This is a genomic window from Mesorhizobium sp. M0145, from assembly GCF_040322355.1.
Classification (GTDB): Bacteria; Pseudomonadota; Alphaproteobacteria; order Rhizobiales; family Rhizobiaceae; genus Mesorhizobium.
In genome coordinates this window covers 1-57,671 of the sequence record NZ_JAMYTK010000032.1, presented here as the reverse complement: position 1 = coordinate 57,671, position 57,671 = coordinate 1, and the positions used below count along the sequence as shown (strand labels likewise).

Here is a 57,671-nt window from a genome sequence, read left to right as displayed (position 1 = left end):
GAAGATGGGAGCGCCTGACAAATCGGGAGATTTCCTCCCCGACCCTGGCGCACACCCAGCAAATCAAAAAAATGGACGTCCATTCGGCCGGACCGGCCTCATCCATGGAATGGGCCACTTGAAATTGGCAGCCGGGTCGGAATATGGCGGCTCACCTGCTACTGATCAAGTTCTAAGAACCTGCCCGCCATGAGATGGCCTGATCGGCTGTAGCGCATTCGACCTGCGATCCTACACGACTCATTCTCCCCGATGGCTTTCTTGAACAGCAACTCGAACTCTCACTGACGCCTCCAGTGGCTATTCGCGGCACCGTCCACCCAGCCTCGCGGACGCTGATACCTTCGACCAATTTCCACCGCCGATGCAGCGAAGATGGACAAGCATCGCCACCTATAAAGGTTCACAATCATTCGACCGTGACCGATTTTGCGAGATTGCGCGGCTGGTCTACATCTGTGCCCATGAAGAGCGCCGTGTGGTAGGCAAGAAGCTGTATCGGCAGCGAGAAGATCATCGGCGCGATAATCTCGTCGACAGCCGGCAGCACGAGCGTGTGCATGGTGTCGATTTTCGATGCGGCTGCCCCTTTTTCATCGGTGATGAGGATAATCCGCCCTCCACGGGCAGCCACTTCCTGCATGTTCGAGACGGTCTTGTCGAAAAAGCGATCATGGGGCGCGATGACGATCACTGGCATGTTGTCGTCTATCAATGCGATCGGACCGTGCTTCAATTCACCCGCCGCATAGCCCTCGGCATGGATGTAGGAAATCTCCTTGAGCTTCAGCGCACCTTCCATCGCTAGCGGGAAACTGGTGCCACGGCCGAGATACAGGACGTCACGACACTTTGACAGTTCGCGCGACAGGAACTCGATCTCCGGCTGGATGCTGTTGAGTACCTGGCCCATGACGCGCGGCACTTCGGCGAGGCTCCTGACGAGCGCCTGCAGCTCGTCTTCGGTTACGGTCCCGCGGGCTCTGGCGGCGCCGATGGCGAGTGCGGCTAGAACGGCAAGCTGGCAGGTAAACGCCTTGGTGGAGGCGACGCCGATCTCCGGTCCGGCAAGGATCGGGAAGACCGCATCGGCCTCCCGAGCGATGGTCGATTCGCAGGCATTGACGATAGCGCCAATTTTCAGCCCACGCTCCTTGCAGTACCTCAACGATGCGAGCGTATCGGCGGTTTCGCCGGACTGCGAAATGAAAAGAGCCGCCGACTGCGGCGACAACGGGATCTCGCGGTAACGGAATTCGGACGCAACGTCGATTTCAACCGTCAGGCGCGCATAGCGCTCGAACCAGTATTTTCCGATCAGTCCGGCGAGATAGGCGGTCCCGCAGGCCGAGATCGCCAAGCTCGGGATCCTGGCGAAATCGATGCCAGAAACCATGTCGGCGCGATTCTCTATGATGTTGCTATAGTGACGGAGAGCATGGGCGATGACTTCGGGCTGCTCGTAGATTTCCTTCTCCATGAAGTGGCGATGATTGCCCTTGCTGGCCAGATCGGCCGCGGCCGTGGAGGTATGGCGCGGACGCTCGACGGGATGGCCGTCGAAATCGAAGATATGGGCGCCCGAATTGCCGACAACGGCCCAGTCGCCCTCGATGAGATAGGTAATTTCATTGGTGAAGGGAGCGAGCGCGATCGCGTCGGAGCCCAGGAACATCTCGCCGTCGCCGTGACCGATCGCCAGCGGTGGTCCGTTGCGCGCCGCCATGATGGTCGACGGATCATCTTCGAAGAGGACGGCAAGCGCATAGGCGCCCCTGACGCGTTTCAGCATGGCACGCATCGCCTCTTGCCGCCTCATGCCCTCCCGGCGGTGTCTTGCCAAGAGATGCGCGACGACCTCGGTGTCGGTATCGGTCTGGAACTCGGCGCCAGCCGCCGCCAATTCGTCCTTCAGCTCGGTGAAATTCTCGATGATCCCGTTATGGACGACGGCGACACCGTCGGTAAAGTGCGGGTGCGCATTGCGTTCCGTCGAGGCCCCATGGGTTGCCCAACGCGTGTGGCCGATGCCGATGTTGCCGCTCAGCGGCTCTTCCTTCAGTCTCCTCTCGAGATTGACGAGCTTGCCCTCGGCGCGCCGGCGGTGCAAGGCACCTTCGGTGATCGTCGCAACGCCGGCGGAATCATAGCCGCGATATTCCAAACGCTTCAATGCGTCGACCAACCGATCCGACACCGGCTGTTGCCCAACGATGCCAACAATCCCGCACATGTTCGTCTTCCCATTCTTGCCGGCAGCTTCAGCCCACGCGAGACGGATACCCATCCGGCCGCTTTCATTGGGGGATCTTCTAGTAGTATTGGGTAATATTGGTATAATTGATTGTAGGGATAGCTATCATCCACCCCATGGATAAGCCGCGTTTGGGGCCCTGATCTAACTTCTTCGTTGCGCCTGACGTCCTCATGACCGAACGCAAGCCCACACCCGCGGCACGAAGGAACAATCGGCCATGCGCGATCATCCCGGCCACGCACCTGACCACGAACCGCCGCCGCTCGTGGTCACGCGGTGATCGGCATGATCACACAGCACTGTAGTTAGGCAGCATCAGCGACGCATGGTCGGCATCATCATCATCGGCAACGTCGGCGCCGTCGGCATGGTTCACGTGTTCGTCACGTTGATCATAATCATCGTCGCCGCCGATCTAGTTTCTGATTGCCTGCCGCTTTGACGCGGCTTTCGCCGGTAGAGCTTAGCCCGCGATGGCCTATCAATACGCTGTTAGTCGGCATGGCCGAAACCGAGAGTCAGGCGGCGCAGGCCACAGAGCACGTTCAGCGACCGTTTCAGTCAGCGCCGGCTTTGTCGGGGTTCGTAACGGTCATCAGGATTCTCGGGGCATGAATGCACTATCACGAAAACGTTGGTTCTCAGTGCTTGGTCCGTATTACTCAAACCCGATTCCCGCTGCGGAAGAACTAGGCGCGTGTCACGTCTTGTACAAGGCACAATAGCAGTGAGAAATGGAGATTGATGCCTGCGCGTTTTCGAATAAGACAATCACCAAGCTGTCACCCGAATTACATCAGGAACTGTCTATAGCCGCCGCCCATCAGGTAGCGGCCACGTTGGATGGCGCGACGCACCTGATCGCGAAGATGGCTACCTGGATGAGACCAATCTTCTTCGACACGGCGTCTCCCGAACAGGGCAATGGCGATCTCCTGATGAGATGCTCCCGCAAGCGAGCCATCCAAAGCCTGGAGCACGATACGCAGACGCGCTCCGCGGGGTTCCGGCGGAAAGCAAGCAGCTGCCAGGCGGCCGCAACCATTGATGTCGTTCAGGAACTGAAGGGCAGCGACATGGAACTTCAGGTGCTGCGGCTGCACGATCGCGTCGACATATAGCCGCAACGGGCGGAGAACGGATGCACCGGAAAGGGCGATCTGCAGACTCCGGCAGTCCTCCCTCAGCAGCACGTGCTGCACGCCGGCAGGTGTCAGCAGGATGTCCTTGCAGCATGAGAGCGAAGGGAGATCAAGCGGTTCAAAATCGTGGTCGAGCCCAACCGGCTCCGCGGCCGCTCGTAGAATACGGGCGCAGTCGCGCGGATCCCAAAAGACCCTTGCCGACGTAGCGTCCGACTGTGGCGCGTCCGCGAAAAAGGAGGCTCCATTGTCTTAGGAAAGATGATCCTGTCGTCAACTCGATTATCTTCATGTCGGCCTGAGCTCCGACAATGCAGGCGGACGGTGCCATTTTGGCGTGGTCGCGCTGGAATTGTGGATTGCGCCGAAGAAACTCCCAGGCCCAGGCAGTGCGTGGCAATCGTCTGGCGTAGTGGTAAGCTTCGTGACGACGCCAGTCCGGCCAGCATACAAGACCGACCGTCGCTTCCTTGGGCAGACCAGCATCCTTCACGGCTCAGGTGTCCACAATGGCGCTATGCCGACGGGCCTAGAACCGGTTGCCACAGTACCGGTCCGCTCAGACGTCCCCTGCTGCGGATGCGCAAAAGGCTCGCGCGGGAAATCTCGAGAAACCCGGCCACCGCCTCCGTTTTGCCGACGGACTTGGGTTGTCCGATGCGCGACAATGGCCACGTCGCGAGGCGAAGGATCCGTTCCATGCGCGTGTCCGTCACCGTTACTATCCGGGTCAGATCCTTGGCCAAGCCGAACTCGATCATGCCCGCGAAGAGCTCGTAGGTTGCCTGGGCCAGTCCGCCCGCTGCCTTGGGCGCCGACGGAGGAAGATCGAGCGCGAAACGACTGCTCTCCCATATGTCGGAGGTCGAGGGCACGACGTCAGCACCCAGCAGCACCGGGAACGTGTCGCGCAACATTGTGGGTCCGGTGCTGGGCAAAAGACGCACGCAACCGCGAATTCGCCAGTCGGATCCCTTGAGGAGCAGATAGACAGGCTTCAGACCATCAAACGGGTCTGTTTCCATCTGGTCTTCGGTATCAACTTCCCAATCGAGCCTTTCCTTGAACACCCGAAACCTGAGCCCGTGCATCTCTTTGAGCTCGCTTGCGAACTCGTCGTAAAGGTCTGGTGTTATCAGCTGCATCATGGTCGCCTCCGTGCGGGATGTGTTCCCGCCATCGAAGGGCAAAGCCGGCAGCGATGCAGCCTGTAGAGGTTTACAGCTATCGTGGCCGACGAATCAGGATCTCGCCTGGCCGGAGGCAGCCAGTCGTGCAACGGCCTGGTTGATCGTTCGAACGCCAAGCTTTGCCTTGGCGTTTTCCAGATGAAAGGTCACGGTGCGCTTTGAGACGCCGAGAAGCTGGCTGATAACCCAAGCCGACTTGCCGCGCGCCGCCCATTTCAGGCACTCGAACTCCCGCGGGGTGAGCGTTACACCATCCACCACGCGATCGTCGGCGAGCCTGCGCCGGACATGGATATGAAAGTTGATGGCCACCAGCTGCAATGCTTTTTCGTAACGTGTCAGTGACCGCAACAGAGGCGGACGGGACTCGTCGGAAGCAAAGGTCAGGGCAGCAAACCGGCCGCGATGATCATGCATGGACATCGTCAGGCCGCCGCGGATGCCAAACTCAGCCGCACTCTCCAGAATTTGTTGCTGCGAATTCGGCAGACAGTGCCGAGCGCGATCCACCCCCCAATCGAAGGTATCCCAGCCTTGCAGCCCGCGCAGGATGACCGGATCAAGACTGTGGTATCGCTGTTGCAGATAACGTGATGTCCAGGATGAAGGATAGTTTGAGATCAATTGCGGGGCGTCGCCGGAGGCCGACGGGTAAGTGAAATAGGCGAATAGCGGAAAATCGAAGCCGGCTGCAGCGGATGCCATTGCCTCACGGAGATCGGCAGCATCAACACTTGCAGACAGTTGCTCGACGAAGTTCTCAAACACGCGATGCATTTGCGCTTTGCGTAACCTCCGTGATCGCTCGATGCCAGGCAGAGACCTTGTTTTAAACGATCCCGGACGGATACAGCGCGTGCCGAGAACCCCGTTAACCTGTTGAAACCCGTGATATTCTGACGTTGTCTATGAGCCGTGTACCGCCGAGCCAGGCCGCGACAAGCAAGCGTGCAGGTCGGTCAAGGCTTGTCATCGGTCGCAGATCTGCCTCGTCGCGAAGTTCCAGGTATTCGACCTCGCGATAGCCCGCAGCCAGAATTGCTGCGCGCGCTTCGGCAAGCGTTGGCAGGACGGGCGAGTCGCGGGCAAGCCGCTCAGCCGTCTCGAGCAAGACCGATGATAGCTCGGGGGCAACAGCACGCTCTGCTGGCGAGAGCCGGACATTGCGCGATGATAGTGCAAGACCGTCGGCTTCGCGGACTGTCGGACAAGGAACAATAGTGATTGGAATATCCAGGTCCCGGGCCATACGCCTGACTAGCTGAAGCTGCTGAAAGTCCTTTTCGCCAAAGAAGCCGAAGTCAGCGCTGGTCTGCAGGAAGAGCTTGGCGACGACGGTCGCCACGCCATCAAAATGTCCCGGCCGGAAGGCACCGCACAGGCCCTCGCTGACACCGGACACCGAAACGGTCGTGGCGAAGGCCGCCGGATACATTTCCTCTGCATCCGGCGCATAAAGCAGGTGCGCGCCAAGCGGTGCCAGCTTGGCGGCATCCTCGTCCTCGGTGCTCGGATACGCGGCGAGATCGGCCTGGCTGTTGAATTGCTTCGGGTTGACGAAGAGCGTCACGATCACCCGGTCGGCCTTCTCGAGTGCCGCGCGCACCAGGCTGAGATGGCCCTCATGCAGGACGCCCATCGTTGGCACCACGGCAATCCTCACGCTCTCGCGGCGCCATGCGGCGACAATTTCGCGAAGCTGGGCAACGCTCCTGACAATCGGCACGCTCACGCTGCTTCTCCGCTCTTGGTGGCGTCCGCGTCGGCGGGCTTGCGCGCATCGGCAAACACGTGCTCGGCGGCCGGAAACTGGCGCTCCTTCACTTCCCGCGCATAGGCCGCGATCGCAGCCGCAGCGGCCTCCCCCATTTCAGCATAGCGCTTGACGAATTTGGGCCGGAAGTCGCCGAAGAGGCCCAGCATGTCGTCGACGACGAGAATCTGGCCGTCACAGGCTGCCGAGGCACCGATGCCAATGGTCGGGGTCGCCACCTCCCCGGTGATCCGGCGGGCGAGCGCCTCGGGAACCTTCTCCAGCACGACCGCAAAGGCGCCCGCTTCGCTCACCGCAAGCGCGTCGCGCCTGATGCGCTCGGCATCCCCGCCTCTGCCCTGCACGCGGTAGCCACCGATGGTGTTGATCGCCTGCGGCGTCAAGCCGACATGGGCCATGACCGGCACGCCGCGCGCGGCGAGGAAGCCGATCGTCTCTGCCATCGTTTCGCCGCCTTCGAGCTTGACGGCCGCGCAGCCGGTCTCGGCCATGACGCGCGCGGCATTGCGGAAAGCCTGCTCGGGGCTTTCCTCGAAGGAACCGAACGGCAGGTCGACGACCATCAGCGCCTGCTCGAGGCCACGGCGCACGGCCTGGCCGTGCGTGATCATCATCTCCAGCGTCACACCGAGCGTCGAGGGCAGGCCGTGGAGAACCATGCCGACGCTGTCGCCGACCAGCACCACATCGCAATGGGGATCGACAAGCCGGGCGACTGGCGTCGTGTAGGCGGTAAGGCAGACGAGCGGCGTCCCACCTTTGCGCGAACGAATATCCGGCGGTGTGATCGCCTTGGTGTCACCAAACGCACTCAATGGACCCTCCTTCCCCAACGTTACCAACCGCGGGTGTCGCGTTTGCCACATTTTTGTGCAAGTGCGAAGAGCTAAAAATGGCCGTGCAGCTGTGCGGTGTTGACGTGCGGACAGGCGCGCTTACACTTAAATCGATTCAGGCGCCCCCGAGCTGGCCAACCACTTTCGCGAACATGGACGATCAGGCAAAAGGACCCAGGAAAGACAGAGCCGCCGTCAAGGCCGACGAAGTCAAAGTGGACCTGATCGCCTTTGTCGTCGCCGTAAACGACAGTGAACCCTGTGTCCTCACCATCGGCCAGGCGGACACCCTTCCCTCCGGACCATTTGCGCTTGAGCACCGATCGCTGCAATCCGGTTTGAGGGGGTGGGTCGAGCAGCAGACCGGCCATCCGCTGGGGTATATTGAGCAACTCTACACCTTCGCGGATCGGGATCGCATCGGCGCCGAGCGCCAGCAGCGCGTCATCTCCATCAGCTATCTCGCATTGACCCGCAAGGAACAGGCAGCTGGCTCGCCCAAGTGCGGCTGGCAGAGCTGGTATGAATATTTTCCATGGGAGGACCACCGCTCCGGCACGCCTCCGGTCGTGCTGGACGTTCTGCGACCGCGCCTGATTGAATGGGCAGACGGCGTCAGCGACGCGGCCACGCGACGTGAACGCTGGCAGCGGGCGACGATAGCCTTCGGCTTCGACGACCGCCTTTGGAACGAGGAACTCACGCTTCAACGCTATGAGTTAGTCTACGAAGCAGGCCTGGTCCAAGAGGCCGGAAGCGGACGGGACGCGACGCTGCCTCCGCTGGTGCCCAGCAAGTCTATGGTCGCCGATCATCGCCGCATCGTGGCGACCGGCATTGCGCGGCTGCGCTCCAAGATCAAATACCGGCCGGTCGTCTTTGAGCTGATGCCGCCGGTCTTCACGCTTTTGCAGCTGCAGCGAACCGTGGAGGCGCTTGCCGGCAGGCTCGTGCGTAAGCCGAACTTTCGCCGGCTGATCGAGCAGCAGGAGCTGGTCGAAGAGACCGGAGAGGCAACCGCGGAGACCGGCGGCCGGCCAGCGAAGCTTTACCGGTTCCGCCACGCCGTTCTCGACGAGAGGGTCATCGCCGGGACAAAATTGCCGCTGGCGCGGGGTTGACATCGCTTATACTCACAGCAAGTATATGCTGGTTATTTTCAACTAGAGTATAAGCTGGAGGGGTCGATGAGCGCCGTGCTGCCTGCGACCGCGTTTCTCTACGAGCGCGTCCGACGAGTGATCCCGCCGATCGAATGGCCGGCTTTCGTCGAGGATATCGAGGCGATCCTTGCACTGAAGCGCGAGCGCAACGCCATCATCCTGGCGCACAACTATCAGACCCCCGAGATCTTCCATTGCGTGGCCGACATCGTCGGCGACAGCTTGGCACTGGCCCGCACGGCTGCGACGATCGAGGCGCAAGTCATCGTGCTGGCCGGCGTACATTTCATGGCCGAAACGGCCAAGCTGCTCAATCCGCAAAAGACGGTGCTCATTCCCGACCTGCGGGCAGGCTGTTCGTTGGCGGAATCGATCACGGCAGAAGACGTGCGCTTGATGCGCCAGCGTTATCCCGGCGTGCCGATCATCACTTATGTCAACACGTCGGCCGAAGTGAAAGCCGAGTCGGATATCTGCTGTACATCCGGCAACGCCAAGGCGGTCGTCCAATCCCTTGGCGTTCCCCAGGTGATCATGTTGCCGGACGAATATCTGGCCCAGAATATCGCCGCCCAGACCGATGTGCAGATCATCGCCTGGAAAGGGCATTGCGAGGTGCATGAGCGCTTTACACCGGCCGACATCCGCGAGTTGCGCGAAAGCCATCCCGGCGTGATCGTGCTCGCGCATCCCGAATGCCCGCCCGACGTCGTGGCTGAAGCAGATTTTTCCGGCTCGACCGCTGCCATGTCCGACTATGTCGAAAGGCAAAGGCCGGCACGTGTCGTGCTGATGACGGAATGTTCGATGAGCGACAACGTCGCGTTAGCGCACCCAGAGGTCGAGTTCATCCGGCCCTGCAATTTGTGCCCGCACATGAAGCGGATCACGCTTGCCAACATCCGCATGGCGCTCGAGCAGAACCACCATATCGTAACCATCGAACCCGGGATCGCCGGGCGCGCGCGGCTTGCGGTCGAACGGATGCTGGCAATTTGAGCGCCGATGTCCGCAGCATCTTCGGGCGGCCGATCATCATCGGCGGCGGCATCGCCGGACTGATGACCGCGCTTCAACTGGCGCCGGAGCCGGTGCTGCTTCTGTCCAGGACGCTGCTGGGAGCTGACAATTCGAGCACGTGGGCACAGGGTGGTCTGGCTGCAAGTTTCGGCGAAGACGACGATCCGGAACTGCACCTGGCCGATACGCTTGCCGCCGGGGATGGTCTCTGCGACACAGACGTGGCGAGCCGCATCCTCCAAGCCGCGCCCAAGGCGATAGAGGGGCTTGCGGGCTTTGGGGTTCCCTTCGACCGTACGTCGAAAGGATCACTGTGCCTCGGATTGGAGGCCGCACACAGCCGACGTCGCATCGTTCATGCGCATGGTGACGGCACCGGGCGTGAGATCATGCGTGCCCTGATCGCGGCTGTGCGTTCCACTCCGTCGATTGTTGTCGTGGAGGGCGTGGAAGCGCGCCGACTGGCGGTGCGAGAGAATGCGATCCGAGGCGTCTGGGCGAGCGGTTCGATAGGACCTGTCTTCTTCGGCTCACGGCGGGTCGTCCTCGCCACCGGTGGGATCGGGGGACTGTTTCTCGACACCACCAATCCTTCGGGCAGTTGCGGACAGGGCCTGGCGCTTGCGGCCCGCGCTGGAGCTGTCCTTGCCGACCTCGAGTTCATCCAGTTCCACCCGACCGCGCTTGACGGCCCGGAACGCCCTATGGCGCTGGTCAGCGAGGCCGTCCGCGGCGAAGGTGCTGCCCTGATCGACGAAACCGGCCAGGCTTTTCTCCAGAGCGTGTCAGGGGCGGAACTTGCGCCTCGTGATGTCTTGGCGCGCGCCGTCTGGAACCATCTTGCCAACGGCCACCGTGTTTTTCTCGACGCGCGGCAACGGCCTGGCCCGGAATTTGCTCGACACTTCCCGACAATTGCATCAGCCTGTCGTGGAGCCGGCATCAATCCCGCGCGCGATCTCATCCCCATTCGTCCGGCCCAACACTACCACATGGGTGGCGTTGCCGTGGACGGCTCCGGTAGGACGTCCGTCAAGGGGCTGTGGGCCTGCGGCGAAGTCGCTTCGACAGGACTGCATGGCGCCAACAGGCTCGCCAGCAATTCCTTGACCGAGGCCGTCGTGTGCGCGCGCTGGGTCGCTGAAAGTGTCGCCGGAACGCCTGCTCGCAGAACAAGGCCTGCGGTTGCGGACGTTCACCCATCGCCCGCTCCGATACCCGTGCGTGTTTTCCTGTCGCGCGCACTCGGCATCGTCCGGGATGGTGAAGGTCTGAAAGCAGCCGCATATGCCTTGTTGCCGCTCGCCGAAAGCAAGGACGCGGCCTCGGATCCGGCGGCTGTCGGGCTAATGATCGCGGTTGCCGCCCTGTTGCGCGAAGAAAGCCGCGGCGCTCATTACCGGACAGACTTTCCTCATCATGCGACTGTCGCCCGACGGTCCGAAATCACCCTCGAAGCCGCCTTGGCCGCTGCGCGGGAACTCGGACACTCGCCAAGCCTCGAAGGGGCCAAATGATGACGCTCTCACCGCTTCCCACGGTCATGCTTGAGCCGCTTGTAAGGGCAGCTCTTCTTGAAGACCTTGGCAGAGCCGGCGACTTGACCACGGAGGCCATCATCCCGAAGGCACACCAAGCGGGAACCGTGCTGGCGGCGCGCCAGTCCGGAGTTGTCGCCGGCCTCGATCTGGCGATGCTCGCTTTCCGCTTGATTGATCCTGATGTCGAAATTTCGGTGGAGCGGGCAGACGGCTGCAATGTCATGGATGGAGAGGTCATTGCATCAGTGGTTGGCCCTGCCCGGGGCATTCTCACAGCCGAACGGACGGCACTCAATTTTTTGTGCCATCTGAGCGGCATCGCTACAGCAACGGCATCGATCGTCGCTGCGGTTCGTGGATATGGCGCGAAGATCGTCTGCACGCGCAAGACGACGCCCGGATTGAGGGCAGTCGAAAAGTATGCGGTGCGCGCGGGTGGCGGATCCAATCACCGTTTCGGCCTCGACGACGCAATTCTGATCAAGGACAACCACATCGCCATCGCAGGCGGCGTTCGCCCGGCGCTCGAGCGAGCACGAAGACGGGCCGGTCATCTCGTCAAGATCGAAGTCGAGGTCGATACGCTGGCCCAGTTGGAGGAGGTACTTGGCTTCGCTCCCGATGCGATTCTGCTCGACAACATGTCCCTCGCCGATCTTCGCCGGGCCGTCGCAATCGTTGGCGGCCGTGCTATCACCGAGGCTTCTGGCGGGATCGCATCCGATACAGCGCGAGCGATTGCCGCGACCGGCGTCGATCTGATTTCAGTCGGCCGACTGACCCACAGCGCGCCGATCCTGGATATCGGCCTCGACTATTGGGGCTCATGATTGCCTGAGGAACGGACAGGATCGAATCAACTGTCCTTTCCGATCGTCATCAATCAGACAGCAAAGCAAGGCAGAACCGGAGGAACAGCATGGACATGCAAACAGCCAGTCCAACGCAGACATCGCCACAGGCTCAATCCCCTGACCCTGGAGCGTGGACCCTGGAGAAGGCTCGGGCACTTCACGATGCCCCCTTCAACAATCTCCTCTTCCTCGCGCAAACCGTGCACCGCCAGAATTTCGATCCCAACAAGGTCCAGCTCAGCCGGCTGCTCAGCATCAAGACGGGCGGATGCCCGGAGGATTGCGGCTATTGTAGCCAGTCGGCGCATCACGAGACCGGCCTGAAGGCGTCGAAGCTGATGGAGGTCCGGCGCGTCGTCGCCGAGGCGACCAAGGCGCGTGACGCCGGCGCAACCCGCTATTGCATGGGCGCGGCCTGGCGAAACCCCAAGGCGCGCGACATGGATGCGGTGGTGGCGATGGTCGAAGGCGTCAAGGCGCTGGGCATGGAGACCTGCATGACGCTCGGCATGCTCGATCTTGAGCAGGCCGCTCGTCTGAAACAGGCTGGTCTCGACTACTACAACCACAACATCGATACGTCGGAACGCTACTATAGCGAGATCATCAGCACGCGGAGCTTTGCCGAGCGGCTCGAGACGCTCGAGCACGTTCGCCAATCCGGCATCAAGGTCTGCTGCGGCGGCATTGTCGGCATGGGCGAGGAGCCGGTGGACCGGATCGACATGCTGGTGACGCTGGCCAACCTGCCGGAACATCCGCAAAGCGTTCCGATCAACATGCTGATCCCGATCCCAGGCACCCCGCTTGCCGACGCCAAGCCGATCGAGCCGATCGAATTCGTGCGCGTGATCGCGCTGGCGCGCATCATGATGCCGAAATCGCATATCCGTCTTTCCGCCGGCCGTACGGCCATGACCGACGAGATGCAGGCGCTGTGCTTTTTTGCCGGCGCCAACTCGATCTTCGTCGGCGACACGCTGCTGACGGCGGACAATCCCGGTGAGGACAAGGATACCCTGCTGTTCCGGCGCCTTGGCATCGAGCCGATGGAACTCGAGGCGCAATGAACGGGGCACCGCTTGCCCGCTATGAGGCGACCTTGCAGGGACTGGCGCGCAAGGACCGGCTGCGGACGCTGAAGCCGCGCGCCGGCCTCGACTTCTCGTCGAACGACTATCTCGGGCTTGCCGCCTCCAAAAGACTTGGCGAAGCGGTTGCGGCGGCGATTGCGCGGGGCACGCCGGTTGGCGCCACCGGGTCGCGGCTGTTGCGCGGCAATGCGCCGGAACACGAGCAGCTCGAGGCAGACGCGGCGGCATTCTTCGGCGCGAACCGCGCGCTGTTCTTCGGCAGCGGCTACATCGCCAACTTCGCTCTGCTGACGGCGCTGCCGCAGAAGGGCGACCTTTTGGTCCTCGATGAGCTCGCCCATGCCAGCATGCATGAGGGTGCGCAGGCCGGGCGCGCACAGTTCGTGCTGGCCGCGCACAACGACGCCAACGCTGTCGAGGATGCGATCACGCGTTGGCGCGCCGAAGGCGGCATGGGATGCGTCTGGATTGCGGTGGAAAGCCTATACAGCATGGATGGCGACTGCGCGCCTTTGGAGAGCCTGGCCGCGCTTGCCGATCGGCACAACGCATTCATCGTCATTGACGAGGCGCACGCGACCGGCGTCTGGGGACCGGACGGCCGGGGACTGGCCGCCGCTTTCGAGGGCCGCGACAACATCGTCGCGCTCCACACCTGCGGCAAGGCGCTCGGCGCATCTGGTGGGCTCGTGACCGGGCCGAGGACACTGTGCCAGTATCTGATCAACCGTTGCCGGCCATTCATCTACGCCACCGCGCCATCGCCGCTGATGGCGGTCGCGGCGCGCGAAGCGCTCGCAATGCTCGCCGACGAGCCTATGCGGCGTTTTCAGCTGCATGAACGCGTCGCCCTCGCAGGCCGCCAATTGGTCGATCGCTGCGGCGTGATACCAAGTGGCTCTCAGATCCAGCCCTTGGTGATCGGCGATGTCAGGCGCACCATGGCGGTGGCGGCGCGCCTGCAGGCCCGCGGCTTCGACATACGCGGCATTCGTCCGCCGACCGTGCCCGAGGGCACGTCGCGGCTGCGCATCTCACTGACGCTCAATATCGGCGAAGCCGACATTTCCGCCATGGTCGAGGCGCTCGTCGAGGTGTTGGCCCAGACATGACCGGAGGCGACATGACCAAGCGCATCGTCATCACCGGAACAGACACCGGAATTGGCAAGACGGTGTTTTCGGCCGGGCTTGCCGGCCTGCTTGACGGTTTCTACTGGAAGCCGGTGCAATCGGGCCTCGACGGCGAGACCGACAGCGAGGCGGTTGCGCGACTTGCCGGGCTGCCGTCGGGGCGCGTGCTGCCGGAAGCCTACCGCTTGAAGAGCCCGCTTTCGCCGCATCGTTCGGCCGAAATCGACGACGTTTCGATCGAGGCTGCCGATCTTTCGTTTCCGGTCCTGCCGACACCGCTCGTCATCGAAGGCGCCGGCGGGCTGATGGTGCCGCTGAACCGCCGGACAAGGTTCATCGACATATTCGAGCAATGGCAGTTGCCGGTCATTCTGTGCGCCCGCACCGCGCTCGGAACAATCAATCATACCCTGCTGTCGATCGAGGCCCTGCGGGCGCGCGCTATCCCGCTGGCTGGCATCGCCTTCATCGGCGATGAGATGACCGATACGCAACGGACGATCGTGGAATTCGGCGACGTGCCGCAACTCGGCAGGCTGCCGCACCTCGATCCGCTGACGGACAAAACGCTGAGACAAGCGATGATCGCCGGCTTCGACCTCGCTTTGATTGCCGGAGGCGGATAATGCCGCAATCCCGTGTGTGGCATCCCTTCACCCAGCACGCGCTCGAGCCGGCGATCCCTGAAATCGTCCTGGCTGAAGGCGCCTATCTCCACAAAGCCAATGGCGCGCGCATCCTGGACGCCATCTCATCCTGGTGGGTCGTCACGCATGGCCACCGCCATCCCCGCATTATGAAGGCAATCGAGACGACCGCCTCGAGCCTCGACCAGATTATCTTCGCTGGCTTCACGCACGAACCGGCCGAACGCCTGGCCAAGGCGCTTGTCGATCTCGCTCCCTCCGGACTCGACTGGGTGTTCTATTCCGACAGCGGCTCGACCTCTGTCGAAGTCGCGCTGAAGATGGCGCTCGGCTATTTCCGCAACATCGGCGCGCCGCGCTCGCGCATCGTCGTCATGGAGCACAGCTATCATGGCGACACCATCGGCACGATGAGCGTCGGTGCCCGCGGTGTGTTCAACGCCGCCTACGAACCCTTGCTGTTCGAGGTCGACACCATTCCCTTCCCTGCCGGGCGCGAACAGGAAACGCTGGATCGTTTCGAGGCCCTCAGCCGCGACCAGCGCGCCGCCGCGCTGATCGTCGAGCCGCTGGTGCTAGGCGCCGGCGGCATGCTGATGTATCCGGCATCGGTTCTGTCCGAATTGAAGAGGATCACTGAGGCCTCGGGCACGCTGCTGATCGCCGACGAGGTGATGACCGGGTGGGGGCGTACCGGAACCATGTTCGCCTGCGAGCAGGCGAACATCTCTCCGGACATGCTGTGCACCTCGAAGGGCCTGACCGGTGGCGCAATCCCGCTGGCCGCCACACTCGCCACCGATGCCATCTTCCAGGCTCACTATTCCGAGGACCGGAAGAAGACGTTTTTCCACTCGAGTTCCTACACGGCCAATCCGATTGCCTGCGCGGCAGCACTCGCCAATGTCGAGATCTGGCATGACGAGCCAGTGGCCGAGCGGATCGCCACCCTGAGCGCGAGGCAGGCCGCCGGCCTTCGGCGCTTTCGCGATAATGCCAACTTCACCGACAGCCGGGCGATCGGCACGATCCTGGCTCTCGACCTGCGCGCCGGCTCTGCCGGCTATCTGGCCGAGATCGGACCTAAGCTGCGGGCATTTTTCCTCGAGCTCGGCCTGCTTGTGCGCCCGCTCGGCAATGTCCTTTATCTCCTGCCGCCCTATTGCATCACCGGCGACGAGCTCGATCGGCTCCATGACGCCATCGAGGAGGCCGGCGAACGTTTCGGTTCGAGGCCATGAGCAGGTCGTCGCGCATTCTCGGGTTTGGCCATCATGCGCCTGGCCGAAAGGTGGCGAATGCCGAGATCGAGAGCGATCTCGGGCTCGAACCCGGCTGGATCGAGCGGCGCACCGGAATTCGTTCGCGCTTCTGGGCAACGGACGAAGACACGCTGTCTGGCTTGGCCACGCAAGCCGGCGACATCGCTTTGGCGAACGCCGGCATTGCGCGCCACGACATCGGTCTGCTGCTGCTTGCCACCTCGACGCCCGATCACCTCCTGCCGCCCAGCGCGCCTCTGGTCGCACATCGGCTGGGGCTCGGCCGCGCCGGCGCTGTCGATCTGACCGGCGCCTGCGCCGGTTTCATCTATGCGCTGATGTTTGCGGACGGATTTACCCGCCTGCACGGCAAATCGAGCCTTGTTATCGCCGCCAATATCCTCAGCCGCCGCATCAATCCCTCTGAGCGCGCCAGCGCCGTGCTGTTTGCCGATGCCGCCGGCGCCCTCGTGATCGGTCCGTGCGAGGATACTGATCGGGGGATTCTCGGTGCCTCCGTGGATTCGGACGGCTCGCGATACGGGCTGATCCAGATTCCCGCAGGAGGAAGCAACAAGCCGTTCCACGGTAACCTCGACCTCGCGCAAACCCGAATGACGATGACCGACGGCCGCGAAGTGTTCGCAAAGGCCGTCGAGATGATGACCGATTGCTCGACAAGCGCGCTAGCCGCTGCCGGAGTGCGACCGCAGGATGTCGACCGGTTCGTGCCGCATCAGGCCAATGCTCGCATTTTCGATGCTGTCGGGAGTAACCTCGGCATAGCGGATCAAGCAATTGTCAAGACGATTGCCGAATACGGCAACTCTTCGGCCGCGACGATCCCGCTCTCACTGTCGCTCGCCAATCAAGCGGAGCCGTTTCGGCCGGGCAAGAAAATACTCCTGGCGGCGGCAGGTGCGGGACTCAGCGGCGGGGCGCTCGTCGTCGGGATTTAGCCCAGCGAAGCTGCTCAACATCAGGACTGACTTTGTGAGATGAATAGGACAACGGGACCAATGCGAAAAATAGCGCCGGCAAGCTGCACGGCATCCACGTCACCGAAGCAAACCTCAACTACCACGGTTCGATAACGCTCGACCCTGACCACTGCGAAGAAGCCGGGATCCTGCCAATGGATTCGTGGAGACATGGAGCAAGACTTCCGGCGCGCGAATCTCGACCTATGTCATCCTCGGCGAGCGCGGCTCTCGATGCTGCATCCTCAACGGCGCGGCCGCCCGGACCTGCCAGCCCACTCCATCCATCTGGACGAAGCGCGCATTCCTCTCTGAAGCCGCGGATCGTTACGTTCGTCATCAACAATGTCGTTGGCTTCTCGCCGATGGCAATGCGCTGACGCGGACGGCGTTGACGACTACATCGGCAGGGGCGCTTCAGCAGAACTTTCGCCGGTTGATGGAGCAGCAGGAACTGGTGGAGGAGACCGGCGAAAGTGCTTTTGACACCGGCGGTCGGCCGGCGAAGCTTTATCGCTTCCGCCACCATGTCCTCGACGAAACGGCGGTCGCCCGGACAAAATTGCCGCTGGCGCGGGCTTGACATCCTTTATACTCAACGTAGAAATATACCCTTATAATCAATTCGATTATAACGAGAAATTCATTCGCACCGTCCGAACCCACGGTCTCGCTCGGGAAGCCGTATGAGTGGATCGAAGTGATCTTGGAAATGAAACGCCCGAGGACGGGCTTTCAACCTTTGTCGTGAAGGAGGTGCCGCGCGAGTGGGCCAATGCCTTGCGGCAACGGTGAAGGATGTATACCGCCAGTAAACGCATGCGTCAAAGTCGCTATTGAATGTACAGTTCGTCTAAATGTGCCGTACGTTTGATTTGTGCAAGTAACACTTGGAGAAGTGTCGCATAAAAGAAACGTTTAATTACATGAAGCAGGCAAGCTAAACTTTAAACTTGCACAAATGAGCGTAGGGCGCCCTATTCCAGGGCGCCTTTTTTAAGGATTATCATTAGACTCTCTCCCGGGGGAACTGTGGGTGAAGAAACAACGCATCGTCCTGCTGGCAGCTGTTTTGGCGTCTGCCTTTGGCTTTTTTTTGCTGATCCTGATCCTGCAGATGGTCAGTTTTTTGGTTGACTAGGCACGCGCAAGCGGGATGGATCGCGCAGAGACACGCGGAAGTTTTTTTCGCCAGCGAAACCCCGACGACCTGATGGGGAGTCGCGCCAGCAGGGTGGGAGCCACGTCCAGTGCCACCGACCATGCGAGATGCCGATTGTTGGCGCGTCTGTCAGTTCGCGCGGCCATATTCATTCTGGTGCCGATCTGTTGCCTTTTCTGCTTTTCCCATGCGTTTTAGGCCGAGCCAATTTGTGAAGCGGGCGGTCAATGGATCTGCGCCTCGCGATTGCCTGCCGTTGCCTTTTGATCTGGGCGGCATAATCCGAGAGCGAACACTGCAACCGCGGTTCGAATTGCGCGAAGTTGAACCGGACTTCATCCGCCGTCAGGAAATGGTGGGTTGCGCCGGGAAAGCCGGCGACCATCACAAGGTCGCCTTCCTTGACGCCTGCACAGGCTATGGGTAGCCAACTCTTCGGCCGGTAAGGCACATTGTCGCGCGCATATGGCCGGGAGGAACCATCAGGAGCGACATAGGCGCGATAAAAGCCGAAGTCGCCTGTGTGGCGCGGCCACATCCAATTGTCCGTTTCGCCGCCGAAGTTACCGATGCCGAGCGCGGGCGCATAGACAAGGCGCACGTCCTCGATTTCGAGCTTCTGCTGGAGATAGTAGGAGGCGCCGCCATAATAGGCCCCTACGTCGCAGCGGCGATTGGGCTGTCCTTCACATGCGGCGATCAGGGCCTTGCGGTTCGTGGCGAGCCGCTCATAGCGGGCAAACCCATTCAGCTTGTCCGAGACGCCCTTGAGTATTTCGGCGGTCACATCCCGCATGTCCTCGATCACATGGATTCGGCTGCCTGGCGCCGCGGGCAATTCTTCACCCAGGGCTCTTCGCCAGAAAGCCGTCTGTGAGATAGTCCTGGCCCTCTTTGCTGTGGTATTGGATGGATTCGAACACGCAGTGATGATTGGTTGCGACCAGCCCTTGTGGACTGACGAACGAGGCGGAGCATCCGCCCAGTGATACGATCGCGTTGAGCGGGTCAGCGTCCAGACGGCCGCATGGCCGCGCCCACTTCCGCAGTCTGGCCCGGCATCCACATACCTTCGTCCGCCGACGTAGCCGTGACCGTCCCGAGCAAGGCGATGGCAGTTGCTTTGGCCAAACATTTCAAATTCGAGTTCATGCTGACTGTCGCTCTCATCTTGCCTCCTGTTCTCCGCAGATTGGATTGGTGACTATCGGGATGGCCGGAGTCCTGGCGCCCGCGCGGCGGCCAACACCGTAAACACCGAGTGGACGCGTTAACCGCAAGAGTCCTGATGGCGTTCACCTCTCATATTTGTCGCGCGCAACGTTTGCGGATCATCCGCTGCACCAATCGTGCCAAATGAATAAAGCCTTCAGTTACAAATGGTGAGCCGCCCCATCCATGTCCGATCTCCGACGTCTTTCACGTAAAGGGCTCGGTGCTTCCACGCTCGTTTGCTCTTCGCCCGTCCCTCTTCCGTCTTGACTAGCAGGAGCCTACGGCCTATCTCACTGCCGCGTTAGCACTCGCTTCTGGTGAGTGCTAACCACGCTCCGGCAACGGAGAACCGTTCAACATCCGCACCAGGGAAAACCAAAAATGGCAAAGTCGAATTTCCGGCCGCTGCATGACCGCGTGGTCGTTCGCCGCGTCGAGTCCGAAGCGAAGACCGCCGGCGGGATCATCATCCCCGATACGGCTAAGGAAAAGCCGCAGGAAGGCGAGATCATCGCCATCGGTTCCGGCGCCCGTGACGAGGTCGGCAAGCTCGTCCCGCTGGACGTCAAGGCCGGTGACCGCATCCTGTTCGGCAAGTGGTCGGGCACCGAAGTCAAGCTCAATGGCGAAGACCTTCTGATCATGAAGGAAGCGGACATCATGGGCGTCATCGGCTGACACGCCGCCGCCTTTCATCCGCACCATCCAATCTGAATTTCGGGCGAAATGCCCAGGAGTAAAAAATGGCTGCCAAAGACGTAAAGTTCTCCCGCGACGCTCGTGAGCGCATGCTGCGCGGCGTCAACATCCTCGCCGACGCGGTGAAGGTCACGCTCGGCCCCAAAGGCCGCAACGTCGTCATCGACAAGTCGTTCGGCGCACCGCGCATCACCAAGGACGGCGTCACTGTCGCCAAGGAAATCGAGCTTGAAGACAAGTTCGAAAACATGGGCGCGCAGATGGTGCGCGAAGTTGCTTCGAAGACCAACGACATCGCCGGCGACGGCACCACGACCGCGACCGTTCTGGCACAGTCGATCGTCCAGGAAGGCCACAAGGCGGTTGCCGCCGGCATGAACCCGATGGACCTCAAGCGCGGCATCGACCTCGCCGTCGCCGACGTCGTCGCGACGCTGATCAAGAACGCCAAGAAGATCAAGACCTCGGAAGAGGTTGCCCAGGTCGGCACCATCGCCGGCAATGGCGATGTTTCGGTCGGCTCGATGATCGCGGAAGCGATGCAGAAGGTCGGCAATGAGGGCGTCATCACCGTCGAGGAAGCAAAGACCGCCGAGACCGAGCTTGAAGTCGTCGAAGGCATGCAGTTCGACCGCGGCTATCTCTCGCCCTACTTCGTCACCAACGCCGAGAAGATGGTTGCGGATCTGGAAGACGCCTACATCCTTCTCCACGAGAAGAAGCTCTCCAACCTGCAAGCCATGCTGCCGATCCTCGAGGCTGTCGTGCAGACCTCGAAGCCGCTGGTCATCATCTCGGAAGACGTCGAAGGCGAGGCCCTGGCCACGCTGGTCGTCAATAAGCTGCGTGGCGGCCTGAAGATCGCTGCCGTCAAGGCGCCGGGCTTCGGTGATCGCCGCAAGGCCATGCTGGAAGACATCGCCATTCTCACCGGTGGCCAGGTCATCTCCGAAGACCTCGGCATCAAGCTCGAGAATGTCGGCCTGAACATGCTCGGCCGCGCCAAGAAGGTGTCGATCTCCAAGGAGAACACCACGATCGTCGACGGCGCCGGCAAGAAGGCCGAGATCCAGGGCCGCGTCGCCCAGATCAAGCAGCAGATCGAGGAGACCACCTCGGACTACGACAAGGAGAAGCTGCAGGAACGTCTCGCCAAGCTGGCGGGCGGCGTTGCCGTCATCCGCGTCGGCGGTGCGACCGAAGTGGAAGTCAAGGAAAAGAAGGACCGCGTCGATGACGCCCTCAACGCGACCCGCGCGGCCGTCGAAGAAGGCATCGTTCCCGGCGGCGGCGTCGCCCTGCTGCGCGCTTCGCTGGCCATCACCGTCACTGGCGCCAACTCCGACCAGACCGCCGGCATCGCCATCGTGCGTCGCGCGCTGCAGGCTCCGGCCCGTCAGATCGCGGCCAACGCCGGTGCGGAAGCATCGATCGTTGCCGGCAAGATCCTTGAGAACAAGGGGGCAACCTTCGGCTACAACGCCCAGACCGGCGAATATGGCGACATGATCGCCATGGGTATCGTCGATCCGGTCAAGGTTGTGCGCACGGCTCTGCAGGACGCGGCCTCGGTCGCCGGCCTGCTGGTCACCACCGAAGCCATGATCGCGGAGGCTCCGAAGAAGGAGTCGGTTGGCGGCGGCATGCCGGCTGGTATGCCCGGCGGTGGCATGGGCGGCATGGGCGGTATGGATTTCTAATCCAGCCCCCTATCAACCTACAGCGGAAAGGGCGGCAGCAATGCCGCCCTTTTTTGTGTGCCGAGCATGATCGACAGCTTTAGACGTGCAAGTCCTCTACCCAGCCTGATGGCGGCGAAGCGCAACGGCGTCGTCGTGAGACGGGGTCTGGCCGTGTCCTTTCGTTCAGCCGCTGGTCGAAACTCGTGCTGCCTTCCGCCGTGCCGTCGATCTTTACAGGGCTGAAGGCCTTGCCAAGGGCTGGCAGACCCTGGTTGCGGTAGAACTCATCGCATCGTTCGAAAGGCTCCGATACCTGATCGCCTATGGTCGTCAGCTCTTTCAATTGGAACTCGTTCTTTCGGCCATGATCGTGGTCGGCCTGACCGGATTGGGACCCACGGCCTGCTCACGCTTGCCTAAAACCATCTGCAACGCTGGCGTCCGGAGACCCAGATGAGCCTGATCACGATTATAGGTCTGGATAGGCTGTCGCACGGCGCTTCCATCGCACCGCCGCCCTTCCGCTTCATCGGCCGACATCTACGGCCGCTTGCGGAGCCGATGGCGCTGCTCGCGATTTTGGGAGTTGCTCGCCCATGCCGGCGCTGCTGACCCACGTTTTCTACCGCGGCTGGAAGAGGTGGCGGCCGCGGCATGGCAGAGTTCAGCCGAGGTGGCCTTGGCTCCAATCTTCTGGCGAGCCTGGAACGTGACCTGATCGGTTTCGTGTGTGGCAGTGTGGCGGAAACGCATTTGGCCTGGTGATCGGATTTTCCCGCCTCATCGAACGCCTGAGAGGCTCGTGGTCGCGGTTGTATTACCGCTATTACGTGACCTGATCACGTTGACGATGCCAGCACCTTCATTGGCCACTTTCTGGACCATGTACGTCACATCAGGCTCCCCCGCCCGATCGACACGAGCCGGCTCTGTAACCAAGCCGCCGTCATATAGCGGTTCCACGACGGCACTGGCGGCAGTCGTCTTCTCAGCGGCTACAGGTGGACGTTTCAGCATGACGCCAACGAATCCGATGGCGGCAAGGACAGGCAGACCAAGCACCGCGTAGAAGCTGTACTCCGCTGGAGTTCGCCTCGGAAGTGGAGCGACAAGGGCCTGATTTGTCTTGCCATGCCACATTGTCAGCACGCTTTTCGAAGCCTCTGAATTCCTTAGTGTCCATCCCAGCTCGACCTCCGACCATCCCCATTTCCGGCTGCCCGCGGCACGGCAGCCCTTGGCCTCTAGCTGCGCTCGAGCGGATCAGCCGTGCCGTCTGCCTTCTCTAGCCGATCAAAATGTCTGCACCCATTTGGCAATGGCCGTTTCGCGCAAAAGTATTCCCCCGTGAGCCGACTTTCCGAATTGGCTTAACTTCCAAATCTGTGGCTTTGCCTGCATTGCGGAGCGCGGAGTTCCGACCACTCGCCCAAGGGTATGCCATGGCGTTTCGTCTCTTTGTTCCGATCCTTGCCGGTGCAACGCTGCGCGAGCGGCTGCTCGCCTGCATCGGGGCCATGATCGGCATCGCATTGACTGGCGTGATCAGTGCGCTGGCGAACGGGTCTGGCCCACATGTCGCACTGCTAGTTGCTCCAATGGGAGCATCGGCCGTGCTGCTCTTTGCCGTGCCTTCAAGCCCGCTGGCGCAACCTTGGTCGATTATCGGTGGCAATACGATTTCGGCGCTGGTCGGGGTGATCGTGGCGCATTTCGTGCGTGAACCCGTTCTTGCTACCGGCATTGCGGTGGCGCTGGCCATCGCCGCCATGTCGTTCACGCGCTGCCTGCATCCGCCGGGTGGCGCCGCCGCCTTAACTGCGGTGTTCGGCGGACCGGCCGTCTTCAGTTCCGGCTTGCTGTTTCCCTTCGTTCCGGTAGCGCTGAACTCGATCGTGCTGGTCGCACTCGGCTACGGCATCCATAAACTGTCGCGGCGCAACTATCCACATGTGGCGGCCCCCGCCCTTAAAAGCGCGCATGGAACCATCGATCCGCCGGCGCGGGAGCGGGTCGGCTTCCAGCCCGAGGATATCGATGCCGCGCTCGGCGCGCTGGAGGAAACCTTCGATATCGACCGCAACGATCTTGAGCGGCTGCTGCGGCAGGTCGAGTTGCAGGCGATGGTGCGCTCCCACCGCACCCTGCTGTGCGAGGACATCATGTCGCGCGATGTGATTTCGGTCGATGAACGTGCGCCTGCCGACCAGGCGCGTCATTTGCTGCTCGATCACAACATCCGGACGCTGCCGGTGACCGACGCCGACGGCGGGCTGGTCGGTGTAGTTGGCCTGCGCGAGCTGACGAAGGCGACCGACGCGGTGAGGGCTGTGATGTCGAAGGCTGGCACCGCCTCTCCCGATACGCCGGCGATGAGCCTGCTGCCGGTGCTCACCGACGGCCGCAGCCATGCCGTGGTCATCGTCGATGCCGAGCGACGCATTATTGGGCTGATCACCCAGACCGACCTGCTGGCAGCGGCAGCGCGCGTGCACATGGCGGACACAACGCTGGCAGCGGCATAAAATAGTGATCCGGACTTGCTCAATCCGGGAACCCGATGGGGCGCCAATAGGATAGTGGTATTAAGTGCGGCCTTCCGCCTAAGACAATTCCTTTTTACGAGTAGATCAACCCTGAAACGCGACCGCGTGCTCAGGCATCTGGTTCACGTAGGCCAAGTACGACTGCAACAACGGAACACTCTTCAACCTTGCCGGTGGCCAGAGCCAGTCCGCTATGTCGACCAAAGGCGCGGACTACAAATGGAACCATCTGGTGGACGGCTCCTCTGCAACGATGGTAGCGCGGTTCGCATGTCCAAGGCTGGCTTGAAGCTCTACGTCGCGGGTTGAATGATCCTTGGCAAGGGTCGCGGCTCAGACGCCGAGGACGCGGTTCGCAATTCCATGCAGGTGGTCCTTTCCTTTGGTTCCTGCATTTCGCCTATGGTGAGGCGCGGCCGACTCCCCTCATGCATCACGCCGACGACCGCCGCTTCCTCGCCGCGCCAAGGGTTTGACTAGGCCGACGATAGACCATGCGATAAGCAATTCCGAAACGATGTGGCTTCCTTGCGCCAAGTCGGCTCTGTCGAACAGCGATGTCAACATGATCCTGAGTTCCGAGGGTTCGCCGCGCATCAATCCTATAACCTTGATGACGTTCCTGACTAGGAGGATGAGGCTGCTCCAACACGTCCACGGTGTTAGGAATTGCCATTGCACGAGTTGATCTCGGACTTCTTCGTCGCGCATCGCCAATTTCCAGCCCAATACCGCGCCTACGCTTGGTACCCCAACCACGCGGCCTATCGCCCTCATGCCCGCTTCGAGGACCCTCCAGGATCGGGCCTGTTCGGATAGGTGTGGGAGGCCGAGGCATCAGAGGGAACGGCCAGACGCTACCATGAGGATGCGCCAGCTGCCGAAGAGCCGTACCGTTACCTTCGTCACTGTGCGCAACGCGGGGCGACCGTCGCTTCAGCCATCCGGCTTTGGGTGTCATTTCTCCCCTGGCGGAGTTCACCGCCCCCGACAAAAGCCTGACCTTTGCCAGTCTTCTACGGGCAAGCGTTCGCGCCAAAAGTTCAAAGCCGCGTCCATAACATTCAACAATGAAAGCCAGCCTCATCAGATCGAGCAGAAAGTCGTCGATGGCATGTGTGAGCGCGTCAGACTTTTGTTCAAGCTGAAGCAGCAAGGCGCGCGCCTCTTCGATCGCGGCCCGGCAACCGTCTGCGATTATCAGGAATCAATCCTGTCTAAGATCTGCAAGCCCTCACCTCGCCCCAAGCCAGACTCAGCGCATTGAACGCCGTTGGAGAGAGTTTCCGACGAAAGAACATCGTCGCGTTTCGCGAAAAGGCATCGCTCGGCAAAGTGCCCGTTGATGAAGCATGCTGCGTCAAACGACAAGCAAGAATCCGGGGTCCACCCCGTGATGTCTTCGAAGGCGGGGTGAGCCGGCTCGGGCATGCGTCTCGGCCGCAACCCTTAATCACGAGGACCTGTGCCGCAAGGCAAACAGTTTCTCTCTATTCTTCTAGCCGCCACGGTTCAGCCTAGATTACATGGGAAACGGCAATAACGCAAAGCAAAGGTTGGCAAAATGAGTAGGGTGGCTGGATCAAATGATGATTTGGCTGCACCAACGACCTTTGCGCCACTTTTGCAGCCCACCTTTCGTTCGATCTGGCTCGCCACGCAAGTCTCGAGCCTCGGCTGGTTAATGCAGACTGTTGCCATCAGTTGGCTGATGGCTACCATCTCGACTTCCGATCTGATGGTTGCGCTGGTGCAGGCTTCATCGAACCTGCCCGCTTTCATTTTGTCCGTGTTCGCCGGGGTTCTCGCTGACAATTTCAGCCGTCGCAGGGTTATGTTCGCGGGCCGCTGCCTTATGGTGATAGCATCTGCGATGCTGACCGCTGTTGTAGCGCTGGGCTTTCTCGACCCATGGATGATTCTCGGCTTCAGCTTTTTAATCGCATGCGGCGGCGCTCTCAACGATCCCGCCTGGCAGGCGTCGGCTGGCGATATGGTGGACCGGCGCGATGTTCCCGCTGCCGTTACCCTGCTTTCCGTTGGCTTCAACACCGTACGGACCGTGGGCCCGGCGCTCGGCGGCATCGTGGTTGCCTCCTTCGGGCTTTTGGCCGCTCTTACCGTGACCACCCTCACCTATTTGGTACCCTTGGCCACCATATGGCGCTGCAAGTGGAAGGTCCGCTCGTCGCCTCTTCCGCGCGAGTCGATGAGGAGGGCCATCTATGACGGGCTGCGCTTCACGGCGATGTCATCGGAAATCAAAGCGGCGATCGCACGCGGAACCCTCTTTGGCCTGGCGAGCATCGCCATACTCGCGCTGCTGCCGCTGATTGTCCGCGACCAGTTGGGAGGAGGCCCGCTCGCCTATGGCACGCTCATGGCAGGTTTCGGAACAGGCGCGGTCTTCGCCGGCCTCTCCAACAGCCTGTTCAGACGGAGCTTGTCGCAAGAAAAGCTGATGAGGCTCTCCTGCGTCGCCTGCGCGGCGTGCTCCCTCTCCCTGGCGCTTACCTCTTCGATCGGCGTGGCGGCAATTGCACTTGCTTTGGGCGGCGCAGGCTGGGTCACTGCCTGGTCCGGGGTTGGCGTGAGCGTGCAGCTGGCAAGCCCGCGCTGGGTCGTGGGGCGCACGATCTCCATCTACTATGCATTGATAGACGGCGGCATAGCGGCCGGCAGCTGGGTGTGGGGCACCGTTTCCCAGAACCATTCGCTGACCTGGGCGCTAGAGGGTTCCGCTGCGGCCCTGCTGCTCGTTGCTGCAGCCGGCGTTCTGTTTCCTCTTCGCGAGCGCCGCGAGTCCGAGCCCGATCCTTTGGAGGAATTCGACGCCCCAGCTGTCGCTCTCAGTTTGAAGCCGAGAAGCGGCCCGATCGTGGTCAAGATCGAATATCTGATAGCCGAGAGAAATGTCGAGGCCTTCCTCGACCTCATGCGGCAGCGGCGTCATGTACACAGCCGCGTCGGTGCTCGGAACTGGACGCTCCAGCGCAACCTTCAGAAGCCTATGCAGTGGACAGAAACGTTCCGAACGCCGACCTGGACCGACTACCTTCGCCTCAATCATCGTCTCACGGAAGTAGACAAGGAACTGGACGAGCGTGTCTTCCAGTTACACGCGGGAGAGAAAGCGCCTCAAATGACGCTTTCGATTGAGCGGCCGACAAGCTCGGCCCGGAAACCCGACCAGTCAATCCTTCACCTTCCCCGTCATTGAAGCCTGACCTTCCCATATCTGGGCATCAGCGATCGTTAAAGATCCGGGTGATGGATGAGAATCTCGGCGGCATCCGTGTCGTGCGTGCCTTCGCCGCGCAGCCGCACGAGCTGGAAAAGTTCGACCGCGCCAAGCAGGACGCGCCTTGATCTCGCCAATGAGCGCGTTGACATCCGTGTCGGCAACACCAGCGCCATGAATTTCTCGTTCTTGACCGCCATGGGCCTGGTGCTCTGGTTCGGTGGCCAGAAAGTGATCGCAGGTCAAATCAGCGTCGGCACGCTGGCCCTGTTGCTCACCTTCATGACCATTCTACAGATGCGGGTGCGCTAGCTCGGATTGATGGTCAACTCGTTCGCGCGCGCCTCGACCTGCGGCACGCGGCTGTTCGAGTTGCTCGACGCCGAACTTGACATCGAGGACGCGGCGGGCGCCAGGGATCTCGTCGTCACCGACGCTTGCTGCGCTTCGACAATGTCGGTTTCTGCTACGCGGGCTCGGGCGGCCGCCCGACGCTCTCCGGCATCTCCTTCGAGGCGAGCAATGCATCGCCGTCTAGGCAAGGCGAATGCTCCGGACTTCCCAGCCTTTCTTGCCTTGCCCGCATTCGACAAACACCTTCTGTCCCGCCACCAGCACGCTGAGCCCTGAGCGCGTCAGGGCGCTGGCATGAACGAAGACGTCCTTCTCACCGTTATCAGGAGCAATGAAGCCGAAGCCCTTTTCGGGTTTGTACCACTTGACCGTGCCCCCGCTCTCCAGCTGCGCACCGGTTTCAACGAAGGTCCCTCCAGCGACGCGCGTATGTGACGGAGTTTTCGCGCGGTGATCGCCGATCTCCAGCACCTGCGCGACTTGATGACCTTTTGGACTTTTTTCGACCGTGATCTTGAGAGGCGTTCCCGCGGCAACATCCCGGCTTCCGGCCGCCTCTAACACTCGCACGTGCAGATAGGCCTCCGTGCCGTCCGACAGTTTGACGAAGCCAAAACCCTTGCTGACTGTGAACCACAATACCTCCGCATCGACAGGATCTGCCGTCACGGTCGGCGGGCGCTGAAAATAGCTTGGCTCGGAAGTCCGTTCCGAAAAGGAAACGGGGTCATCGTCATAGCGATGCCGGCGTGGCTCGCGATGGTCTCGATATTTGCCCATGATCATCTCGACTGGCATGGATGGCGCACTGCGCTACCGTCAAGATAATCTCAATCGGGCGACGCGTTTATGTCAAAAAGGCCGTGAAGACCGCAGCTGTGCCCGGCCTATCGGCCGAACCCTTTGAAACTAGATTCATTTCCCCTGAAACAATAGTGCCGGCGAGTCGATTTACTGACTCGCAGAGGTTGTGTTGGAGCGAGAGTGCGATGATGCTGGCGCGGGCGCACTGGAAGGGCTTTATCAGGCATTCCGGAAAGCCTGCTCCGGGTTTCTTCAAAAGGAACCGAACGGCGGGTCCACGACCATTTGCGCCGGCTCCAGGCTACGGCGCAGGTCTGACCGTGCATGATCATCATCTCCAGCGTCACGCCCAGCGTCGACGCCAAGCCGTGGAGAACTATGCCGCGCTGTCGCCGACGAGAACAACGCCGCAATGTCGATCGACGAGCTTTGAATCGGCGCACTCAATGGGCCTCCTTCCCCAAGCACGGATGTCGCGTTGGCACTTTTTATGCAGCTGCGAAGAGCTAAAATCGCCACGACGGGTGGTGTTGACGCGCCGACAATTATCAGACAAAAACGGAATTCAATCGGTTCAGCGGCCTACGCGGCAGGGCTCTGCTCAACAACCTCGGGGACCATGGACGAACGCGCAAAAGGGATTAGGAAAGGCGGAGCTAGAGGCAAGGCCAACGACGTCAATGCGGAACTAATCGCCGTTGTGGTCGCCATGGACAGCAGCGCCCCCTGCGTTCTGACCATCCCGCAGGCAAACGCCCTGCCCTCGGGCCCGTTCGAGCTTGCTCACCGTTCGCTGCAGTCGGGCCTCAGGGGATGGGTGGAACAACAGACCGGCCAGCCGCTCGGCTATATCGAACAGCTCTACACCTTCGCCGATCGCGACAGGGTTGGCGCTGACGACCGCGTGGTCTCTATCAGCTATCTGGCGCTCACCCACCAAGACGAAGCTGGCGACCCGGCCGGGCGACACTGGGGAAGCTGGTACGACTATTTCCCGTGGGAGGATCACCGCTCCGGCACACCGGCGGTCGTGTTGGACGAATTGCGGCCGCGCCTGATGGAATGGGCGGATGGCACTGACGACAGTACGACACGCCTCGACCGACGACGGCGGGCGGCGATCGCCTTCGGCTTTGACGACCGCCATTGGAACGAGGAACTCGCGCTTCAACGTTATGAGCTGCTCTACGAAGCCGCCCTGGTGGAGGAAGCAATACGCGCCGGACATTCCGCTGCGCCCACCTGGGTCTCGGGCAGATCGATGATCGCCGATCATCGTCGCATCCTGGCGACCGGCATTGCGCGGCTGCGCTCCAAGATCAAATATCGGCCGGTCGTATTCGAACTGATGCCGCCGGTCTTCACGCTTTTGCAGCTGCAGCGCACCGTGGAGGCGCTTGCCGGCAGGCTCGTGCGTAAGCCGAACTTTCGCCGGCTGATCGAGCAGCAGGAGCTGGTCGAGGAGACCGGTGAGACAACCGCGGAAACCGGCGGCCGGCCGGCGCAACTTTATCGCTTCCGTCACGCCGTTCTCGACGAGAGGGTGATAGCCGGAACAAAATTGCCGCTCTCGCGGGCTTGACCCGCCTTGCGCCAGCAGCCCTGACGATGTCGCGGACGGCTTGGCCCTTGTGAGAACCGGGATTGTCGAGAATGACGATGTCGCCCGGATTCAGTGTTTTGTTGAGTTCGGTTTCGACATAGACGCGAAAGGCCTGCGTATTGATGGGTCCATCAATGACCCAAGGCGCCTCCACCCGATCATGCCGCAGCGCGGTGATGAAGGTCATCGTCTTCCAATGGCCATATGGTGCGTGGGCCATCAGCCGCTTACCGCGCACACCCCAGCCGCGCAACGGCGCCATGTTGGTCTTGACCCATGTTTCATCCAGGGAGACCAGGCGCGTAGGGTCAATGCGGGTCTGATAGCGCATCCATTGCGCACGCCCGCGCATCAGCTTTGGCTTGAGCTGCTCGGCCGGCAGAACGGTTTTTTTGAAGCTCTTGCCCTCGCGGTGCAGGAAGCGACCGACGCTCGCAGGAGACCACGTTCAGCCAGTGCCGCCGTCAATTGATGAAGCGTCATGTTGGCATCTCGCTCAACCTCGCCCAGGACGAAAGCACGGTGCTCCCCGTCGATCAGATAGGGCCGATGACCACCCATCTTGCCGGGTGCCGCACTGCCACGGCGACGCTTGCGGCCTCGGGCGTTTCCTGGGCGAAGGCGGTGGCGATGAAAGCCGAGACGACGCCACAGACTGGGCTGGCGGATAGTAGTTCGCGAGTCAGCCACGGTAGCGGTCGCTACGAAGCGCGCAGCACTTTGTCATCGGTACATTCCGTCCCATGCCTGAAATGAGCAGTGCAGCCATGTCGCCTCCTCCGCAGTCACCGTGGCGAAAGCAATCCTTCCGCTGCCACACGGACCTAATGTCGCTTGGCACTAGCTTGCTTCAGCAAACCACTTAGCGCAATTCTCAGGAGCTACCGTGCCCGCACCGCAGGCGAGGTCCGGGGAGGCTTGCTCACTCAGTTTGCCATTCTGGAAAGTCGCGTTCTTGCCAACGCGCATATTCGAGATATTCTCTCGCAATCGCCTCTACAAGATCTTGTTGGAGCTCTTTGCGAAGGCACGGCATTTCGCTGATTGCCAAGCTGTGCTCTCTCGCAAAACGAATGGCGCAACGATATCCGTCAACGTCTTCCAAAGTGAGACGGACTGCATCTTCCTTCCACTGATCCGCAAGTTCCTGCAGCAATGAAGGTTGTCCTTCTCTTGTGACAAACATGTCTGTGACCCGACGCTTGGCTCTCTCCAGAAAGGCGTCCGAGTTGCCGAGCCGCAACCGCCTTACATGCCACCGAAAAGCGCCATCCCAATGCTGACTTCGCGCCATTAAATTGAGAAGGGAGATCGAACCGCCTTCGAGGATGAGCCCCGGCTGGGAACTACGCTCATCCACTTGCATTATCAGCTTACGATGGGCGGTCTCGGCGTCGATGATGCCCGCGGTTAGCGGGCGCGAATCCAAGTAGATCCGCCGGGTAGATTGCAGTTCGGAATCCGAGGGACGCCCGCTGCCGGTGGCGATTTGAGGACAGCATTGTACACGATCCAGCGCAATGACCGGCCATCCGGTCTCTCGTGCAATTTGGATTGCCGCGTCTGTTTTGCCGCTGCAGGTCGGCCCGTAAATCAAATAGATTAGCATGTGTATGCCGCATAGTTTATCGGAACTAACCGCCCCCCAAGCACAAGATACTCGGTAGGCTTTCACCGGACTTGTCGCAAACATTTTGACAAGCGGCGATTATGCCCTGAAACGACGCCATTTTCGAACTTTGTGAAGTCCGAAAGGGCGCAAGCAGCCCGTTCTGGTCGTTCAGTCCAGTCACCGACGCCTCTGTTTGACGTTTGACGACGGTCCACTTTGCACATCTCATGCCGACTGTGACGCAACGCGGCACCGCAGGATGGTGACCTCGTTGTCTCCGGCAAAAGATCCTTGCGCGTCTTGGGTTAATCGAGGCGGCGGCGCACGGGCGCCTTATTGTCTCGGAACATGGCCAGGAAGGCGGCTGATCAACAAAAGTGGAAGACGGTGTCCCGACGACCTCACCGATTTGTGAGGCGACCGAGGATCTGCCCGACATCGTCGATCTCGTCCTCGAGGTGGGCCGTGTGCCGGCCGCGCCGCCAAAGCCTCCTCCCCTGCCGGTCCGGCTGGAAGCCTCGTCGAAACGGCACAGGAGTACACCAAAGCCGCCAGCGCGCAAACACACAGACCGCCGGCGCCAAGGATTTGGCGCTTTTTGCGTGGCGTCCGCTCCGATCTTCCGGAAGGGGAGCTGACTGCTGTTTTTTGGGCACTCGCTGCGCATCGCCGCTGCGCAACGCCGAACTGGACATCGAGCGGCTACGCGATGAACCGCATGGTCTGCCATTGTGAGGCTCTTGCTCGACACTAATGGCCTCTCCGAGGTGACGAGGCCGAGCCCTGACGCGCGCGTGCTGGAATGGATGACGGGCTCGATGAAGACCGCTCATTTATCAGCGTTGTGTCGATCGCCGAGATCCGGCGCGGCGCTGCCCTCATGGACAAAGGTCGGAAACGTGACGCACTGGCCGGATGGCTCGCCCGGGACCTGCCGCAGCGCTTCGAGCCGAGAGTCCTGCCCGTGGACGAACTGGTTACCCTGGCCTGGGGCGACCTGACGGGCCTCGCGAAGCGGCGTGGTCGCGGTCTGTCATCGATGGACGGGCTGATTGCAGCCACCGCGATTTCCTGACCCATCACATGGCGGGGATATTCATGCGCTGACGGCGAAACACCCAGATGCCCCGCACCTACCACGATCAATATGGAAACGCCTCGGTGGCAGCCACGAGGTCGATGTCATTGAAGATGAGATGAAATAGGCGGATCAGCTCTGCTTTTCGCATCCTTGACGCGCGCTTCATGACAGGCCTCGGCCGAGGGCGTCGAGTTTAGCTTCCGGTTGGATGCTTGCCCTCACCTGTGGCTATGCTTACGGCCATCCCGATCGAGAAAAGCATCGAACGCGGCAGCGACAGCGCGAATTACAAAGCGATGCTCCCGCCGTACGCGGACAAAACCGTTTTCGAAGTCCACTATCCCGTCCTCGGCCAGCATCGCCAAGCGTTCAGCTAAATCGAGAAGACGGATCGGATCAGATTCGTGGGCGGCACAGATTGCCTGCACATCGGCCTCGAGATCGCACATTAGTCGCTCGATAATTGCGGCTCGCACGCGGTCGTCGTCGGTGAGGCGATAGCCCTTTGACGTCGCCAGACGGCCAGCTGCGATGTGCTGGATGTAGGAATCCCGTGTAACTTCGTTTTGGACGTACCCCTCGCCGACGCGGCCGATAGCCGACGCGCCGAAACCGATCAGGGTTCTGCAGGTGGTGGCCGAGTAGCCCAGCGAGTTACGCCGCAGGCGACCCGTTTTCTGTGCCAGCGCGAGCTCGTCGTCCGGCAAGGCGAAATGGTCGAGCCCGATCTCGCGGTAGCCGGCGGCAATCAGCGTCGCGGCCACGGCCGCATACTGTTCGGCGCGGGCAGCGCTGCCCGGAAGAACTGCCTCCTCGATGAGGCGCTGATTCTTTATAAGCGACGGGATGTGCGCATAGCCGAACACCGCAAGCCGGTCGGGGCGCATTGCGACCGCCGCCCTCGCGGTCTCGACGCAGGACTGCACCGTTTGATGCGGGAGACCGAAGATGAGGTCGAAGTTGATGCGGCTTACTCCATGCCGGCGCAGCATTTCCACGGCAGCCGACGTCTGCGCCTCACTCTGAACCCGGTTGATTGCTTTTTGAACAATGGGATCGAAGCTCTGCACGCCGAGACTCACACGGTTCACGCCGGCTGCTCCTAAGGCCTCGGCCATCTCGGCCGTGAACGTGCGCGGATCAATCTCGACGGCAACCGTAGCTGTTTTCGTGAGAGCGAAGCGGCGTCGCAGGAACTCCATCAGAGCCAGGAACTCGGCTGGTCCTATGAGAGACGGCGTTCCGCCGCCGAAATGCATGTCGCTCACGGGCAGCGTCTGCGGCGCTCGCTCCGAGACCAAACGGATCTCGTCACGCAGGGCCGCCAGATAGTTGAGGATCGGCGCATCATGGCGGGTGATGGTGGTGGGGAAGCCACAATACCAGCAAGCTGATCGGCAGAACGGAACGTGGAAATAGAGCGACACCGGATCGTCAGCCGGCAGGTTCCTGAGCCATTCCTCATAAGCCTCGGCGCCGACCGCCCCAGAGAACTCTGACACAGTCGGATAGATAGTGTACCAAGGCAGGCCGGCCTCGCGATATTTTGTGGTCTGCAACAGTTACCGTCCCATGCTGATAACCGCCAACCTTACCGCTGCGCTCGCCTGTGTCTTTGCGCTATGTCAGTCCGTTCCGCTTTGGGCTCGAAACTTGTATTTCTCAGCAATAGCGGCCGTTCAGTCTTGGCTGGACGGTCAGCGACTGGCCATGGCTGTTCCCGCCGCGACCCTCACGCGCACCGTTTGGTTCCACCATCCCTTCCCTTCAGCCTGCGCCTGGTCGAGTAGATTCTGCTGAGCGCGGCTGCCGCATCCAACGAGATAACACGGCGTTGGGACCAGACTTTGCTCGCCAGCTAGCGCAGCCCCATAGTGATCTCTGGCATCTCGATGAGCTCGTTGTGTGAATTGCTGGCAAGAAGCATTAGCTGTGGCGCGCCGTCTATCAGGACGAGAGGCTGCTCGACGCGACCGTCAGGTCGGCCGCAATGCCAAGGCCGGCGCGCCTACTGACTCCGTGGTGGAGGCAAGGCTGCGCGTCAGCGCGTGATTACCGATCATCGCGCTCGCCAAAATGACGGCGTCGTACCGAGCGGTGCCGCCGCATGATGTCTCAACGTCGGGGCTCACAGCAACAAAGCTGTCGCCATTGAACGAAACTGTCGCGAAGCGAACAGACGAACCGTAGCCGAAACGTTTGCCGTTCGTGCTTGGGTTGATCCGCAAGGCAAAAAGGAAGGAATAGCGAACCAAGGTCCGCCGGCACACTTGAGCTTCAAGCCGCAGCTGCGTCGTCAGGATGGCACGTCATTTGCAGTAGAAGCCTTTGTGACGGCCCGCCCACAACTAGCGGAGATGACGGGGATGATTTGTACAGAAATGTTGGATGGCGTCGTTTCGGCGATTATTATATTTGTAATAACAATCGCATATTTGTAACAATAACACCCAATCATATTCTCAATTTCTGATGAATATCTGGCGTGACGAGCGCATCAAAACTGCTCAAATTCAACTCAATGCGCATCGTTATCGACTGTTTCCTTAGCAAGAGTTCATCACTGACGTCCATTCCTTTTACTCTTTGAACGGAGATCAACAATGAACATTAGGAGCCTCCTCCTCGGCTCAACTGCGGCACTGATTGCCGTTTCCGACGCTCGCGCCGTGACCGCCGTTGCCGAGCCTGACCCGACTGAGTACGTTAAAGTCTGCGACGTCTACGGCTCGGGCTACGTCTACATTTCAGGCACTGAGACCTGCGTGCGCATCGGCGGCTATGTCCGTTACGACGTCGGCTTGGGCCATGTCGGATTGGTTGATCACGCAAGAACCTCGGATGTGAGGACTGGTGAGCATCAGGGCACATGGCAAAACAACACGCGCTTCACATTGAAAACTTGGACCGGCCAGGAGACCGAACTCGGCACGTTGAAGACCTACACCGAAACCCGCATGAACTTCGGCAACCGCCACACTTCGGTTTCGGACAGTTCTCGGTCCTATGCCTTCAACGGAGACAGCACCTTGACTTTCGCCTGGATTCAGCTTGGTGGCCTCCGAGTTGGTAAGGACTGGTCGGCCTTCGACATGTTTATTGGCGGCGCGGGTGACGTACTCAACCAGACGCCGGTTACGTACGGCGCTTTCGATACCAATGTGGTTCAGTACTACTTCGACGCCGGGAACGGCTTTTCGGCCGTGGTTTCGCTCGAAGAAGGCTCGGGCGTGGTCGGCACAATCGACAGCTACGCACCGCACGTAGTCGGCGGCTTGAAATACACACATGGCTGGGGCGCGATCACCGGCGTTGCCGCTTATGATAGCAACTACGAATCGGTGGCCGCCAAGGTCCGTGTCGACATCAATGTCACCAACGAACTGTTGCTGTTCGGAATACTCGGCTACGGTTCCAACGGCAAGCTCAACGACGACTCCACGAACGCCATCGACGCTCATGGTCGCGGCTTCTATAAGAGTTGGGGCGGGAACTGGGCTTTCTGGGCTGGCGCCACTTACAAGCTAAACGAGACAACTTCGTTCAACCTTCAGCTCTCCGGTGATCAGCTCAAGAACCATGGTGTCGCTGCAAACGTCGCCTATGCGTTTCTTCCAGATTTCACAGTTACGGCGGAACTCGACTATGGCCGATACGGTAACTTCGCCGTCGGCAAGGTGGACGGCGCTTCCAACATGAATTGGACCAACGCCAACAAGAAGAGCAGTGTCGGCGGAATCCTGCGTTTCGAACGCTCATTCTAACGGATGAAAGGGCGCTGAGGCAGGCATCGCATGTACTTGTCGTCGGCGGATCGGACTCCAGTGGGGTGCCGGAATCGCGCGCGATATCGAGACGCTCTCCTCCATGGCGCGTGCGCAGCTGCCTTGCCGTCACTGCGGTGACGGTGCAAACACACGACAGCGTCACGGACATCCTTCATCTGCAACCCGGTCTGGTGGCCGATCAGATGCGTGCAGCGATCTCGCGGGCGTCGCGGCGTAGTGAGCGCGGGCGCGGCCGTGATGATCGTGGCGGGAGGGAGAGGTAAGGAGCGTCTTTCCTTTGAGAATTCGCGTTTACGGGTACCCACGATGCACAACGGGCGAGTTTTTCAAAGAGGCGCGTCCTCCTTCGAAGCGCTTCGGAGGGCCAGGCTCTAGGCTCGCCCCGAGCCCCTGCGTAGCCTGCGGGGGAGCTGGGTCTCGGCCCATCCGGGTAACGATCCTTCGCGCGGTTATGGAAACGATCGCATTTGCCGATTATCGCATAAAAAACTTGTTATCGCACGACTAAAAAAACTTGCAACTCCACAGCATCATTGACTTGTGGCCTATCAGCACTACATACTTGTAATCGCACAGCTCTAAAAACTTGCAAAGGCACGGCCATGGCCAAGCCCCATGAAAAACTCGCTGTATCACTGGCCGTCCTCAAAGAGCTGCAGGAGGGTGGGCGGCGCATATTCAAATCAGATGAGCTGACCCGCGTCCACCGGGAGCGGCTGCTGCAGAACGGGTTCCTGCGCGATGTTATCAAAGGCTGGCTCATGTCGACCGGCCCGCAGGCACGGCAGCAAGACACCACCCCTTGGTACGCGAGCTTCTGGGAGTTCTGCTCCCTTTACTGCAATGACCGGTTCGGCAAGGACTGGTTCCTCTCACCGGAGCAGTCGCTGCTTCTGCACGCGGAAGCGCCCACTATTCCGCCTCAGGTGGTGGTGAACACCCCCAAAGGCACGAATAACAAAATCGACCTGCTGTTCGGCACTTCGCTCTATGACCTCAAGGTCAAGGAGATGCCGGCCGAACTGACAGAGAAAAACGGCCAGCGCGTGTTCACTGTCGAGGCCGCCCTTACCCGGGTGCCGGAAGCGTTCTTCCAGCGCGCCCCTATCGAGATGCAGATCGCCATGGCGTCGGTGCGCGACGTATCAACCGTTCTGGCCCTGCTGCTTGATGGCGGCCATTCCGCCGTGGCGGGACGGCTTGCGGGGGCCTTCCGTCGCGTAGGACGCGACTCCTTTGCCAATGAAATCGTGGCCGCCTTCAAAGCCGCCGGCTATGACGTGCGCGAATCCGATCCGTTCGCGGGACAAATTGGAGTGACAACTATTGCGGCGGGCGTACCGCCGTTGGTCGCCCGCCTGCGCGCGATCTGGCAATCGCAGCGCGAAGCCATCATCGAGATATTCCCGAAGGCACCCGGACTGCCGTCCGACAAAGACGCCTATATGAAGTTCGTCGAGGATATCTACGAAAGCGACGCCTACCATTCGCTGTCGATAGAAGGGTACAGCGTCACCCCGGAACTCATCGACCGGGTGCGCGAGGGGAGCTGGAATCCGGAGATTGATGAAGAGGACCGCAAGAACCGAGATGCGCTTGCCGCGCGTGGCTACTACCTCGCGTTCCAGAAGGTCAAAGACTCTGTTGCCGCGATCATCAATGGCAAGCCAGCCGGCGCGTTGACGCGGGACACTCACCGGGAGTGGTACCGGGAGCTGTTCGCGCCGTCAGTGACCGCCGGCATCCTCAAAGCCAGCGCGCTTGCGGGATATCGCAATCACCCTGTGTACCTGCGCGGCTCGCAGCACGTGCCGCCGCGTACCGAAGCGGTGGCCGATGGTATGAATGAGCTGTTCGACCTGCTGGAGGCGGAGAAGGAGGCCTCCGTGCGTGCCGTGCTGGGGCATTGGCTTGTGGGCTATGTGCACCCCTATCCGGACGGCAACGGACGAATGGCGCGGTTCCTCATGAACGCGATGCTGGCTTCAGGCGGTTACCCCTGGACAGTCGTCAGAGTCGATGACCGGAAGGCCTACCTCGCAGGGCTGGAGGAGGCGAGCGGCAATATGAATGTGAAAACGTTCGCCGCCTTTCTCGGCGAACGGGTGAAGTGGTCTATGGAGAAGGCGGCGTGAGGTCGGTGGTGTGCCATGTTTAACTTGCTTGTCTCGGGCCACGGCGAGTGGTGGGAAACGCCGCCGTTCACGTCAACCATTGACCGGTTCAAGGAATCTAGCGGCGCCGAGGCCGAGGCTATCGACCTCGCGCCCTGAAACATTGCGCCGGCTGGAGGAAATCCCGGCGCTTTTGATGTACGAAGTCGGGGCGGGAGGCCCGCACGCGCGCGTGGTCCGGCACAGCCGCATACGCAATATCGTTCGGCGCGGACACGAACTGGCCTTCACCTTCGAGCCCGATCCGAAACATGCCTTTCTCGACCGGTCAGCGGTGTTGAGAATTGCGGACCGGCTGGGCATTCAACAGTTCGAACAGCACCGTACGCTGGGCGATCAAGGATGGTGACATTCCGGCCGAGCTGATTGCCACCAGCACCGCTGAACGGGCGCAGCGCACCGTTGCCGTGGTTGCGGCAGAATATGTAGAAGCGCGCCGCGAGGGACGAAGGAGAGAAGCTGCCGAACTGGCCGAAGAACTGGAGGATTTTCCTCCCTCCCTGGAGAAAGCACTGTCGCTCGTGCCGGCGCGTATCCTTCAGCAGCCGACACCCGAATTATACCCGATCCTTGGGATAGAGCCCCGCACGCCCGAAGGCCGCAACGCCGTCGTGGCCGTCGTCGCAAGGGATCACAATGGGCAGGACTTGCCTGCCGACTGGTCTTATTCGCTGGCGTGGTTCCTGGACCTTTACGGCAGCGCGACGGAAGCGGGGCGCCTTGACGGCGCGCTGGCCGAATGCGCAACGCATATGATCGCGCTCGGCACTGGCGAGGGAGAAGCCGCCGCCCCGGTTGAAGATATCGGCTACGCACTCTGGCGCTGTTCGCGAAGCCCGAAACTTATCGGCGATCTGCGCCGGGAATCGCTGAGATAGCGCAGGAGGTTTTGTCGCTTACCAAAATCAACTGGAACTCGACCCAGATCAATCAGAAGCTTCCCATTCCCATTCTAGCAGCCAGAAGAGTGGGTGAGCTCTTTAAATATCTATCCGAGGAATCGATAAGCTCAGACTATCGCAGGTATGCATAGTTTTTTCTGTTATATGGTCTGCTCGGCTGCAGGCAAAGAGCCCCGGATAAACTTCAGCACGAAAGCAGAATTGAATGAAGGTGGGCTACACGGAGTTCTCATTTGGGTATGCCTTCACCGAAAGCCTTATCCGGTCATCGTCAGCCGCACCTGTAGGCGCGCCGGTCTTTCCAAACCTCATACAGGAGGGGCATTCTGGCTTTGACATCCGCATCAATTTCCCAGGGGTTCCGCTGTTTTTCCAGTACAAGCTTCCGGAGCTGATGAAGCGAGGAACTGCGTTTGAGATTGCGAGCGGACATTGTCCCGGTTTGTCGATACCATTTTTTCGGATTGCGATGATGCGCAGGGATGTGTCGCGTCAGCATGAACTGCTTCTTCGGCTTGAGGCGCGCTATCCGTCAAACGTCTTCTATGCGGCTCCTTGTATTGGAAACATCAGCGATTTCGACCGCTCTTATAATGGAGCAACCGTAGCACGGCAGTCCATTTTGGTCTCACCAGGGGATATTGGGCCCTTGCCAGACGACAAAGCGTACAGCCTTGCCTATAAACCTGGACTGGCAACTGGATATTTTTGCTCGAAACCCAAGCCCACCAAAGTTCAAACGTTTGATGATCTCGCTGCGCTCTTTAAGGAGCAGTTCGCCGAGAAGCGTTTTGCGGAAGTCGGCGAGGCGGCGCGTGAGATGCCCGAAAACCTACTTGAGCTTGCTTCGCCGTCAATGCGGCAAGCCGAACAGCTCATTGCTGAACGGGTCGGCGCGAGACGCATTCAGATTCTAGACGGCGCAGCCAGACCGCCCGAGGAAGAGCGCGCAGTCACTGACATTCTCGGAGCGCGGGAAATTGCGCGTGTCGATCTTGGCGTCGACCTGCTGGTGGCCCAACCACGCTAACGACATCATACCTCGCTGATTAGCCCAGCTTTTGTCTAGGCCACAGTTATGAGACTACGAACTACTTGGCCAGGAAGAAGATCGGATTGAAAGCGAACCTTCCTTGTCATCTTTGCATCACGGTCAGTCTGCACGAGATTGACCGCTGCAAGCCGGGAGCAAGACCGGGCTGCGCAAACGTTGCAACAGATCCTTCAAGGAAATTCACAGACTCTTAGCAACTCCGGTTCGCTGTGAATGGTAGGCTTATTGCAACGTTTGAGTCAGTGGGGTCCGAACCGTGGCTTATTCTCCGACCCGCCGAACTGCGTGCAATTTCGGCTAAAGGCAATGGCAAGAAGAGCGCCCATCTTGTTTGTTCGACACAGCCATATCGCCTCAAAACAGTATCTTCACGGCCACCGAGATTGTCCGGTCGGTGGACAAGCAACCATATTATTTGGTTCGAAAGCTGCAACATCTGTGGAGAACGCGAAATGACAAATTCAGTAGGACGAGTGCCCAGGCTTTCCAAGTGGCTTGGTCCTGACCAATGCTGACACTGGTCAGTCGACTACGGACGGCAGCGCATTTAGATCGCCTTCGAATTCTAGGCCTTTGCGCGCACGCGGACCTAACTGTCTGCCAGCTAGCGGAGATTCTGGGTCTGCGTCGTGAGCACGTTGTACGACACGTCCGGCTGCTGGCCAGAGCCGACTTTCTTTACTGCAACGAACAACGTCCGTGGTGCTCGTACAATCTCAAAACAGGAGGTAAGGACGGCGGGCTGGTTCAATTGTTGGTTGATCTCCTGCCCCACGGCGATGGCTATCACAAACGAGACCTTCAACGGCTCGAAGCGGTACGAGACACGCGGCCGAAGGGGACCGCATGCTTGACCGTGAAATAGATCAATCCAATTGGAGCGCGAAGCTACCATGGACAACTCCGCCGACAGCGCCATCGCGCAGCCCGACACTTACGGACGGTCTCGCTTGGCGACGGTTGATTGCCGCGTTCACGAACTGCTTCTAAGACAGGAGCGGCAGGAGCGGACGACGCTCAAACTGATCGCATCTGAGAACTTTGCCTCCTCGGCCGTGCTGGAAGCAACCGGTTCGATTTTCATGAACAAGTACGCCGAGAGGTACCCCGCTGCGCGCTACTACGCGGGAAACGAGATCGTCGATGAGCTTGAGAACCTCGCCATTGAGCGCTTGAACACGTTATTCGGCAGCGAACACGCCAACGTCCAGCCTTATTCCGGCTCGCCGGCCAATCAGGCTGTCTATCGAGCGCTTTTAAGCCCCGGTGACAAGGTGATGGGTTTGCCAATTCCGGGAGGGGGCCACCTCACTCATGGTTGGGCCATCAATTTTTCCGGAACAGACTATAAGCGCGTCCCCTATGGGCTGCACGAAAAGACGCGGCAAATTGACTATGACCGTTTGCGCGAAACAGCAAAACGCGAACGGCCTCGGCTCATTTGGGCTGGCGGTACTGCTTATCCCCGTATCTTTGACTACGCGGCAATGGCAGAAATCGCTCTGGAGGCGAACTCCTACCTCGTGGCCGACATCGCGCACATCAGTGGCCTGATTGTCGCTGGAGTGCATCCGAACCCCGTACCCCATTGCGACGTCGTCAGCAGCACGTCTCACAAGTCGATCCGCGGTCCCCGCGGTGGCTTCATTTTGTCAAGGAATGAAGATCGCTATCAAGCGCTGTATCATTCGAAGGGCAAATACAATCTCGCCAGACGAATAGATCGCGCTGTCTTCCCTCAACTGCAAGGCGGCCCCCATATGAATGTTATCGCGGCGCTAGCTGTCGCTTTGCGGGAAGCCGCGGACCCGTCCTTCCGCAGTTACGGCCAACAGATTGGCAAAAATGCCAAGGCTCTGGCCCAGGCGCTTCTGGACCGAGGTTATGACCTGGTCACCGGGGGCACTGACAATCACATGCTGATCCTTGATCTTCGCGATCGACCACTATCAGGCAAGGCCTATGCCAAGCGGTTAGCGAAGGCAGGCATCATTACGAGCTTTAATATGGTGCCGGGCGACCCGCGCCATCCTGCGGTCACAAGCGGAATTCGCCTGGGGGCGCCAGCAGTGACGTCAATGGGCATGCGCGATGTGGAAACGGTGCAAATTGCTGGCTTCATTGACTCCGTCCTCCGGCGAGCCAGACGACGAAGATCTCCATGCCTGCGTGCGATGAGACGTTGCCGACTTGTGCGCTGCGTTCGAGGTCCCGGGCATCACCGACAGGTAAGGTGGGCTAAGCAACATGCCCCATACAACTCCAACACCCGAAGCGAGGCATTTCATGGCTAGGCAGTTCGTGTTCTCTTCCGAATCGGTTGGCGCGGGACACCCGGATAAGTTGGCCGACAACATCTCGGATGCCATCCTCGATGCCATCCTCCGCACCGATCCCAAGGCGCGCGTCGCCTGTGAAGCGTTGGTAAAATCAGGGATGGTCGTTCTGGCTGGCGAGATTACCAGCGATGCGCGGGTGGATTATAGCCAAGTTGCGCGCGATACGATTCTGGATATTGGATACGACGATGAAGCCGTCGGCTTTGACGGCCGGCGTTGCTCCGTCGTTCATGCACTCACCGAGCAATCGCCCGACATCAGCCAGGGCGTTGACGAGGGACGAGGGCAGGACCTCCAACAGGGAGCGGGAGATCAGGGCCTCATGTTCGGCTACGCATGCCGCGAAACCGATACTCTGATGCCTTTGCCGATCCAGCTCGCTCATCGCTTGACGAAACGACAGGCAGATGTCCGGAAAGCACGACAGCTTGGCTGGTTGCGTCCTGACACGAAATCCCAAGTCTCAGTGCGCTATGACGGGTTGCGCCCGGTCGCCCTGGATACCATCGTCGTATCGACCCAACATGACGAGCAGGTCTCGCAAGACACGGTCCGCGAGGGCGTCATTGAGGAAATCATAAAGCCTGTCCTGCCGACCCACCTGGAGACGGAAGGCATCAGAATTCTGGTCAACCCGACGGGGAGGTTCGTAGTCGGCGGGCCGCGCGGCGACTGCGGTCTCACTGGACGCAAGATCATCGTCGATTCCTATGGTGGGATGGGTCGTCACGGCGGCGGCGCCTTTTCGGGCAAGGACCCGTCCAAGGTTGACCGCTCAGCTGCCTATGCGGCCCGGTATGTTGCAAAGAATATCGTCGCTAGCGGACTTGCGGACGTCTGCGAGGTGCAGCTTGCTTACGCAATCGGCGTGGCCAGTCCGGTTTCTGTCATGGTCAACACGTTCGGGACAGCGAGGGTTGAGGAAAGAAGGATCGAGCGCCTCATTCTTGAGTTGTTTGATCTCAGACCGAAGGGCATTATCAAGATGCTTGATCTCTTACGCCCTATATACCGCAAGACCGCGACCTATGGCCATTTCGGCCGTGAAGAGCCTGACTTCACCTGGGAGAAGACAGACAGGGCCGACGAATTGCGTCGCGAGGCAGGACTTGCCGCCCCGTGAGGGGCTGGCGCCGAACGGATTGGCAAGCGGAAAGCCCATTCCCACTGGCCAGACCCGCCCGCGGCCGGCATGCCAGAAAGCCGGTGGGTACTTTGGCGGAGACATGAATTATGCCGGACTATGACGTGCTTTGTATCGGGAATGCCATCGTCGACATCATCGCCCAGTGCGACGAGGCGTTCCTGGAGACGAATGGCATCATCAAGGGCGCAATGAATTTGATCGACACGAGGCGCGCCGAACTGCTCTACAGCCGCATGGGCCCGGCCATCGAAGCCTCGGGCGGCAGCGCCGGCAACACGGCGGCGGGCGTCGCCTCCTTCGGCGGCCGCGCCGCTTTCTTCGGCAAGGTCTCCAACGACGCGCTCGGCGAAATCTACGCGCATGACATCCATGCCCAGGGCGTCGCCTTCGACACCAGGCCGCTCAACGGCGAACCGCCGACGGCGCGCTCGATGATCTTCGTCACGCCGGACGGCGAGCGCTCGATGAACACCTATCTCGGCGCCTGCGTCGAGCTCGGCCCGGAGGACGTCGAGGCCGACAAGGCGTCGGGCGCGGCCGTCACCTATTTCGAGGGCTATCTGTGGGACCCGCCGCGCGCCAAGGAGGCGATCCGGCAGACGGCGAAGCTCGCCCATGCCGCCGGGCGCGAAGTGTCGATGACATTGTCGGACTCGTTCTGCGTCGACCGCTACCGCGTCGAATTCCTCGATCTGATGCGCTCCGGCATCGTCGACATCGTCTTTGCCAACAGCCACGAGATCAAGTCGCTCTACCAGACCGCTTCATTCGACGAGGCACTGGCCCAGATCCGCAAGGATTGCAAGATCGCCGCCGTCACCCGCTCGGAAAAGGGCTCGGTCATCGTGCGCGGCGACGAGACCGTGACCATCGAGGCGACCAGGATCCGCGAGCTGGTCGACACCACCGGCGCCGGCGACCTCTACGCCGCCGGCTTCCTCTACGGCTACACGCAAGGCCGCAGCCTGAAGCAGTGCGGCGATCTCGGCTCGCTGGCAGCCGGGCTGGTCATCCAGCAGATCGGCCCAAGGCCAAGGCAGAATCTGCGCCGAGAGGCCGAGCAGGCGATATTGCTGTAGGTGGGGAGCCAAGAACCAGCTGCCCACCCTTCTTAATCCAGCCCGAGCCTTTTCTTCAGTTCCGCATTCTCCTTGCGGAGACGATCGGCAAGCAGGCTCTTTAGCCGCTTGTTTTCTTCCTCGAGCGCGACGAGATCCTTCAGCCCGTCACTGTCCGCCGCCGGCGCCGCCGCCTTCTTCCAAAGATAATATGTCTGTTCCGAGATGCCGGCGTGCTTCACCGCACTCTTGAGAGTAGCGCCGCCGCCGATCGAGGTCTCGATCTGCGCCAGCTTCTGGGCACGATCCTTCGCGGAGTAGCTCTTTCGGCCTGTTCGCGCTGACGGTGGTGCTTCAGTGGCCGCGGATATCGGCTTGGCGCCGTTCTTGCGGGCAGGCGAGCTCGCCTCAGCTTCTGGCTTCCTCGACCGCCGCGCTCTCGCCTTCGGTTTTGGCGTTTCCGTTTTGTCTGCCGGTTCGCTAACTACTGCTGACTCGGTTTCCAGAGGATTGGCCATGAAATGCTCCACTCGCGGTTCGTGCAAAGGTTCAGCATCAAGGACCACTACAGTAGAGTCAACAAGCTGACGATTTAACGGCTCGACTTCCTTTGTTGTCTCGGCCATCGCCGCGGCGATGTCGAAATTGCCCCAGATGGAACGTGCGGATTTTTGATAATTGCGCTTTTGTTTGACTTCCACGGTGAATGGTCGCGTCTGCCGCCTCATAGTTCCTTCCTGAATAGGAGAATGAAGTCGCCGCTCGAATTTTTGGCGCTTCCTGCTTAGCGCGGAGCATTATCGTATAGCCGCTCAACGGGCAAGTGATGCCGGTCTTCGATGGCTGACCCATCTGGGGAGATTTGAGCGGCTTCGCGCGTCCTGCGCATGCCTGTAAGGCCGCCAAGTTTTCTGGGTTAGCAGGCGCGCACTGTGGCAGCTTGGCTTGTACGGCGAGGCCATGGTTGAGTGAGGCGAAACAAATCCAGCCCCGCGGTCAATCCCGAGGCTTCCCACAATGGCGAAGAGAACATCTTCACTCGTTCCTTTTGAGCACAAGACCTTCCGTTCGCTATGGTCGGCTGCACTCATTTCGAACCTTGGCACCCTAGTGGAAGGTGCGGCGGCAGCTTGGCTGATGACGAGCATCGCCACCTCCCATGGAATGGTGGCGCTCGTCCAGTCATCGACCACCCTCCCCTACATGATCTTCTCGCTCGCGGCGGGAGCGCTCGCGGACAAGTTTGACCGTCGCCGGATCATGTTGACTGCGCAACTGCTGATGGTCTGCGTATCCGCCTTCCTGGCGTTCCTGACCTATGCGGGGAATGACACCCTGGACCCTTCTGGGTCTCACCTTCCTAATCGGCTGTGGTTGGGCATTGCACGATCCCTCTTGGCAAGCCTCCATGGGAGATATCCTGCCTCGCGAACACCTGCCAAGCGGGGTTGCGCTCAACGGCATGAGCTACAATCTCATGCGCAGCATCGGGCCGGCGATTGGCGGCATAATCGTGGCCACAGCCGGTGCGGCCTTCGCGTTCCTCTTCAACGTCCTTGCTACTTCGCTCTGATCGCTGCGCTGTTGCGATGGAAAGCCGAACGGGCACGACAAGCGCTGCCGCGGGAGGCTTTCGGCATTGCGATGGCGGCGGGCTTTCGTTACGTGCTCTTGTCGCCGAACCTTCTCAAGGTGATGTGCCGGAGTTTCATTTTCGGCCTCACCGCCGTTGTCATTTTGGCTCTCCTGCCGTTGGTCGCTCGCGAACAGATCAAAGGGACCGCAGTCACCTACGGCGTGATGCTCGGCTTCTTCGGCCTGGGAGCGATTTGCGGCGCGCTCCTCATCGGGCGGGTCCGAGAAGTTCTCTCCAACGAATGGGTCATTCGCGGTGCGTTCTTTGTATTGGCGATCAGCTGCTTCTTTCGGGCATGGAGCGAGCACGTTGGGCTGAGCTGTCTGCTCCTCATGCCAGCCGGTGCGGCCTGGATTCAATCATTCTCGCTGTTTAACGTCACAGTGCAGCTTTCGGCGCCGCGGTGGGTGGTTGGACGCGCCCTCTCTCTATCAGACGGCCACATACGGCGGCATGGCGGCGGGAAGCTGGCTTTGGGGCGAACTGGCGGACGTCCAAGGTGTTTCGGGAGCCTTGCTCGTCCGCCAGCTGGTTCTTGTCATTGGGGGACTGATGGGCATCCTTCTGCGTCAGCCGGATTTTGAAACGCTCAATCTGGATCCGAGCAACAAGTTCAGCGAACCGACGCTGCAACTTGACCTGCGGCCACGAAGCGGTCCGATCATGGTGATGGTCGACTATCGTGTCGATCAGAGAGATCCAGACTCGCCCACAATAATTATCTGAATTTCAGCAGTAATTTTTGATCGCCCATTCGTGCTGTGTACCAGCCCTGTGTCTTGCGCAAGTGGTCACGAACGGCTGCCGGAGCCTCGAAGGCGCCCTAAAAACACATGCTGCGATTTTTGAACACGCTGACGTGTTAGATTAATTCATCCACAATGCGTGTGTCGAACACGCGAGGTGAGTTATGAACATGAAAGAGCTTAGGGTTCGACTGGGCATGACCCAAAAAGATTTGGCAGAGCAGATGGCAACGACGCAACAGACTGTGGCCCGTTGGGAAACCGGCAAAACGCAGTTGAACGTCGAGCAGATCAAGGACCTTTGTCTCACGTTGAAATGCACGGTCGAGGAGCTGCTGGGCTGGAAGATTGATGTCGAGGAGTGGCGCACGAGCCCGTTTGCAATTGCCGATGCCGAAACGCGATACGGCACGCTCAGAATCAAGACGACTGTTGGCAGCCGCCAATATCCTATCGATGAAAAGGCGCGTGAATCGATTTTACGTCAGTTGAAGGAACTTCATAATCTTCGTAGAAATAACACAAGCAGGCCATGGCTGTATTGTTGGAGCCTTGACAACAAAATACTCTTGATAAATCCGCAATATGTCCGCACCATTGAGCTTATCGGTGACGATGTAGAGGAGATGCCAGAGTATTATCATCCAGAAATCTATCGGGCTTTGGATGACTGGGATAAGGGTGAGGTTTCAGGAAAGCTGAAGAAAGAATGCGATGCCATCATCGCAGAGATGGGTGATCAGGAAGCCGTGCGCATGGCCTCCTATGTTCGCGTCACATATGACGACGGAGAAGATGAGTGGAACTTCTTGGATGAAGAAACCGCTACGACTTTCTTCGGATTGGAAGCTGCGACCTTTGACGTTCCCCAGTGTAGTTTCGCCGAAGTGGAGGAAGAAGGTTACTACCGAGCGCGATACGCCAACCTTGATCGCGTCGCCGTGATGGAGGTTCCAAGCGACCGTTATCACAGATTGACCGCGCCCGAGGAAGCTTAGAACCATCCACGAAGGGCGCATGTTACATCTCGACCTTGCGTGGTGCGTTTTCAGTACGAGATGACGTTAAGCGTAGGTAGTGGCAGGTAAGAGTGCTCGACCAGAAGCTCAACTGCCTCCTCAATATCGCTGCCGATGTGCCGCAGGACACGTCCACGGGAGCGTGGATAGGCGTAAAGTTCCTGCACTCCACGGTCCGCTCTCCCATCGCCGGTGTGTGCCCGACGCCATCTTGTGGACGAGCTTGGCCGCCTGCACCCGGTTGTATTCCGGCTTGCAGTCCGCCTGGGCGGTCCGCCGCGATGGCTATCTCCATGTCAATCGGCGCCGAACTTTGACTGCCCGCTGCTTTTGATGAATTTGGCGAGGTCCCGCGCATAATCACTCTTGGTTTTCTCCTTGAGGCCCTGTGTCGCGAACTTGTGGTCCAGCAGGGCAAACAGGTCCAAGTCCCCTTCCGCCTGTGGCGCTGGCTTGCCCTCACCGCCCTCGGCTTCCCAATTGGGGACCGCTTCTGCGCGCTGCACCGTGGCGATTGTCCGCCCAAGACGCATCACAAGATCGAACGCCAAACCGTGCCCGTGCACGACGATTTGCCGCTCAGGCCTCATTTGGACAGGACTTAAGCTGGCCCGGTGGTTTGAGCCGGGTTACCTTGAGCCGGTGGGCTGCGAACAAGCAGTTCGAGACATTGGCCTCGATCACTTCGCAACACGCCGCTGCGCCTGGCCTCGGTGTGCTCCCCCCGAAATCGTTGTGTCATATCACCGAGGGCATCACGGCCAACAGCTTCCACATGGGCAACAGCCTCGCCATTGAGCCGAATATGGTCGCGAGCAGCCAACGAAGCGGTCGGAACCTCGGAGCAGTTCGACGCCGAGGTGGTTCGCATGATGCGCTAAGCAGCACCACGGCGCTTGCCGGTATGTTTGCTGCCGGCAGCCGACGAACTCCTATCCTCCTGGACAAGGGCGCCGTGCGTCATTGCTTTGATTTACCGGCCGCTCAAGGCTTCCACAGTTTTCGCTTTCGAGGCGACCTTTGGAACATGCCAACGGAAATTTAACATAACGACATAAACATTTCTTTATGCGACGTTGACAAAGAAGCGAACTGCTGTAATTGTCTCCCGCATCGTGGTTCTCCGTACGGCGCTGCCGCAGCGGAGCTAAGAGGGAAGCCGGTGCGATGCCGGCGCTGCCCCCGCAACTGTTAGCGGCGAGCCAACCCCACTCATGTCACTGAGGCGAATAGCCTTGGGAAGACGGGTAGAGGCTATGACCCCGCGAGCCAGGAGACCTGCCACGGCGAATTACGTCCACGGGCGGGGTGTCTCGGTGGCCGCTGCAGCCTGGCGTTCGTGCCGGCCTGCTAGCGCCTTCCTTGTCACCGACGCCCCAACCATCGGGGTCTGGCATGACTGTCTCTCAGCAAATTCCTGTAGCAACGCTCGGCGTGCCCCGCTTCGGTCGTCGGCGAGAACTGAAATTCGCGCTTGAAAGCTACTGGTCCGGAAAATCGTCCGCTGCCGACCTTCTCACGACCGCGAAGGCGCTCCGTGCCGCTAGCTGGGAGGAGCAGCACGATCGCGGCGTGTCGAAAATCCCGTCGAACGACTTCTCGCTCTACGACCATGTGCTCGACACCGCAGCCATGGTCGGCGCCGTTCCATCCCGTTACGGCTGGAATAGCGGCGAGGTTCCACTTGACATCTACTTCGCAATGGCGCGGGGCAACCAGGGTCAGACGGAGGATTGTCGACACGCTGGTCACCAGCAGGCGGCTCATCGGTCTGATGTAACCGCGATGGAAATGACCAAGTGGTTTGACACCAACTATCACTACATTGTGCCGGAACTCAACGATGATCAGACGTTCGCCCTCTCGTCGACGAAACCGGTCGATTACTTCATCGAGGCTAAAGCTCTCGGCGTTCACACACGCCCAGTCATCCTTGGACCGATCACCTTCCTCAAGCTGGCGAAATCGCCTGCCGAAGGATTCGATCCCATCGCGCTCCTGCCGCGGCTGCTGCCCGTCCACGAGCAACTCCTGCAGAGGCTGAAGCTGTCTGGAGCCGACTGGGTGCAGATCGATGAGCCAGCGCTTGTCCTCGATCTGAACCCGAACGAACGAGCTGCGTTCGAATTCGCCTATGGCCAGCTGTCGAAAGCCGCGCCCGAGCTGAAGATCATGCTGGCTACCTATTTCGGGCCGCTGGGAGACAATCTCGAAACCGCGGTTTCTCTGCCCCTGGCCGGGCTGCATATTGATCTCGTGCGCGCTCCCGAGCAGCTGGAAACGGTGGGGCGGCTCGCACCGAAGGATCTGGTGCTCTCGCTTGGCTTGATCGATGGCCGCAACGTCTGGCGTGCGAACCTGCCCGCCATTCTCGACCGCATCAAACCGATCGTCGCCGGCTGGCCCTTGGACCGCGTCGAGATCGCGCCTTCTTGCTCGATGCTGCATGTGCCGATCGACCTCCGCATGGAGACGGAACTCGACGCGGACATCAGGTCGTGGCTCGCCTTCGCGGCCCAGAAGACCGACGAGTTGGTGTTGCTTGCCCGGGCCCTGTCCCAAGGCAGGGATGCGGTGGCAGGCGCGTTGAAAGCGTCTGCCGAGGCTGCCGCCACTCGCGTGACATCCACGAAGATCCATGACCCGCTGGTTGAGGGGCGGATCGCCAGCATTGACGACAGCATGAAGCGACGAGAGAGCGCTTTTGCCGAGCGCTCCAGAGTCCAGGCCGGCACGCTCGGGCTGCCGCCGTTCCCGACGACGACCATCGGGTCCTTCCCGCAGACGCCGCAGGTACGCAGGGCGCGGGCCGCTCATGCGAAGGGCCAGCTGAGCTATGTCGACTACGAGACCTTCCTGAAGAAGGAGATCGAGGCTGCAATTCGCTGGCAGGAAGAGATCGGGCTGGACGTGCTGGTGCACGGTGAGTTCGAACGAAACGACATGGTACAGCATTTCGGCGAGCAGCTGTCCGGCTTCGCCTTCACCCAGCATGCCTGGGTGCAGAGCTATGGGTCGCGTTACGTGCGCCCCCCCATCATCTTCGGCGACGTATCGAGGCCCAATCCGATGACGCTGCGCTGGTGGCAGTTCGCCCAGTCGCTTACGGAAAACCCTGTGAAGGGAATGCTCACAGGCCCAGTGACCATTCTCAACTGGTCATTTGTTCGCGACGACGTACCCCGCTCCGAAGCATGCCGCCAGATCGCGCTCGCCATCCGCGACGAAGTGACGGATCTCGAATGGTCCGGCGCAAGGATGATCCAGATCGATGAGGCCGCGTTTCGCGAAGGATTGCCACTGCGCCAGTCTGATTGGAACGACTATCTCGACTGGGCTGTCGAATGCTTCCGGATCGCTTCAACGGGTGTAAAGGACGCGACTCAAATCCATACCCACATGTGCTATTCGGAGTTCAACGAGATCATCGACGCGATCGCTGAAATGGATGCGGATGTCATTTCGATTGAGACGTCGCGCTCGAAAATGGAACTGCTGGACGCCTTCACAAGCTCCAAATATCCGAATGAAATCGGGCCCGGAGTCTACGACATTCACTCACCACGGGTCCCGGAAGTCGGCGAGATTTCGGATCTCGTCATGCTTGCCCGCGAGCGACTGTCCGATGCCCAACTGTGGGTAAACCCGGACTGTGGCCTCAAAACCCGCAAGTGGGAGGAGGTCCGCCCTGCCCTCATGAACATGGTTGCTGCAGCACGCGCGCTCCGGGAGAAAGTGTAGGCCGGAAGGTTTCCTGGTTGCTCACCATGTGGTGACTTAGCGGCTGCCGCATGTGGGCCGTGAATGTGCCAAAACGCGATCACATCCTTTGAAATAAGTCACTCGAGCGAGAAAGTGCACTTTCCTTCGGCACGTGTACTAATCGCGCAGGAATAAAGGGAGCCGTTTTCTCCCTGTGACGTGTCGAGTTCGAAGGGGATGTGATTGGCGTCGAGACCGCTCCGGCCATGGGTTATCAGCATGCCAAGTGCGCTGTTCTCGATCAGTTCGTAAAGGACTTCTCGGCTCGGTTCATCGAAATGCGCGGGTACATACATGACAGGTTCCTTCACTGGCCGCGGGTTCGCTGTTCACCGGTTGACATCCGATGGCAAGCGTTCCAACGCGGCGGCGATCTGGCGCTTCGCTGCTGAGGGCAGAGGCAGGATGGGACGCGGGGGGTCGGCACGGCAAATGTCGAGCAATTCGGCAAGTGCATAGACGACGCGAAGGCTCGAGAACTCCTTGAAGAGGCTCCAGAGCGGCGCAAGCGTGGCATCGATCCGTCGCGCTTCGGCCGCATCGCCCTGTTGCGCCGCCGTGACGATCTTCACGCAGACCTCGGGCAGGATGCCGGCGAGGACGCTGTACCATGTGTCGGCGCCGGCGATTATGGCCTCTGCAGCGTTCCAGTCGCCGCTGTAGCCGATCGAGAACCCTTCCGGCACAGTGCGCCTCTGGTCGGCCAGATGGCTCTTGATCGCATCGCCCTTGTCTGTCGGATTCTTGATAGCGACAATCCCACCCACCTTTGCCAGGCGGCTGACGAGTGCTGGGGTGAAATGGAAATGCGTCGTTCCTGGATTGTCGTAGACGACGATCGGCAGGCCGCTCTCGCACGCCACCGTCGAGAAATGTTCGAACACCTCGTCATCAGTAAGCGGGGTGTAGGAGGCGGCGGCAAGCAAACCCGCAGCAGCTCCAAGGGCCTTGGCGTCTTGCGCGAGCCCCACGGCTTCATCGGTGCGCAGCCCGCCTACACCCACCAGGACCGGCATTCGCCCCGCGGTTTCGTCCAAGGTCTCGGCGAGCGTCCGTCGCCGTTCCTCGCGCGACAGATACATGTAGGTGCCGGTGCTGCCGAGAAGACCGATGGAATCGACCTGAGCGGTGCCAAGCCGAGCAATCAGCCTGCGCAGGGCAACGGTATCGACGCGGCCGTCACGATTGCTCGGGGTGATGGGGAACGCGGAAAGACCGCTCAGGAATGCCATGGCAAGGCTCCAGATCTATGTGTGAGCGCAGAGGTGGCCGCACGCCAAGTCATCACAAGACGTCCAAAGCCCGCCGCAGATCGGCGATCAGGTCATCGGCGTCTTCGAGCCCCACCGAGAGACGCATGAGGTCCTCGCCGACTCCGTCGGCCAAATGGGCATCCTTGCGGATCGGCTGCCGAGCACGTGTGAGGCTTGCTGGATGATAGATGAGGCTGTCGGCATCGCCGAGGCTGACAGCCCGGGTGATCAGGTTGAGCCGGTCCATCATCCGCCGCGCGCCCTCGAACCCAGCGTGGAGGCCAAAGGCCAACATGCCCGACCCTTGGGACATCTGCTTTTGCGCCGTCACCTGATCAGGGTGCGAGTCGAGGAAGGGATAACTCACCCATGCCACCGCCGGGTGCGCCTCGAGCGCCTGAGCCACCGCAAGGGCAGTGGCGCTGTGCCGTTCCATGCGCAGCGTGAGCGTCTTCAGACCGCGCAGGATCAGGAAGGCTGACATGGGCGAGAGCGCTGCGCCGGTGATGTAGCGCAGGCCCGTTTCGTGCAGCGTGCGGAGCGTTTGCGCGTCGCCGAGAATCGCCCCGCCGAGGGCATCGCCGTGCCCATTGATGTATTTGGTCAGCGAGTGGAGCACGAGGTCTGCCCCATGTTCGAGCGGCCGCTGGAGCGCGGGGGAGGCGAAGGTGCTGTCGACTGCAATCTTTACACCGCGCGCGTGGGCGCGCTCGGCAATGGCAGCGATGTCGAGGATGCGGCTCAGCGGATTCACCGGCGTCTCGAAGAAAACAAGCCGGGTCCGCTCGGTGATCGCGGCATCGAGATTGTGAGGATCGGACAGGTCGACGGCGACGACCTTGATGCCGAAGCGGGGGACCGCCTGTTCGACCATGGCAAGGGTGTTCGCATAAAGCGTCCTGTGGACGATGAGTTCATCGCCTTGGGACAGGAGCGACAGGATCAGCGTCCCGAAAGCCGCCATCCCCGAGGCAACGACCAGACCTGCCTCGGCTCCTTCCAGATTGGCGAGCCGTTGCTCGAGGATCTCCGTCGTCGGATTGTATTCGCGCGCATAGAGCCTTCCGCCAAGCGCGGCGGCGGCCTCGTTCGCTGCCACGCTTTCGAATCCATAGGTCGAGGTCAAGAAGACTGGCGGCTGAACGGCATTGGAAAAGCCGGCGGGATCGTAGCCATGATGGATCGCCCGAGTGGCGAATCCGGGACCGGTGTCGTTGAGCGACCGCGTGAGAGCATCGGTTTCCGATTGATAGGAGCGGGTCATTCGGCCTCTAAGATCTTGCTTGGGTTTCCGAAAGATTGACGGCAAACTGGCCAATGTGAAATATCCAGTTGGCGATGAATGAAATGGTCCAGTCTTCGAGTGCCGGTTCTGCAGGTCGCACGCACGCGATGGGTGCACGCCAGATCTACGAGGCTCTTCGCGAGCAAATCCTCGGCGGCGTCTATGAAACCGGTAGTCAGCTGCCGTCCTCCCGAGGCCTCGCAAATAACCTTGGGGTTTCGCGAACGACGGTGACGGTCGCCTATGAGCAACTGACCGCGGAAGGTTTCATCGAAGTCCGTCAAGGCGCACGACCTCGCGTTGCATCCTCGCTGATCGGTCCTGAGACGAGCCGCACTGTCGCGAAACGAGTCGGCCCGGTTCATCTGTCCGCCTATGGCGAACGACTGCGCGTCACGCCGCCCTGGCCGGATTATCTGCCGACTGGACTGAAGGTCGATTTCCGCTATGGCGACCTGGCGCCGTCAGACTTCCCCGCATTGGTCTGGAAACGTGCGATGAACGAGGCGATGGGGCAGCGCCCGTTGCGTCTTGCCTATGACGATCCTCGCGGCTCGCGCCGGCTGCGCCAGGCGCTCCAGGGCTATCTCTGGCGCGCCCGAACCCTGAGCTGCGACCTCGAGCAGATCATCATCGTCAACGGTTCGCAGCAGGGCCTAGATCTGTGCGCTCGCCTGCTTCTCGATCCCGCCGACCGCTTCGTCATCGAGGACCCGTGCTATAGGATGGCGGGTCAGGTCTTTGCCAGTACGGGTGCCTCGCCCGTTCCGGTCACCGTCGACGAGGACGGGATGAAGACGGAGTTGCTGGCGGGGATCGGGGCACGACTGGCCTATGTCACGCCATCGCATCAGTTTCCGCTGGGCGGCGTCATGCCGATCGCGCGCCGCCATCAGCTTCTGGAATGGGCGCGGCACAACAACGCCTATGTGATCGAGGACGACTACGACAGCGAATATCGCTACGATATCAATCCGGTCCCTCCGCTGCACAGTCTTGAGGACCACGGGGCTGTCATCTACCTCGGCACGATCTCCAAAACGCTCTCGCCGATGCTGCGTATCGGCTATCTCGTCGTCCCGACGGAATTGCAGGAGGTCTTCGCTACCGCCAAACAATTCGCGGACCGGCATTCGCCGGTGGCTGAACAGGAGGCTCTGGCCTGTTTGATCGAGAGTGGCGGCTACGAAAGCCATGTGCGGCGTGTGCGCAGGCTGAACGGCGAGCGTCGGGAGACGTTGTTGGGCGCCTTGCGGCGCAGCTTCGGAGATCGCATCGCTGTCCAGGGAGCAGATGCCGGACTGCACGTCGCCGTTTGGTTCAACGACCTGCCGCGGTCGCAGGAAACGACCCTGGTCGAAGCCGCCCGAGGGGCGGGCCTGGGGCTGCACCTGATCTCGCCCCTTTACGAGCGGCAATCGGACGAAGGCCACATCGATCGCGTCGGGCTTGTCATGGGCTATGCCGCCTTGAGCATTCGGCAGATCGAGAAGGGCGTTGAGATCCTGCGAGCGGTTGTCAAGCAGGTGCAAGACGCGTTGCCGGGACACGGTGGCTAAAACGGCGGGGACGTGGCGTGCTGGCGAGGAAACCGACCCTTGGGCTGAACCGCATTTCGTTGCAAAGCCAACTGGACTGGGAATACGCCATGCAACTGGTGCTGTTGATCAGGCCAGTTTGGCGGCAGATTTTCGTGCGAGACAAATTTCCGAGAGCGATGCATGACCTGGCAAGGAAAGCTGCTTCACATCCATATCGCGCCTGCTGCCTCCTAGGAAATGGAGGAGCTAGCGGAGGCGCAGCTTATTGCCGGCCGAGCGGGCTCGAGCACCCGCAAGACATAATCGACGATCTCTACCAGGCCTTGTCCACGGCCGAATGATGGAATTATCCAGCGCATGGTGCGGCATGCACCATGCCGATGCCAGAAGATCTGGACGCTCGACAAGCACCTTTCTTCAAACATTTCCCGAACGACCCGCAGCGCAAAGCCTCCCCATGAGAAAAGAGCATCCCATGTCTTTCACGCCATTGATTGCCCCGAGATCAAGGCCCGCTACCGGGATTTTCATCTGATCAGCATTGTGGTGCGGAACGCTGAAATCGACGTGCCGGATGCACAGGCGTTGAACGACACGATTGCGGCGGCGGAACAGGCGGCGCTTCGCGATGACGCCCAAAGGGACGCGCATCTTGCGGCGTGGGCCGTTGCCTACGAGGCTTTCGGCACAAAAGCCAATCGAACGCCGTGCTCGGCCGCCGCGCTTCTCAAGCGGGTGCGGAAAGATGGCTCTCTCCCGCGGATATCCCCACTGGTTGATGCCTACAATGCCGTCAGCGTGTTGTATGGCGTTCCGATTGGCGGGGAGGATCTCGATCTCTACCAGGGGGTCCCGAGACTTTTAATTGCGAAGGGAGCGGAGCCATTCGACACGATCCAGCAAGGTGAAATGCTAACCGAGCATCCCGAACCGGGCGAAGTCATCTGGTGTGATGATGCCGGTGTCACGTGCCGCCGCTGGAACTGGCGGCAGGGGCGGCGCACCATGGTCACGGCCGATACCCCCGCCATGTGGCTCGTGCTGGAAGCCCTCGGCCCAATGTCAGCTAAACAGA

The 57,671-nt window shown here is 60.5% G+C and carries 46 protein-coding genes, 8 pseudogenes and 1 riboswitch; of the genes and pseudogenes, 33 read left to right on the top strand and 21 right to left on the bottom strand.

Going from position 1 to position 57,671, the window contains the following annotated elements; genetic code table 11:
- Positions 1-409: 409 nt before the first annotated feature.
- The 7 genes from glmS to panB form a co-directional block, all read right to left on the bottom strand.
- Positions 410-2,233, bottom strand: a complete 1,824-nt coding sequence (gene glmS / locus NKJ28_RS29370; protein ID WP_352638071.1) for a glutamine--fructose-6-phosphate transaminase (isomerizing) — start codon at positions 2,231-2,233, stop codon at positions 410-412.
- Between the two features lie 815 nt (positions 2,234-3,048).
- Entirely contained in the window at positions 3,049-3,360 is a 312-nt protein-coding gene (locus NKJ28_RS29365) for a DUF2285 domain-containing protein (RefSeq protein WP_245278728.1), read from the bottom strand.
- A gap of 157 nt (positions 3,361-3,517) precedes the next feature.
- Positions 3,518-3,892, bottom strand: a complete 375-nt coding sequence (locus tag NKJ28_RS29360; protein WP_352484151.1) for a transcriptional regulator domain-containing protein — start codon at positions 3,890-3,892, stop codon at positions 3,518-3,520.
- Between the two features lie 22 nt (positions 3,893-3,914).
- Entirely contained in the window at positions 3,915-4,547 is a 633-nt protein-coding gene (locus NKJ28_RS29355; protein ID WP_352496585.1) for an acyl-homoserine-lactone synthase, read from the bottom strand.
- Positions 4,548-4,640: 93 nt separating this feature from the next.
- Positions 4,641-5,366 carry a LuxR family transcriptional regulator gene (locus NKJ28_RS29350; RefSeq protein WP_352496586.1) on the bottom strand — a complete coding sequence of 242 codons (726 nt, stop codon included), beginning with the start codon at positions 5,364-5,366 and terminating at the stop codon, positions 4,641-4,643.
- A gap of 94 nt (positions 5,367-5,460) precedes the next feature.
- Positions 5,461-6,321 (bottom strand): pantoate--beta-alanine ligase, encoded by an 861-nt coding sequence (gene panC / locus NKJ28_RS29345; RefSeq protein ID WP_352496587.1) that lies wholly within the window; start codon positions 6,319-6,321, stop codon positions 5,461-5,463.
- Positions 6,318-7,178, bottom strand: coding sequence for a 3-methyl-2-oxobutanoate hydroxymethyltransferase (gene panB, locus NKJ28_RS29340; RefSeq protein WP_352496588.1), 861 nt, complete (start codon positions 7,176-7,178; stop codon positions 6,318-6,320). Before panB ends, panC begins: the two co-directional genes overlap by 4 nt.
- A 173-nt stretch (positions 7,179-7,351) precedes the next feature.
- Between panB and NKJ28_RS29335 the strand changes: the two genes are divergently transcribed.
- The 11 genes and pseudogenes from NKJ28_RS29335 to NKJ28_RS33085 form a co-directional block, all read left to right on the top strand.
- A complete protein-coding gene (locus NKJ28_RS29335; protein ID WP_023722073.1) occupies positions 7,352-8,320 on the top strand; it encodes an NUDIX hydrolase in 969 nt (322 codons plus the stop codon).
- 66 nt (positions 8,321-8,386) lie between these two features.
- Complete coding sequence (gene nadA / locus NKJ28_RS29330) at positions 8,387-9,361, top strand: quinolinate synthase NadA (protein ID WP_352610560.1); 975 nt, start codon at positions 8,387-8,389, stop codon at positions 9,359-9,361.
- On the top strand, positions 9,358-10,899 hold the full coding sequence (locus NKJ28_RS29325; protein ID WP_352610563.1) for an L-aspartate oxidase: 1,542 nt from the start codon (positions 9,358-9,360) through the stop codon (positions 10,897-10,899). The genes nadA and NKJ28_RS29325 overlap by 4 nt, the downstream gene beginning before the upstream one ends.
- Entirely contained in the window at positions 10,899-11,753 is an 855-nt protein-coding gene (nadC, locus tag NKJ28_RS29320) for a carboxylating nicotinate-nucleotide diphosphorylase (RefSeq protein WP_352503117.1), read from the top strand. The genes NKJ28_RS29325 and nadC overlap by 1 nt, the downstream gene beginning before the upstream one ends.
- 95 nt (positions 11,754-11,848) lie before the next feature.
- Positions 11,849-12,847: a biotin synthase BioB gene (bioB, locus tag NKJ28_RS29315; RefSeq protein WP_352638079.1), complete on the top strand. Its 999-nt coding sequence runs from the start codon at positions 11,849-11,851 to the stop codon at positions 12,845-12,847.
- Entirely contained in the window at positions 12,844-13,983 is a 1,140-nt protein-coding gene (locus tag NKJ28_RS29310) for an 8-amino-7-oxononanoate synthase (RefSeq protein WP_352638067.1), read from the top strand. The genes bioB and NKJ28_RS29310 overlap by 4 nt, the downstream gene beginning before the upstream one ends.
- 11 nt (positions 13,984-13,994) lie before the next feature.
- Positions 13,995-14,630 (top strand): dethiobiotin synthase, encoded by a 636-nt coding sequence (gene bioD, locus NKJ28_RS29305; RefSeq protein WP_031194973.1) that lies wholly within the window; start codon positions 13,995-13,997, stop codon positions 14,628-14,630.
- Positions 14,630-15,892, top strand: coding sequence for an adenosylmethionine--8-amino-7-oxononanoate transaminase (locus tag NKJ28_RS29300; RefSeq protein WP_352638066.1), 1,263 nt, complete (start codon positions 14,630-14,632; stop codon positions 15,890-15,892). The genes bioD and NKJ28_RS29300 overlap by 1 nt, the downstream gene beginning before the upstream one ends.
- Complete coding sequence (bioZ, locus tag NKJ28_RS29295) at positions 15,889-16,872, top strand: 3-oxopimeloyl-[acyl-carrier-protein] synthase BioZ (RefSeq protein WP_352638065.1); 984 nt, start codon at positions 15,889-15,891, stop codon at positions 16,870-16,872. Before NKJ28_RS29300 ends, bioZ begins: the two co-directional genes overlap by 4 nt.
- 83 nt (positions 16,873-16,955) lie before the next feature.
- Positions 16,956-17,240 (top strand): annotated as a pseudogene (locus tag NKJ28_RS29290) (aspartate 1-decarboxylase); the annotation flags it as partial.
- A 29-nt stretch (positions 17,241-17,269) separates the two neighbouring features.
- Positions 17,270-17,476: pseudogene (locus NKJ28_RS33085) on the top strand (NrtR DNA-binding winged helix domain-containing protein); the annotation flags it as partial.
- A 727-nt stretch (positions 17,477-18,203) separates the two neighbouring features.
- On the opposite strand, the gene NKJ28_RS29285 reads toward NKJ28_RS33085, so the two are convergent.
- On the bottom strand, positions 18,204-18,893 hold the full coding sequence (locus NKJ28_RS29285; RefSeq protein ID WP_352638063.1) for a S46 family peptidase: 690 nt from the start codon (positions 18,891-18,893) through the stop codon (positions 18,204-18,206).
- Positions 18,894-18,897: 4 nt separating this feature from the next.
- On the bottom strand, positions 18,898-19,041 hold the full coding sequence (locus NKJ28_RS29280) for a S46 family peptidase (protein WP_352638078.1): 144 nt from the start codon (positions 19,039-19,041) through the stop codon (positions 18,898-18,900).
- A 610-nt stretch (positions 19,042-19,651) separates the two neighbouring features.
- Between NKJ28_RS29280 and groES the strand changes: the two genes are divergently transcribed.
- From groES to NKJ28_RS29260, 4 genes are all read left to right on the top strand, one after another.
- Positions 19,652-19,948, top strand: a complete 297-nt coding sequence (groES, locus tag NKJ28_RS29275) for a co-chaperone GroES (protein ID WP_352453535.1) — start codon at positions 19,652-19,654, stop codon at positions 19,946-19,948.
- Positions 19,949-20,013: 65 nt separating this feature from the next.
- Positions 20,014-21,669, top strand: a complete 1,656-nt coding sequence (gene groL / locus NKJ28_RS29270; protein ID WP_352638062.1) for a chaperonin GroEL — start codon at positions 20,014-20,016, stop codon at positions 21,667-21,669.
- A 435-nt stretch (positions 21,670-22,104) separates the two neighbouring features.
- The gene (locus NKJ28_RS29265; protein ID WP_352638061.1) at positions 22,105-22,263 is read left to right on the top strand and encodes a hypothetical protein; all 159 of its coding nucleotides are present in this window, start codon (positions 22,105-22,107) and stop codon (positions 22,261-22,263) included.
- A gap of 830 nt (positions 22,264-23,093) precedes the next feature.
- Positions 23,094-24,176, top strand: coding sequence for an HPP family protein (locus tag NKJ28_RS29260; protein WP_352638060.1), 1,083 nt, complete (start codon positions 23,094-23,096; stop codon positions 24,174-24,176).
- A gap of 447 nt (positions 24,177-24,623) precedes the next feature.
- Here NKJ28_RS29260 and NKJ28_RS29255 read toward each other — a convergent pair whose 3' ends face one another.
- Entirely contained in the window at positions 24,624-24,908 is a 285-nt protein-coding gene (locus NKJ28_RS29255) for a hypothetical protein (protein WP_352530290.1), read from the bottom strand.
- 853 nt (positions 24,909-25,761) lie between these two features.
- Between NKJ28_RS29255 and NKJ28_RS29250 the strand changes: the two genes are divergently transcribed.
- On the top strand, positions 25,762-27,417 hold the full coding sequence (locus tag NKJ28_RS29250; RefSeq protein WP_352638059.1) for an MFS transporter: 1,656 nt from the start codon (positions 25,762-25,764) through the stop codon (positions 27,415-27,417).
- A 32-nt stretch (positions 27,418-27,449) separates the two neighbouring features.
- Positions 27,450-27,998, top strand: a pseudogene (locus NKJ28_RS29245) (ABC transporter transmembrane domain-containing protein); the annotation flags it as partial.
- Here the strand turns inward: NKJ28_RS29245 and NKJ28_RS29240 are convergent.
- Both NKJ28_RS29240 and NKJ28_RS29235 read right to left on the bottom strand, forming a co-directional pair.
- Positions 27,973-28,572 (bottom strand): cold-shock protein, encoded by a 600-nt coding sequence (locus NKJ28_RS29240; RefSeq protein ID WP_352492847.1) that lies wholly within the window; start codon positions 28,570-28,572, stop codon positions 27,973-27,975. The pseudogene NKJ28_RS29245 and the gene NKJ28_RS29240 sit on opposite strands and share 26 nt — an antisense overlap.
- A 279-nt stretch (positions 28,573-28,851) precedes the next feature.
- Positions 28,852-29,068 (bottom strand): annotated as a pseudogene (locus NKJ28_RS29235) (3-methyl-2-oxobutanoate hydroxymethyltransferase); the annotation flags it as partial.
- A 147-nt stretch (positions 29,069-29,215) separates the two neighbouring features.
- Here NKJ28_RS29235 and NKJ28_RS29230 point away from each other — a divergent pair.
- Positions 29,216-30,178, top strand: a complete 963-nt coding sequence (locus tag NKJ28_RS29230) for an NUDIX hydrolase (RefSeq protein ID WP_352638058.1) — start codon at positions 29,216-29,218, stop codon at positions 30,176-30,178.
- A 73-nt stretch (positions 30,179-30,251) separates the two neighbouring features.
- Here NKJ28_RS29230 and NKJ28_RS29225 read toward each other — a convergent pair.
- A pseudogene (locus tag NKJ28_RS29225) lies at positions 30,252-30,461 on the bottom strand (IS630 family transposase); the annotation flags it as partial.
- 209 nt (positions 30,462-30,670) lie between these two features.
- Here NKJ28_RS29225 and NKJ28_RS29220 point away from each other — a divergent pair.
- Positions 30,671-30,955: a hypothetical protein gene (locus NKJ28_RS29220; protein WP_352452632.1), complete on the top strand. Its 285-nt coding sequence runs from the start codon at positions 30,671-30,673 to the stop codon at positions 30,953-30,955.
- A gap of 166 nt (positions 30,956-31,121) precedes the next feature.
- Here the strand turns inward: NKJ28_RS29220 and NKJ28_RS29215 are convergent, their stop codons facing one another.
- Positions 31,122-31,808, bottom strand: a complete 687-nt coding sequence (locus NKJ28_RS29215) for an isopentenyl transferase family protein (protein ID WP_352638056.1) — start codon at positions 31,806-31,808, stop codon at positions 31,122-31,124.
- A 734-nt stretch (positions 31,809-32,542) separates the two neighbouring features.
- Here NKJ28_RS29215 and NKJ28_RS29210 point away from each other — a divergent pair.
- Positions 32,543-32,883, top strand: a pseudogene (locus tag NKJ28_RS29210) (PIN domain-containing protein); the annotation flags it as partial.
- 227 nt (positions 32,884-33,110) lie between these two features.
- On the opposite strand, the gene hemN reads toward NKJ28_RS29210, so the two are convergent.
- Together hemN and NKJ28_RS29200 are read right to left on the bottom strand one after the other, a co-directional pair.
- Entirely contained in the window at positions 33,111-34,451 is a 1,341-nt protein-coding gene (gene hemN / locus NKJ28_RS29205) for an oxygen-independent coproporphyrinogen III oxidase (RefSeq protein ID WP_352638054.1), read from the bottom strand.
- A 417-nt stretch (positions 34,452-34,868) separates the two neighbouring features.
- Positions 34,869-35,147, bottom strand: a complete 279-nt coding sequence (locus NKJ28_RS29200; RefSeq protein WP_352638053.1) for a hypothetical protein — start codon at positions 35,145-35,147, stop codon at positions 34,869-34,871.
- A gap of 348 nt (positions 35,148-35,495) precedes the next feature.
- Here NKJ28_RS29200 and NKJ28_RS29195 point away from each other — a divergent pair, with 348 nt between their 5' ends.
- The 8 genes and pseudogenes from NKJ28_RS29195 (at position 35,496) to NKJ28_RS29160 (ending at position 45,375) form a co-directional block, all read left to right on the top strand.
- A complete protein-coding gene (locus NKJ28_RS29195; RefSeq protein WP_352638052.1) occupies positions 35,496-36,656 on the top strand; it encodes a porin in 1,161 nt (386 codons plus the stop codon).
- Positions 36,657-37,282: 626 nt separating this feature from the next.
- Positions 37,283-38,815, top strand: a complete 1,533-nt coding sequence (locus tag NKJ28_RS29190) for a Fic family protein (RefSeq protein ID WP_352638050.1) — start codon at positions 37,283-37,285, stop codon at positions 38,813-38,815.
- A gap of 15 nt (positions 38,816-38,830) precedes the next feature.
- Positions 38,831-38,953: a hypothetical protein gene (locus NKJ28_RS29185; protein WP_023679689.1), complete on the top strand. Its 123-nt coding sequence runs from the start codon at positions 38,831-38,833 to the stop codon at positions 38,951-38,953.
- Between the two features lie 185 nt (positions 38,954-39,138).
- Entirely contained in the window at positions 39,139-39,732 is a 594-nt protein-coding gene (locus NKJ28_RS29180) for a hypothetical protein (RefSeq protein WP_352638049.1), read from the top strand.
- A gap of 229 nt (positions 39,733-39,961) precedes the next feature.
- A complete protein-coding gene (locus tag NKJ28_RS29175) occupies positions 39,962-40,786 on the top strand; it encodes a hypothetical protein (RefSeq protein ID WP_352638047.1) in 825 nt (274 codons plus the stop codon).
- Between the two features lie 917 nt (positions 40,787-41,703).
- Positions 41,704-42,988, top strand: a pseudogene (gene glyA, locus NKJ28_RS29170) (serine hydroxymethyltransferase).
- A gap of 108 nt (positions 42,989-43,096) precedes the next feature.
- Positions 43,097-44,272, top strand: coding sequence for a methionine adenosyltransferase (gene metK, locus NKJ28_RS29165; protein ID WP_352638045.1), 1,176 nt, complete (start codon positions 43,097-43,099; stop codon positions 44,270-44,272).
- 110 nt (positions 44,273-44,382) lie between these two features.
- The gene (locus tag NKJ28_RS29160) at positions 44,383-45,375 is read left to right on the top strand and encodes an adenosine kinase (RefSeq protein ID WP_352638043.1); all 993 of its coding nucleotides are present in this window, start codon (positions 44,383-44,385) and stop codon (positions 45,373-45,375) included.
- A gap of 32 nt (positions 45,376-45,407) precedes the next feature.
- Here the strand turns inward: NKJ28_RS29160 and NKJ28_RS29155 are convergent, their stop codons facing one another.
- The gene (locus NKJ28_RS29155) at positions 45,408-46,082 is read right to left on the bottom strand and encodes a transposase (protein WP_352638041.1); all 675 of its coding nucleotides are present in this window, start codon (positions 46,080-46,082) and stop codon (positions 45,408-45,410) included.
- A 289-nt stretch (positions 46,083-46,371) separates the two neighbouring features.
- Here NKJ28_RS29155 and NKJ28_RS29150 point away from each other — a divergent pair.
- Positions 46,372-47,689 (top strand): annotated as a pseudogene (locus NKJ28_RS29150) (MFS transporter); the annotation flags it as partial.
- Positions 47,690-47,900: 211 nt separating this feature from the next.
- The gene (locus NKJ28_RS29145; protein ID WP_352515945.1) at positions 47,901-48,734 is read left to right on the top strand and encodes a helix-turn-helix transcriptional regulator; all 834 of its coding nucleotides are present in this window, start codon (positions 47,901-47,903) and stop codon (positions 48,732-48,734) included.
- 317 nt (positions 48,735-49,051) lie between these two features.
- Here the strand turns inward: NKJ28_RS29145 and NKJ28_RS29140 are convergent, their stop codons facing one another.
- The gene (locus NKJ28_RS29140; RefSeq protein ID WP_352468275.1) at positions 49,052-49,306 is read right to left on the bottom strand and encodes a hypothetical protein; all 255 of its coding nucleotides are present in this window, start codon (positions 49,304-49,306) and stop codon (positions 49,052-49,054) included.
- 548 nt (positions 49,307-49,854) lie between these two features.
- Positions 49,855-50,055, top strand: a riboswitch (cobalamin riboswitch).
- Between the two features lie 95 nt (positions 50,056-50,150).
- On the opposite strand from NKJ28_RS29140, the gene metE reads away from it, so the two are divergent.
- On the top strand, positions 50,151-52,496 hold the full coding sequence (gene metE, locus NKJ28_RS29135) for a 5-methyltetrahydropteroyltriglutamate--homocysteine S-methyltransferase (RefSeq protein ID WP_352638039.1): 2,346 nt from the start codon (positions 50,151-50,153) through the stop codon (positions 52,494-52,496).
- 98 nt (positions 52,497-52,594) lie between these two features.
- On the opposite strand, the gene NKJ28_RS29130 is transcribed toward metE, so the two are convergent.
- The 3 genes from NKJ28_RS29130 to NKJ28_RS29120 are packed head-to-tail and all read right to left on the bottom strand — an operon-like array spanning position 52,595 to position 55,034.
- A complete protein-coding gene (locus NKJ28_RS29130; protein ID WP_352452617.1) occupies positions 52,595-52,813 on the bottom strand; it encodes an FMN-binding negative transcriptional regulator in 219 nt (72 codons plus the stop codon).
- 33 nt (positions 52,814-52,846) lie between these two features.
- Positions 52,847-53,749: a dihydrodipicolinate synthase family protein gene (locus NKJ28_RS29125; protein WP_352638037.1), complete on the bottom strand. Its 903-nt coding sequence runs from the start codon at positions 53,747-53,749 to the stop codon at positions 52,847-52,849.
- Between the two features lie 52 nt (positions 53,750-53,801).
- Positions 53,802-55,034 (bottom strand): trans-sulfuration enzyme family protein, encoded by a 1,233-nt coding sequence (locus NKJ28_RS29120; protein ID WP_352638076.1) that lies wholly within the window; start codon positions 55,032-55,034, stop codon positions 53,802-53,804.
- An 83-nt stretch (positions 55,035-55,117) separates the two neighbouring features.
- Here NKJ28_RS29120 and pdxR point away from each other — a divergent pair, with 83 nt between their 5' ends.
- Both pdxR and NKJ28_RS29110 read left to right on the top strand, forming a co-directional pair.
- The gene (gene pdxR, locus NKJ28_RS29115) at positions 55,118-56,614 is read left to right on the top strand and encodes a MocR-like pyridoxine biosynthesis transcription factor PdxR (RefSeq protein ID WP_502902229.1); all 1,497 of its coding nucleotides are present in this window, start codon (positions 55,118-55,120) and stop codon (positions 56,612-56,614) included.
- 339 nt (positions 56,615-56,953) lie between these two features.
- A partial coding sequence (locus NKJ28_RS29110) for a B3/B4 domain-containing protein (RefSeq protein WP_352638036.1) occupies positions 56,954-57,671 on the top strand: 718 nt, incomplete at its 3' end.

Coding starts and splice junctions, on each gene's coding strand:
- glmS (WP_352638071.1), bottom strand. CDS start 2,233: ATGTGCGGGATTGTTGGCATCGTTGGGCAACAGCCGGTGTCGGATCGG.
- NKJ28_RS29355 (WP_352496585.1), bottom strand. CDS start 4,547: ATGATGCAGCTGATAACACCAGACCTTTACGACGAGTTCGCAAGCGAG.
- NKJ28_RS29350 (WP_352496586.1), bottom strand. CDS start 5,366: ATGCATCGCGTGTTTGAGAACTTCGTCGAGCAACTGTCTGCAAGTGTT.
- NKJ28_RS29335 (WP_023722073.1), top strand. CDS start 7,352: ATGGACGATCAGGCAAAAGGACCCAGGAAAGACAGAGCCGCCGTCAAG.
- nadA (WP_352610560.1), top strand. CDS start 8,387: ATGAGCGCCGTGCTGCCTGCGACCGCGTTTCTCTACGAGCGCGTCCGA.
- nadC (WP_352503117.1), top strand. CDS start 10,899: ATGACGCTCTCACCGCTTCCCACGGTCATGCTTGAGCCGCTTGTAAGG.
- bioB (WP_352638079.1), top strand. CDS start 11,849: ATGCAAACAGCCAGTCCAACGCAGACATCGCCACAGGCTCAATCCCCT.
- NKJ28_RS29310 (WP_352638067.1), top strand. CDS start 12,844: ATGAACGGGGCACCGCTTGCCCGCTATGAGGCGACCTTGCAGGGACTG.
- bioD (WP_031194973.1), top strand. CDS start 13,995: ATGACCAAGCGCATCGTCATCACCGGAACAGACACCGGAATTGGCAAG.
- NKJ28_RS29300 (WP_352638066.1), top strand. CDS start 14,630: ATGCCGCAATCCCGTGTGTGGCATCCCTTCACCCAGCACGCGCTCGAG.
- bioZ (WP_352638065.1), top strand. CDS start 15,889: ATGAGCAGGTCGTCGCGCATTCTCGGGTTTGGCCATCATGCGCCTGGC.
- groES (WP_352453535.1), top strand. CDS start 19,652: ATGGCAAAGTCGAATTTCCGGCCGCTGCATGACCGCGTGGTCGTTCGC.
- groL (WP_352638062.1), top strand. CDS start 20,014: ATGGCTGCCAAAGACGTAAAGTTCTCCCGCGACGCTCGTGAGCGCATG.
- NKJ28_RS29265 (WP_352638061.1), top strand. CDS start 22,105: ATGAGCCTGATCACGATTATAGGTCTGGATAGGCTGTCGCACGGCGCT.
- NKJ28_RS29260 (WP_352638060.1), top strand. CDS start 23,094: ATGGCGTTTCGTCTCTTTGTTCCGATCCTTGCCGGTGCAACGCTGCGC.
- NKJ28_RS29255 (WP_352530290.1), bottom strand. CDS start 24,908: ATGCGCGACGAAGAAGTCCGAGATCAACTCGTGCAATGGCAATTCCTA.
- NKJ28_RS29250 (WP_352638059.1), top strand. CDS start 25,762: ATGAGTAGGGTGGCTGGATCAAATGATGATTTGGCTGCACCAACGACC.
- NKJ28_RS29240 (WP_352492847.1), bottom strand. CDS start 28,572: ATGGGCAAATATCGAGACCATCGCGAGCCACGCCGGCATCGCTATGAC.
- NKJ28_RS29230 (WP_352638058.1), top strand. CDS start 29,216: ATGGACGAACGCGCAAAAGGGATTAGGAAAGGCGGAGCTAGAGGCAAG.
- NKJ28_RS29220 (WP_352452632.1), top strand. CDS start 30,671: ATGAAGCGTCATGTTGGCATCTCGCTCAACCTCGCCCAGGACGAAAGC.
- NKJ28_RS29215 (WP_352638056.1), bottom strand. CDS start 31,808: ATGCTAATCTATTTGATTTACGGGCCGACCTGCAGCGGCAAAACAGAC.
- NKJ28_RS29195 (WP_352638052.1), top strand. CDS start 35,496: ATGAACATTAGGAGCCTCCTCCTCGGCTCAACTGCGGCACTGATTGCC.
- NKJ28_RS29190 (WP_352638050.1), top strand. CDS start 37,283: ATGGCCAAGCCCCATGAAAAACTCGCTGTATCACTGGCCGTCCTCAAA.
- NKJ28_RS29185 (WP_023679689.1), top strand. CDS start 38,831: ATGTTTAACTTGCTTGTCTCGGGCCACGGCGAGTGGTGGGAAACGCCG.
- NKJ28_RS29175 (WP_352638047.1), top strand. CDS start 39,962: ATGAAGGTGGGCTACACGGAGTTCTCATTTGGGTATGCCTTCACCGAA.
- metK (WP_352638045.1), top strand. CDS start 43,097: ATGGCTAGGCAGTTCGTGTTCTCTTCCGAATCGGTTGGCGCGGGACAC.
- NKJ28_RS29160 (WP_352638043.1), top strand. CDS start 44,383: ATGCCGGACTATGACGTGCTTTGTATCGGGAATGCCATCGTCGACATC.
- NKJ28_RS29155 (WP_352638041.1), bottom strand. CDS start 46,082: ATGAGGCGGCAGACGCGACCATTCACCGTGGAAGTCAAACAAAAGCGC.
- NKJ28_RS29145 (WP_352515945.1), top strand. CDS start 47,901: ATGAACATGAAAGAGCTTAGGGTTCGACTGGGCATGACCCAAAAAGAT.
- metE (WP_352638039.1), top strand. CDS start 50,151: ATGACTGTCTCTCAGCAAATTCCTGTAGCAACGCTCGGCGTGCCCCGC.
- NKJ28_RS29130 (WP_352452617.1), bottom strand. CDS start 52,813: ATGTATGTACCCGCGCATTTCGATGAACCGAGCCGAGAAGTCCTTTAC.
- NKJ28_RS29125 (WP_352638037.1), bottom strand. CDS start 53,749: ATGGCATTCCTGAGCGGTCTTTCCGCGTTCCCCATCACCCCGAGCAAT.
- NKJ28_RS29120 (WP_352638076.1), bottom strand. CDS start 55,034: ATGACCCGCTCCTATCAATCGGAAACCGATGCTCTCACGCGGTCGCTC.
- pdxR (WP_502902229.1), top strand. CDS start 55,118: ATGGTCCAGTCTTCGAGTGCCGGTTCTGCAGGTCGCACGCACGCGATG.